Genomic DNA, 56934 nt, shown 5'->3' with positions numbered 1-56934 from the left:
GTCGCCGGGCTCGGCACGACCGGCACGCTCATGGGCGTCGGCCGCTACCTGCGCGAGCAGGTGCCCGACGTGAAGATCGTCGCCGCCGAGCCGCGGTACGGCGAGCTGGTCTACGGCCTGCGCAACGTGGACGAGGGGTTCGTGCCCGAGCTGTACGACGCGTCCGTGCTGACCACCCGTTACTCGGTGACCTCGGCCGACGCGCTGCGCCGGACCCGTGAGCTGCTGGCCGCCGAGGGCATCTTCGCGGGCATCTCGACGGGCTGCGCCCTGCACGCCGCCCTGGGCATGGCCCGCAAGGCCGTCCAGGCCGGCGAGCGGGCCGACATCGTGTTCATCGTGGCCGACGGCGGGTGGAAGTATCTGTCGACCGGCGCCTACGAGGGGACCCTCGACGAGGCGGAGGACCGTCTCGAAGGCCAGCTCTGGGCCTGACTCCGGTCCCGGCTGTCACGACCGACCGGCTCACCCCGCCCGCTCCGGCGAGGGTGGGCCGGAGTTCCGTTTCGGGCGGGATGAGCCGGAGCATGAGGGCCGGCCGCAGGGGTCAGTTCAAGACGACCCTGAGCGTGAAGGCCGAGCCGTCCTCGCCCTGGGTGCCGCTCAGGCCGATCGCCCGCAGCTTTTCGACGTCCGCGCGCGCCTGGCCCGGCACGCTGTCCAGGTAGAGCTTCTCCAGCCGGTCGAGGTCGGCGTACACGGCGTAGGTCGCCTTGCCGGCGTCTGGGACCGCCAGGCGGAAGGTCTCGCTCTCGCCGAGCGCGCCGGCCGCGCCCAGGGCCGCGGCGTACTCCTGGGTGCTCGCGATCACGAACCGTCCCTCGCCCTCGGCGGTGGCGATGTCGGCGGATCTCTCCATGCCGTTCAGATGGGTCTTCACCCGGTTCACCAGGTCCTGCGCCTTGGCGGTGTCGGTCATCAGCACGGCGCCCACGCGGGGCAGCGCGCCGTCCAGGTCCTGCTCGTCGAGGGCGAGCGTGAAGGTGCGGCCCAGCAGCGTCACGAGGTCGTCCGGCAGGGACAGGCCGTACTGCGCCCGCGCCCCGTCGAGGGTCTGCCTGAGCATCTCGCCGCCCTGGCCGCCCGCCGCCTGCTCGATCGACGGCCACTGCTCGCGCAGCATCTCGCCCAGGCCGGAGAACGAGGCCGCCGCGACCGTGGAGGCGGGCAGCTCGCCGATCTTCGCCGGCTCGGGCCGGACCTTCGTGGGCGTCCCGCCGCGGGTGATCCCGGCCAGCTCGGCGTAGTCGCCGGAGAACCGGAGGGCGCCGGCGAAGCGCATCCCCTTGAGCTGCGGCAGCGCGAGCGTGGCGGAGGCGTCGGCCCAGCCGGCCTCGGCGACCTTCTCCACGTCCATCCAGAACGACAGCACGCCCTGCTCGCCCAGCGCCTTGAGGTCGTCGGCGAAGCGCGGGTCGCCGGACAGCGGCGCGGCCTTGACGTACTCGTCGGCCAGCTGCTGGCTCATGGCGATGACGGCGTACCCGTCGCGGAACGCCAGGCCGCCCTTCCCGTCGCCGAGGCCCAGCTTGCCGATGCCGGTCCGGGCCGCCGCCTCGTCCTTCACCTGTACGGCGAGCGCTCCGACGGGGTCGCCGCCGCCGGCCGCCGGAAGCACGGCGAGGCCGACGCGGTCGCCGAGCCAGGGTTCGACGTCCCTGGCGTAGTCGACCTTGAGGCCGGGGTCGTCCTTCTGCAGCGCGGTGACGAGGGCCTTGCGCGGGTCGTCGCCGCCGAAGGAGTCGCGGGTGGCCGAAAATTTCCGGGCGATGCCGAACAGGGCGAGCTTCTGCCCGGCCGCAGGGTCGAGGTCGAGCCGGACGTAGGCCAGCGCGTTCGCCGGCAGCACGTCCTGCGGCTGCGTGCCGCCGCCGCTGAGCTTCGAGGCGGCCCACACCCCGCCGCCGCCGACCAGGCCGACGAAGACGGCGGCCACCAGCGCGAGGATCCAGCCACGCCCCCGCCTGGCCCGGCCCGGGGGAGACGGCGGGGCGGCCAGGGTGACGGAGCCGATCTCCTCGGGCTCGGTCCAGGACGGCATCCGCACGGTGTGCGCCTCGCCCACGGCCGGCGGGCGGGGAACGCGATAGGCGACGGTGCGGTCGAGGTCGGGCTCGTCACGCGGCTGCCAGGGGCTCGGGTTCTGCGGGGAGGTGTCGGGGGACATGGGGCTCACTCACATGCGTCGTCGTCGGGTACGCCGCGAAGCTAGGCCCGGCCGGTAGCGGCGCGCTTGCAGGCCGCTTGACCGCTTGACCCGCGAGCCGCCGGGCGGTCCGCCGGAATGCCACGCTAAAGTAATCACCAGAACAAAATTCGGTAGAGCGGCGAGGGGCGCATGACCAAGTTCGACGAGGCGACGCAGGCCATCCGGGTCGACGACACCACCTACGACGTGTGTCTCGACGACGGATACTCCATCGGAGGGCCGCTGAACGGCGGCTACCTCATGGCCACGATGCTGCGTGCCGTGGTGGACGCCTCTCCGCACGCGCACCCGGTCTCCACCGGCGCCCAGTTCCTCCGGGTGGCCCGGCCCGGCCCCGCCCGGGTGCTCCTCGAGCCGCTCAAGGCCGGCCGTACTGCGGCGATGACCCGGGCGAGGCTCGTGCAGGACGGCGAGTCGTTCATCGAGATGCTCGTCACGACCGCGACGCTGGACGAGGCGGCGGCGCCGGACTGGGCGGACGGCCCGTCGGCCGCGATGCCGGACCTGGCGGACTGCGTGCGCCTGCCCGATCCCAAGCCCGAGTCCAACATGAACTTCAACGCCCAGATCGAGATGGCGTTCGACCCGCCCACGATCGGCTGGCTCGCGGGCGAGCCGACCGGCCGGCCCGAGTCACGGGCGTACTTCCGCCTCGCCGAGCCGCAGGACCCCGACCCGTACGTGCTGGCGCTGGCGGTGGACGCGCTGCCGCCGGTCGTGTTCTCCGCGGGGGCGCGGGGGTGGGCTCCGACGGTGGAGCTGACCTGGCATCTGCGCGCCCTGCCCGCGCCGGGGTGGCTGACCCTGCTCGGTGGCGGGCGGCTGATCAGCGACGGCTGGTTCGACGAGGAGGTCGAGGTGTGGGACTCGGCGGGACGGCTGGTCGCCCAGTCCCGCCAGCTCGCCCGCCTCGGCCGGGGCTGAGCCGCGTTCGATCGCCCGAAGGTCGGCGAGCGCGTTGTGAGCATTCTTACCCCGAGCGGCGGGGGCCGTTCCCCTAACCTTGGGAAGCGTGCCGGACAACACCAGGGCGATCGGGATCTTTGACAGCGGGGTGGGCGGCCTGACCGTCGCCCGGGCGATCATCGACCAGCTGCCCCACGAATCGATCTTCTACGTGGCCGACACGGCCCACCAGCCGTACGGGCCCAAGAGCATCGCCGAGCTCCGCGCGTACGCGCTGGAGGTCATGGACCACCTGGTCGAGCACGACGTGAAGATGCTGGTCATCGCGTGCAACAGCGCGAGCTCGGCGGTGCTCAGGGACGCCAGGGAGCGCTACGACGTCCCGGTCGTCGAGGTGATCCAGCCCGCCGTCCGGCGGGCCGTGCGGGCCACGAGGAACGGCAGGGTCGGCGTGATCGCCACGCGGGCCACCATCGAGTCGATGGCCTACCACGACGCCTTCGCCGCCGCCCCCGACGTCGAGCTGGTCGCGGTGGCCGCTCCCCTGCTCGTGGAGTTCGTCGAGCGGGGCGAGACGATGAGTGAGGACCTCATCGAAGTGGTGAGGGGCTACCTCAAACCGATCCAGGACGCCGGCTGCGACACGCTCATCCTCGGCTGCACGCACTATCCGCTGCTCACCGGCGCCCTCTCGTACGTCGCGGGCGACGGGGTGACGCTGGTGTCCAGCGCCGAGGAGACGGCCAAGGACGTCTACCGCATCCTGCACGACCGCGGGCTGTCCAACGGCGCGGGCGAGCCGGGGCACCGCTTCCGGGCGACCGGCGACACCGAGCTGTTCGCGCGGCTCGGGCAGCGCTTCCTCGGTCCCGAGCTCCAGTCGGTGGAGCGGACCGCCCCGGGCATCGGCGACGTCACCGGCGTAGGGAGTTCGCGATGAAGTTGACGATCATCGGATGCTCGGGCAGCTTCCCCGGCCCCGACAGCCCGTCCTCCTGCTACCTGCTGGAGGCCGAGGGCTTCCGGCTGCTGCTCGACTTCGGCAACGGCTCGCTGGGCGCGCTCCAGCGGCACGCCGGGCTCTACGAGGTCGACGCCATCCTCCTGTCCCACCTGCACGCCGACCACTGCCTCGACCTGTGCGCCTACCACGTCGTGCGCACCTACACCCCGGACGGCCCGCTGCCGAAGGTGCCCGTCCACGCCCCCGCCGGCGCCTCGAAGCGGCTCAACGCGGCGTACGCGATGCCGGACGAGCCGGTGCTCGAGAACTCCTTCGACTTCGTACGGCTGTCGCCCGGCACCCGGCACGTCGGCCCGTTCGAGGTGACGGCCGCCACGATGAACCACCCCGTGGAGACCTACGGCTTCCGCGTCACCCACCAGGGCAGGTCCGTCGCATACTCGGCGGACACCGGCGAGTCGGCCGAACTGGTCAAGCTCGCCCACGAGGCCGACGTGCTCCTGTGCGAGGCGTCCTTCCTCGACGAGCCGGACCTGACCCCCGGCCTGCACCTGAGCGGCAGGCAGGCGGCCGAGCACGCCGCCCGGGCCGACGCCGCCGCGCTCGTCCTCACCCATCTCGTCCCCTGGTATGACAAGTCCCGAATCCTGGAGGACGCCTCACGCGGCGGCTTCGGCGGCCCGATGGAGTTGGCACGGAGCGGGGCCGTGTATGACCTAGGGTGACCCGTATGGCTCGTTCACACGGTCGTCGTCCCGACCAGCTTCGCCCCGTGACCATCACCCGGAACTGGCTCGCCCACGCGGAGGGTTCCGTACTGGTGGAGTTCGGAGGCACCAGGGTGCTGTGCGCCGCGACGGTGGAAAGCGGCGTGCCCCGCTGGCGCAAGGGCAGCGGCCTCGGCTGGGTGACGGCCGAGTACGCCATGCTGCCCCGGTCGACCAACACCCGCAACGACCGCGAGTCGGTCCGCGGCAAGATCGGCGGGCGCACCCACGAGATCTCCCGGCTGATCGGCAGGTCCCTGCGGGCCTGCGTCGACTACAAGGCCCTGGGGGAGAACTCCGTCGTGCTCGACTGCGACGTGCTGCAGGCCGACGGCGGCACCCGCACCGCCGCCATCACCGGCGCGTACGTCGCCCTCGCCGACGCCATCGCCTGGATGCGGCAGCGCCGGATGTGCCCGGGCGACCCCCTGGTGAACTCGGTCGCCGCCGTCTCGGTAGGCGTCGTCGGCACCGAGCCGATGCTCGACCTCGACTACAGCGAGGACGTCAAGGCCGAGACCGACATGAACGTGGTGATGACCGGCAGGGGCGACTACGTCGAGGTGCAGGGCACCGCCGAGGGCACGCCGTTCGACCGGACGGCGCTCAACGGCCTGCTCGACCTGGCCGCCGCCGGATGCGCCGAGCTCACCCGCATCCAGACGGAAGCCCTCTCCTGAACATCGAGGACGACAGCATGAACAAGGTGGTCCTGGCCACCCGCAACGCCGGGAAGATCGTCGAACTGCGCCGGATCCTCGCCGACGCCGGTGTGCCGGTCGAACTCGTCGGCCTGGAGGCGTTCCCGCAGATCGGCGACGTGGCCGAGACGGGTCTCACGTTCGCGGAGAACGCGCTGCTCAAGGCGCACGCGGTCGCCTCGGCCAGCGGCCTGCCCGCCGTCGCGGACGACTCCGGCCTGTGCGTGGAGGCGCTGAACGGCATGCCGGGCATCTTCTCCGCCCGCTGGTCCGGCCGCCACGGCGACGACGACGCCAACCTCGACCTGCTGCTCGCGCAGGTCGCCGACGTGCCGGACGGCCGCCGGCAGGCCCACTTCGCGTGTACGGCCGCGCTCGCGCTGCCGACCGGAGAGGAGCACGTGGTGGAGGGCGCCGTACACGGCTTCCTCATCCGCGAACGGCGCGGCACGGGCGGCTTCGGCTACGACCCGATCTTCGTGCCGGACGGCGAGACCCGCACGACCGCCGAGATGACGGCCGAGGAGAAGGACGCGATCAGCCACCGAGGTAAGGCGTTCCGCGCGCTCGCCCCGGTGATCGCCGAGGTCGTCTCGTAATCCCGCCGTAAGACCCCCGGCGGGCGCACGGGCGTAGCGTTCGTAACGTGAACGCAGCAGGCACCCGCATGCCCGCCTGGGCGGCCGCGCTGACCGGCCTCGTCGCCGGCGCGGTGGCGCTCGGGGCGGCCCAGATCGTCGCCGGTCTGATCGACCCCGGTGCGGCGCCGGTCGTCGCCGTGGGCGGCGCGGTGGTCGACGCCACGCCCGCCGGCCTCAAGGAATGGGCGATCCGCACCTTCGGCTCCTACGACAAGCCGGTCCTGCTCGGCGGCATCGTCGTCGTGCTCGCGCTCGTCGCCGCCGGTCTCGGCCTGCTCGCCCGCCGCGGGGCGGCGTACGGCACGCTGGGCCTGGCCGTGTTCGGCCTCGTCGGCGCCGCCGCGGCGCTGTCCCGGCCGGACGCGGGGGTGGCGCACGTCCTGCCCTCGCTCGCGGGTGCCGCGGCCGGCGCCTGGACCCTGTCCCGATTGGCACGGCGCGCCATGGACAGCGGCGAGGAGGACTACGTCGCCGCCAGCCGGGCCGCCGACAGGGAGAGGGCGCCGGCCACGCGGCCGGTCCCCGGCCCGGCGGGCGCCGCGACGGCGGAGGAGGAGAGCCGCTCGACGGCGCCCGGCCCCGCCGTGCCGGCCGTCATGCGGGCGGGCGCGCCGGCGAGCACCGCCCCGTACGCCACGCCGTACGCCTTCGACCGGCGCAGGCTCCTGACGGGGGCGGCGACCGGGGTCGTCGTCGCGGGCGCGGCCGGTCTCGGCGGCTGGCTGCTGTCGGGCACCAAGGACGGCGAGATCGCCCGCAGGAGCGTGGCGAGGATGCTGCCGCGCGCGGCGCGCCCGGCCGCGCCCCTCCCGTCCGGGGCGGACCTGCGGGTTCCCGGCCTGGCGCCCTTCGTCACGCCCAACGCCGACTTCTACCGGGTGGACACCGCCCTCGTCGTGCCGTCGGTGGACCCGGCCCGATGGACGCTGAAGATCCACGGGCTGGTGGACAGGCCGGTCGAGCTGACCTTCGCCGACCTGCTCAAGCGCCCCCTCATGGAGGCGGACGTCACGCTGACCTGCGTGTCCAACGAGGTCGGCGGGCCGTACATCGGCAACGCCCGCTGGCTCGGCGCCCGGCTCGCCGACGTGCTGCGCGAGGCCGGGATCCGCAGTGAGGCCGACATGCTGCTCAGCGTCTCCGAGGACGGCTGGACCTGCGGCACACCGGTCGACGTGGTGATGGACGGCCGCGACGCGATGCTCGCCGTCGCCATGAACGGCGAGGTGCTCCCGGAGGCCCACGGCTTTCCGGTCCGCCAGGTCGTGCCCGGCCTGTATGGGTATGTGTCGGCGACGAAGTGGGTCACCGAGATCAGGGTCACCCGGTTCGACCGGGACGAGGCCTACTGGACGCCGCGCGGCTGGGCGCCGCGCGGCCCGATCAAAACCCAGTCCAGGATCGACCTGCCCCGTGACGGGGACGAGGCCACGGCGGGCCGTACGACAGTGGCGGGCGTCGCGTGGGCGCAGCATCGCGGTGTCGACGCGGTCGAGGTGCGGGTGGACGGCGGCGCGTGGCGGCAGGCGAGGCTCGCGGACACCCCCGGCCCGGACACCTGGCGGCAGTGGTCGCTCGACCTCGACCTGACGCCCGGCCGGCACACGATCTCGGTGCGGGCCACCGACGCGACCGGCTACACCCAGACCGAGGACGAGGCCCCGCCCGCCCCCGACGGCGCCACAGGCCTCCACACCGTCACCGTCACCGCCCGCTGATCGGCCCCCAAGAGAAGCCGGGTCAGAGAAGCCGGGTCTGGAGTTGGGAAAACCCGCCGTGCCCCGGACGGCCCGCCTCTACCATCGGCACGCTGATGTGCGCGAGGAGGGGGGCCAAGCGCGTGAACCAGGAGAGGGCGCGCCGGCACGCGAGGTGGCGGTTGCCGTCCGGTGTGTACAACCCGGTCGTGTCGGCCGACGGCCGGCGATGGCGGGATTACGAGCAGGCGGCCGACGCGCCTGCTCCATCGCTCGAGGACCGCCGCCTGGACGTGCGGATCGCGGCGCTGCCGCTGGGCATCGACACGATGACCGACACCATGACCGACACAATCACCATGCCGGTGGTGCCGGCGGCGAGGAACGGCGAGATCGGGGGACGGGGAGGCCACGGCCCGGGGACGCCGACAGGGCGCCGCGGCGGGCCGCCTGACCTCCGGGGAGCCGTCCCCGTCACGACGCCCGCCGACGCCGGGCCCGATGACGACGAGGATGTCCGGGGCCCGGAGGACGCCGAGGACCGTGCGGACGTGGTGGTGCCCGAGGACGACCGGGACGCTCGGGATGGTCAGGACGCCCGCGATGCCGTCGGCGAGCAGGAACCGGAGAGCGGCGGCGACGTCGAGCGCGCCCTCGACGACGACGAGGCGGCGGGAGAGCCGGCGACGGAGACGGCCGCCGGGGGGCCCGTCGACGACTTGGCGGCGACATCGGGAATATCCGGCCCCGGGGATGCCGAGCCTGATCCGGGGAAGACCGGTGCCCGCGACGAGTCAGGGCCGCAAGCCCGCGCGCCGGAGGACTCGGGCTCGCGGGAGCCGGGCCTGGGAGAGTCCGGCCTGGGGGAGTCCGGCCCGGGGGAGCCCGGTCTGCGAGAGTCCGGCCTGGGGGAGTACGGCCTGGGGGAGTCCGGCCCGGGGGAGCCCGGTCTGCGAGAGTCCGGCCTGGGGGCGTCGGGCGACCTCGCGCACGCGGAGGAACGCCCGGCCACCGGACTCGAGGCGGATCACGCGGGGGCCGACGCCGCCGGCCACGATGACGCCGCCGCGGACGCCGTTGAAGGCACCGCCGAGGAGGCCGCCGAGGACACCACCGAGGACACCACCGAGGCCGCGCCCGCGCCGCGGATCCCCGCTGCGCAGACCGGCGACGAGACGACGCCGGAGGCAGGCCGGAGCGAGTGGTGCGAGGAGGCGTCCGGCGGCGGCGTGGACGACGGCCCGGAGACGGGCGAGCTCCCGGACGCCGACGACTTCTGGGCGGCCGTGCTGCGCGACGACACCGAGTGTGACTGGCTGGACGGCCCGGGCCGCCCGCGACGGCTGGAGGAGACCCGCCCGTACGGCAGGCCCGGCGGGCTGGCCGAGGCGGATCCGGGCGGCCAGGTGAGCCTCGCGCAGGCGGTGAGCGGGCGCTTCCCGGACCCGCGCGGCACCTGGATCCGGCTGATCAACGCCGAAGGGCCGACGGAGGACGCGTTCAGGTCCAACAACGCCGTCGACTGCGCGCTGTCGGTCCTGTCCACCTGGCACGGCGAGCCCGTGGTGGCGGCACGCAGACAGCCCGAGTACGACGGGTCGGGCCGCCCGCTGCTGACCGGGGAGACCGGAGGCGTCGGCCGCGCCGAGGAGTGGCTCGGGCACCGGTTCGAATACGTGGGCCACGGCCGCCGGGCGTACGTGGCCATCGCCCAGCGGCTGATCTTCGGCGGGCACGGCGCCGCCGCCGTCCTCATCACCCGCTGGGCCGGGGGCGGCAGCCACGCGTGGAACGCGGTCAACTGCCGGGGCGAGGTCCTGTGGATCGACGCCCAGCGGGGTCACATGGCCGTGGAACCGCCGTACGAGGACGTCACGGGAGTCTTCGCGGTCGTGATCGACCGCCAGGGCCGCCGCCTGTGACGGCCCGCGCCCGGGTCGCCCGCACGCGCGGGCGACCCGGGCGACCGACGCCCCGGCCCGTACGGAATCCGGGGGAGCGGCGGTCAGGAAGCGGCCAGCGCTCCGACGACCGACGCCCGGGCGGCCCGGCGGGCGGGCAGCACCGCGGCGAGCACACCGGCCAGGCCCGAGGCGGCGATGAAGATCAGAATCTGCACGGCCGGAAGCTGGAAGGAGACGTTCTGCGTGAGCGTCGTCGTCGCCGCCCAGCCGTACACGATGCCGAGCACGACGCCGACGATCGCGCCCACCAGGCCGAGGACCAGCGCCTCGACCGAGAGCATGCCCCGCAGCTGCGGCCGGGTCAGGCCGAGGGCACGCAGCAGCGCGGACTCGCGGGTCCGTTCGTGGACCGACAGCGACAGCGTGTTCGCGATGCCGAGCAGCGAGATCACGATGGCGAGGGCCAGCAGCCCGGTGACGACCATGAGCACCGAGTCGATCGCCTCGTCGAACTGGCCCCGGATCTCGGTCGTGCTGCCGACCTTGACCGCCGGATAGGCCGCCGTGGCGTCGTCCACCACCTTGCGCGCCCGCTCCGGGGCCACGCCGTCGGCGGCGTCCACCAGGATCTGCGCGTCGCCCACCGCGCCGAAGTGCCGCTCGAACGCCTGCTCGGCCATCGTGAACGGCGGCAGCAGGGACACGTCGGCCTTCAGCACCGCCGCCACCTCGAGCGAGGTGCTCTTCCCTCCCGACGCGACGGTCACGGTGTCGCCCACGGCGACGCCGAGGTCCTGGGCCACGTAGTCGGCGATCGCGACGTCACCCGCGCCGAAGCCGTCCAGCGTGCCGGACGACGCCTCCGGCTTGATCGCGGTGCCGATGGCCGACCGGGTGACCGTGCCCACCTCGTAGTCGTGGCCGTTCACCTTGGCCTTCTTGCCGCGGAATTCGGTCACCGCGGCGAGGTCGCGGCTCCCGCGCAGCGCGTCGGCGACCGAGCGGGGGATCGTGCCCGTCTGCGCCGACAGGATGTAGTCGGCGGGGAACTGCTTGTCGAGCTCGCCGCCGACCGTGGTCCGCACCGTGGCGGTCAGGACCGACATGAATGTCATCAGCGTCACGCCGACGGTCAGGGCCACCGTCGTGGTGGCCGCCCGCTTGGGGTTGCGCCGCGAGTTGTCCACAGCCAGGCGCCCCGGCACGCCGAACAGCCGCGCCGGCAGCCAGCCGGCCAGCCCGCTCAGCGGCCGTACGATCACCGGGCCGAGCACCAGCACCGCGAAGAACACGAGCACGCCGCCCGCCATGACCGTGAGCAGCGCCGCCTGGCCCGGCTTCTGCAGGACCCCCGCCGCGGTGAGGCCGGCCCCCGCCAGCACGAGCAGGACCGAGACGACCACCCGGACGACCCCGGTGCGGAAGGTGTGCTCCTCGACCTGCGCGCGCAGCGCCGCGACGGGCGGCACACGGGTGGACTGGCGCGCCGGGAGCAGGGCCGCGGCCATCGTCACGACGACGCCGGTGCACAGGCCGACGGCGATCGTCTGCGGGGACAGGGTCACCGTGCCCGTGGGGATGTCGGTTCCGACGGCCCTCAGCACGGCGACCGCCGCGGCTCCGAGGCCGAGGCCCGTCAGCAGGCCCAGCACCGACGACAGCAGGCCGACCACGGCGGACTCCAGCACGATCGAGCCGAAGACCTGCCGCTTGGTGGCGCCGATGCAGCGCAGCAGCGCCATCTCGCGCATCCGCTGCGCGACCAGGATGTTGAAGGTGTTGTAGATGACGAGCGCGGCGACGAGCAGCGCGACCGCGCCGAACAGCAGCAGGCCCAGCCGGATGTAGGACGTGTCCACGTGGTTGCGCCTGGCCACCTCGTCGGCGCGTTCCCGCCCGGTCATCACCGTCGCGTCGCCCCCCACGGCCGCCGCGACGGCCGTACGCAGGCTCTCCGGCGAGGGTCCCGACGAAACGACGTCGATCTCGGTGAAGCCCTTGGCGCCGGTGACGCGCCGCGCCGTGTCGGGGGTGAAGGCGACCGCGCCCCGGTAGGCGAGGTTCTGGTCGACGCCCACGTCGAAGATCCCGACGAGGCGGAACTCCTGCCGTCCGCCGGCCCGGTCGAGCACCGCGACCGTCGCCCCGGGTGCCAGGTGCTGGGTCTTGGCGGTGTTCTTGTCGAGCACGGCCTCGCCCGCGGCGGAGGGCGCCCGCCCCGACGTTATCTTGATGCGGCTCGCCGGGATGGACACCCCGGCGGTGGGGGAGTCCCCGACGACCTTGCCGTCCCTGCCGATCAGCGGCGCGTCCCCGGACACCACGGGCTGGGCGTCCCGCACGCCCCGCACCGCCCTGATCGCCGCGAGCGCGCTCTGCGGCAGGCTCCCGTCGCCTTCGGCGTCGTCCTTGGGCGTCACCACCACGTCCACCTTGTCGGCGTCCGCGGCGAACGACTGGGTGAAACCGGCGTCGATGGTGTCGGTGAGCACGAACGTGCCCGCGATGAACCCGACACCGAGCACGATCGCCAGGGAGGTGAGCAGCAGGCGCAGGCGGTGCGCCAGCAGCCCGGTGAGAGTGGTCCTGAACACGGCTCAGGCCTCCAGCGCCATCAGCGTGTCGAGCACGGCCTGCGGCGTCGGCCGATCGATCTCGCTCACCAGCAGGCCGTCACGCAGGAACACCACCCGGTCGGCGTACGACGCCGCCACCGGATCGTGGGTCACCATCACGATCGTCTGCCCGAGCTCCCGCACCGACCTGCGCAGGAACGCCAGCACCTCGGCGCCGCTGCGCGAGTCGAGGTTGCCCGTCGGCTCGTCGGCGAAGATCACCTGGGGCTTGCTGATGAGCGCCCGGGCCACCGCGACACGCTGCTGCTGGCCGCCCGACAGCTCGCTCGGCTTGTGCCTGAGCCGGTCCCGCAGGCCGACCGTCTCGATCACACGGTCGAACAGCGCCTGGTCGGCCTGACGGCCCGCGATCTCCAGTGGAAGCCGGATGTTCTGCTCGGCCGTCAGTGTCGGTAGCAGGTTGAACGCCTGGAAGATGAAACCGACGCGCTCGCGACGCAGGAGCGTGAGCTGCTTGTCGTTCAAACCGGTGATCTCGACGTCGCCGATGCTCACCCGTCCGTCCGTCACGGTGTCCAAACCGGCCAGGCAGTGCATCAGGGTGGACTTACCGGAGCCGGACGGCCCCATGATCGCGGTGAACGCCTCCGCGGCGAAACCGATGTCGACGCCGCGCAGCGCGTGCACCGCCGCGTCGCCCTCGCCGTACACCTTCGTCAGTCCCCGCGCGACGACCGCGGTGCGAACCTGGGTTGTTGTGGTCATGACGCCACGCTATGGCCGTGATCAGGGCGTTTCCTCGGCCTCGCGGACGTTCTCGGCGTGCGGCCACAGGACGGGCCCCGCGGGACGTGTGCGACTTGCGGGGTAGTCCGGACTCAGCCCCGCGGATGATCGGGGGAGACCACACCGGTCTCGTACGCGTAGACCACCACCTGGGCGCGGTCGCGCAGCCCCAGCTTGGCCAGGATGCGGCCCAGGTGGGTCTTCACGGTCGCCTCCGCGAGGTGCAGGCGCGCCGCGATCTCGGCGTTCGACAGGCCGCGGGCCACGTGGACCATCACCTCCCGCTCCCGCACCGTCAGCACGCCGGTGTCCTGCCGCCGCTGGTCCCCCTCGGGCAGGAGCACGGCGAAACGGTCGAGCAGGCGGCGGGTCGTGCTCGGCGCGACCACCGCGTCACCCGTGTGGACCGACCGGATCGCGCTGATCAGCTCGGCCGGTGGCACGTCCTTCAGCAGGAATCCCGCCGCGCCCGCCTTGATCGCGGCGAACGCGTACTCGTCGAGATCGAACGTCGTCAGGATCAGCACCTTGGGACCGTCCGGCGCCGCGCAGATGACGCGGGCCGCCTCCACGCCGTCCATCCGCGGCATGCGGACGTCCATGAGGACCACGTCCGCCTCGACCGTGCGCAGCGCCTCGACGGCCGCAAGCCCGTCCGCCGCCTCGCCCACGACGTCGATGTCCGGCTGCGCCCCGAGGACCATCCGGAACCCGGTCCGCACCAGCTCCTGGTCGTCGACCAGCATGACGCGTATCACTGCCGCTCCGCTCCGCTCGTCATCGCCGCGATCCCCGCAACCGTACGCGGCCGGGGGACCGCCCCGTCATTCGGTCGGGGACGCCGGTCACCCGGTCGGGGGACGACCCGGTCACGCGGCCATCCCGATGGGGATCCTGGCGACCACCCGGAACCCGCCGCCGGTCCGCGGGGCCGCCTCGACGCTCCCGCCGTACATCGCCGCCCGCTCCCGCATGCCGATCAGGCCGTGCCCGCCGACCAGGCGCGGCGCGGCGGCGCCCCTGCCGTCGTCGCTGATCCTCAGCTCGAGCTCGCCCCTGCCGTACGTCATCTCCACCCAGGCCCGCGTGCCGGGGCCGCCGTGCTTGAGCGCGTTCGTCAGCGCCTCCTGCACGATCCGGTAGACGGCGAGCTGCTCGCCCTCGGGCAGCGTCCGCGCGGTGCCGGTCACGGTGAACTCGGTCGGCAGCCCAGAATCCCTGACCTGCCTGATCAGGTCGCCCAACTGGGCCACGCCGGGCTGCGGAGCGTACTCCTCCGCGGGGCTGCCGGCGTCCTGCCGCAGGACGCCCACCAGCCTACGCATCTCGGCCAGCGCCTGCCGACCGGTCGCGGAGATCGCCTGCATGGCACGCCGCGCCTGCTCCGGATCGCCGTCGAGAGCGTACCCCGCGCCGTCGGCCTGGACGACCATGACGCTGACGTTGTGCGCCACCACGTCGTGCAGTTCACGGGCGATGCGGGCGCGCTCGGCGGCGGCCGCGATACGCGCCTGCTGGTCGCGCTCCCGCTCGGCCCGCTCGGCGCGTTCGACGAGGCTCTCCACGTAGCGGCGGCGCGTGTTGGCGTAGATCCCGGCGATCCAGACGGCGACGATGAAGGCCGACGACGACGGCCACGCCTGCCCGGCGTCGTTGGACCAGCGCAGCATCGCCAGCAGCAGCCCGAACTCCGCGACAGCCCCGGCGGCCAGCGCCCACCGCAGCGTGCAGCGCGAGGCCACGCCGTACACCGCGACGAGCACCGCGATGTTGGCGGGCAGGACGATGACGTCGAGCAGCCACTGGACGAAGCTGACGGCGGCGACCACGGCGAACACCTCGCGGGGGTGCTCGCGGCGCCAGGTCAGCGGAACGATGAGGGCGGCCGACAGCAGCAGCAGTCCGGGCACGCCCACATCCCGTGCCCCTACCGAGCCCGACCGGGTGAATGTCTCGACGGTGGCCAGGCTCAACAGCGCCAGCGGGGAGACCGTGAGCGCGTCCACGAGCTTGCTGTGGCGCCGGGTCCAGGCGCGTAGTCTGCCGAACACGTACCCAACCATATGTATCGGCTGCTCAGGAAGGTCTCACCCTTGCGGCGGATACGGTGGTACGACTCAGGTCGCAGGCGCCCGTCGGGTTTACGCCGTTCTTACGGATCACGCCGCATCCTTGTTCCCGGGAACGCTTCTCTGAAGCGGGTAAGGGAGATCTGAATGGCGGATCAGGACGCGGGGTCGCGCGGCACCGGGGACGAGCCGCGCGGCCCGCGCCCGGAGCCGGAAACCGGGCCGACCGGGTTGAGCGAGCCGACCGCGACCAGCGGGGCCGGTCAGCCCGCCGGCCCGGCGGCACCGGCCGAGCCGGCTGGGACCGCGCCGGTCGCCCCGGCAACGCCGACCGGGTCAAGTGCGCCGGCCGTGACCAGCGGGGCCGCTGAGCCCGCGGGCCCGGGGGCACCGAGCCTGCCGAGTCTGCCGATCGGCTCGACCCCGCCGAATGCGCCAACCGGGCCGACCGCGCCACCGCCACCGCCACCGAATCCCACGGCACTGTGGACCAGCCCGGCGACCACGCCCAGGGCGGCCGGGCCGGGTTCACCCTGGGCCCGCCCGACCAGCGCGCCCGGCCCGAACAACGCGCCCGGTCCGATGAACACGCCCGGGGCGGCCGCGTCCGGGGCGCCGGGGCCGTACGCGCCGTGGACAGGCTCCGCCGGCCCGGGCCGGTCGGGGCCGGGACCCGCGAGTGCGCTCCCGAGCGGCAGCGGGTACGCCTTCGGGCCCGGCGGCGCGGGATGGAACGCCCCCGGCTGGCAGAATGAGCGTCCGCCGTTCGCGTCGGCACCGCAGCCCGGCCTCCCCGCGCGCCTGTCGGCTCGGCTCCCGCGCGGGCACACGGGCCGGCTGGTGGCCGTCGGCATCGCGTCCGCGCTCGTCGGAGCGCTCCTCGGCGGTGGCATCGTGGCCGTCACCGCGATGGTCTGGGGCCGGGCGGACGCGGGGACGAGCTGGGACACCGGCGGTGACCGGCAGCGCTTCTTCCCCCGAGGCTACGGCCAGAACGCCCCGCAGTCGCAGGACGACCTCCTGCCCCCGTGGTGCAGGAGCACCGAGGCCGGAGTGCGCTGCCAGGCGCCCGGCTGACCTTCGCTCCCCGGAAGGGCGCGCGCCGGCGGAGGGGCCGGCGCGCGCCCACGGGTCTCTCCGGTGGGTCGCCGCGGCTGTCGGCTCCTCCCGGTCACGGGCATCGAAACGTCCCGGGTGGGCCCGGCCGGTCGTCACCGGAGCGCGCCGGTCGGCGCGCGGGCGCCGCGAGAGCCGTACAATGGCGAACCCTCGTCGGCCTCTGCTCGCCGTACGGCCGGACGAGAACGGGACGTCGTTGTCCTTCTGATCCGCCCCGGATATGCGGAAGCTCTCCATCGCAATCATTCCCGCTCACTCTGAGCGCGGAGCAGAGCGATGGCAGTGCGGATGGCGGAGGACCGAGACGGAGCTCCTTCCGCCGCCATGAAGCGTTCGAGGAAGGCGAGGTCTTCCGCTGAGACCATCACGGCCATCTTCGCGGGCGGCGCCTTCTTCTCACCGGCAGAATCCGCCTCAACCGCGGAATCCATTGCGCCGTTGTTTCCATTTGAGTCTTGGTGGGGTCGGCGGGATTCGAACCCGCACTGTACGGCACCTAAAGCCGCGGTCTCCTGCCGTTGGACTACGACCCCTTCGCGTTTTCCCTTGCCCGCGAAATTCTCGGTCTGAGAATGGCAGTTCGGGCAGAGAAATCGCAGATTCTCTCTTCTGTTGTCCAGCCAGTCGCCGTTGACGTGGTCGATGTGCAATGTCAGTGACCGGCCTTGCCAAGTGCCGCCTATCTTACAGTCTGCGCAGCGGTAGGGGACTCCCACTTCACGCAGCGCCCGCCGGAGCTTGCCCGGCTTCTCGCGAGCGGCGCCGACGGGATTCAGGACCAGCACGTCCGCCGGTAGACGCCGTCGCGGCGACGGCTGGCCTCGCCTATGAGCCTGGCCAAGGAAGTGGGTTGTGTCGATACCGAAGTGCTTGAGACGGCGGCTGATGTGGGCGTGGGCACCGCCCGACCACGGGATGCCGAGATGACGCAGCACATCGGCGATGCTGCTCGCGGCCGCCGCCGCGTCGGCGAGCAACTCTGGGGTGTACTTGTACTTCGCCATGTCCCGGAATTTATCGGCGGGCGCCGACAATTCCGGGAGCACGTCGAAAGGGATATGTCAGGAAATACCCAGCTCTTTTGTGAGGCGGGCGACGTGACCGGTGGCCTTCACGTTGTAGAGAGCCTTCTCGATCTTCCCGTCGGGGTCGATCACGAACGTGGACCGGATGACGCCCATCACGGTCTTTCCGTAGTTCGTCTTCTCGCCGTACGCGCCGTACGCCTTGTGCACGTCCAGACCGGTGTCGGACAGCAGCGGGAACGTGAGCGCGTCGCGCTCGCGGAACTGCCGCAGCTTGGCGGGCTTGTCCTTGGACACGCCCAGCACCACGAAGCCCTGCTCGGTCAGCGCGCCGAGGTTGTCGCGGAAGTCGCAGGCCTGCTTGGTGCATCCGGGGGTCATCGCCGCAGGGTAGAAGTACAGGATGACCCGCTTGCCGCGGAACGTCTCCAGCGAGACCTCGTTGTCGTCGGCGTCGGTCAGGGTGAAGTCCGGCGCGGCGTCGCCGGGCTGGAGCTTGCTCATCACGTCCTCCGGAAAAGGTGACCCGCGGCGATCGGCGGGCAAGCGTCAACCAAACTACCGGCTCAGCCGCTGTGCGGGGCGACCGGCGGACCTGGCAGACTGATCACACACCAATACCACAGAAGGGGGATCGCATGGCGGACACCGATCCCGATGCGCTGGAGCTGAAGATCGAGCGCACGCGGGCGGAGCTCGCTCGCACGGTCGACGCCATCGCGGACCGGGTGAGCCCGAAGCGGGTCGCGGAGCGCGGCGTCGCGAAGGCGAAGGCCAACGCGCGCGACTTCGTCACGTCGATGGAGGACATGGTCCTGGGGCCGCGCACGTACGCCCCGGCCGACGGCGAAGGGGAGCAGCCCGCGGAGTACCCGGCGCCCAACATGGCTCCGGTGCTGATCGGAATCGGCGTGGTCGTCGTCGTGGGCGCGGCCATCGTGCTCCTGCGCCGCCGCTCCCGCTGACCCGCCGGAAACGCGCCGCTCCCGCTGACCCGCCCAGGGACGACGCCGCCGTGACGCGTTTCGCGGCGGCGTCCGCGTTTGCCGAGGAAAGGCGGCCGCCAGGCCGGCGCGGTCAGAGGAAGGTCTTGCCCTCGCCGCGGTAGGTCGGGACCTCCTCGGTGACCCGGTCCCCCTCGATGAGGTGCAGCGAGGCGAAGCGCTCGCACAGCTCGCCGGCCTTCGCGTGCCGGAACCAGACGCGGTCGCCGAGGCGGAGATCGGCCGCGGCCTCGCCGAGCAGGGGCGTCTGCACCTCGCCCGCGCCCTCGTCCGGGTGGTATCGGAGCCCGGCGGGCAGGTACGGCTGGGGCAGCCGGGTGGGTCCCGGGGCGCCGGAGGCCGGATAGCCTCCTCCGAGCACGGTCACGATGTCCGGTGCCGGCTTGCGCACGACCGGCAGGGCGAACAGCGCCGCCGGCCGGCCGGTGAAGCCTCGGTAGAAGTCGAACAGCCGGGGATGGAAGAACCCGGAGCCCGCGGCTACCTCGGTGACCGCCCGCTCGGCGACGGTCTTCTCGATGCTTCCGGTGCCTCCGCCGTTGACGAACTCCAGGTCGGCCACCTGACGCACGGCCTGCACGATGCGTCCGCGCCGGACGACCAGCTCGCGGCGCGACCGCTCCTGCATCAGGCGCACCGCCCGCCCGTACGGCCCGGGCACGTCGTCGCCCACCCCGGCGATCTGGGCCTCGTACGCCATGAGCCCGGCCAGCCGCAGCCCCGGGCGCTTGGCGATGTGGGCGGCGATCTCGGCGGCCTGTTCGGGCTCGCGGATCGGCGACCGCAGCGCGCCCGCGCGGAACCTGCCGCCGAGAGCCACGAACCCCGCGTCGAGGTCCAGGCACACCCGGACGCGGTGGGAAAGCCGGAGGCTCTCGATCAGGTCGAGGTGCTCGGGCGAGTCCACCATGACGGTGATCTCCCGTGCGGCGACCTCGTCCGATCCCAGGGTGCGCAGCGCGGTCCTGTCCGCGGTCGGGTAGGCCACGAGCACGTCCCGCAGGCCGGTGGAGACCAGCCACAGCGCCTCGGGCAGAGTGAAGGCCATGACGCCTGAGACGCCGTCCATGGCCAGGACCCGCTCGAGCACGGGCCGGCACCGGATCGACTTGCTGGCGACCCGGATCGGCTTGCCCCGGGCCCGGCGCACCATGGCGGCCGCGTTCGACCGGAGCGCGTCCATGTCGAGGACGGCGAAGGGCGGCTCCAGGTGGGCCGTGGCCTGGTCGAGGCGCTGTCGGTCGTCCATGTGCGCAGCCTAGTACGGCGCCGGCCGAAATACATGAGCTGAATTCATGTTAGCCGCGCCTGGGTAAATCCTCCGGCGCGGAGCCACCAAGATCGCGCAAGGCGGCGGGTGACCCGCCCCTCCCGCCGCCGCGCCGTGTACCCATGGTGACGTGACTACCGAGCGGACCCGGCGCGGTGAGCGGAAAGGGTGAACGGCTGATGAGCGTCGTGCAGGGATTCCTGGCGGGTTCGTCGGCAAGGAGTGCCCAGGGCGCCGGAGGAGCGGGGAGCTTCCAAGGCGCTGAAAGCGGCACGGGTGCCAGAAGCGGCACGGGCGCTGAAAACGGCATGGGCGTCGCCGCGGACCGCGTGGCCGGTCGCCGGGCCGCCATGCGTGCTCTGCGGCCGGGCCGCACTCCGGCCGCCGTCGCGGTCGCCTCCGTCCTCGCCCTGCTCGGCTGGGTGCTCACCGCGGCGGTCGTCGCCGTCATGATCGGCGGGTCCCTGCCCTGGCGGCTGCCGCCCCGGCTGCTGAACGTCACGCCGGCCGACCCCGTCGTTCCCGTCGCCGCGGTCGGCATGATCGTCTGCGGGGTGGGGCTGGTGGCCCTCGCGCTCGTCCCCGGCCGTCCCCGGCTCGTGCCCCTGGAATGCCGGGACCCGCTTCTCGCCATGGGCCTGACCCGCGCCGGTCTGCGCCGGACGCTCGCCGCCTCGGCCCGCGAGGTCGAGCACGTCCGCCGCGCCGACGTCCACATCCTCCGCAGGCGGATCGAGGTCGCCGTGGTGGCCGACGCGGACACGACCGGCGCCCTGCTGCGGGAGGTCGGCGCGGCCGTGGGAGACCGGCTGTCGGGTCTCGGCGTCCGGTCCCGCCAGGAGGTCGTCGTACGGCTGCGCAGGAGAGGGGGCTGAGGTGCGCCGGCGACTGGGGAACCGGGTCGGGCTCTGCCTCGTGGGCCTCGCGCTGGTCGCGGGTGGCGCCGGCCTGCTGGCCGCCGCGCGGCGGCGGCCCGGTGCGGCCCTGGCCGACGCGAGCGTGACCGACGGGCGGCCGTGGGCGCTGCCCCTGCTGGCCGGGGTGGCCATGCTGCTCGCCCTGGTCGCGACCCGCTGGCTCGTCATGGCGCTCGGCTGGGGCCGGGTCGGCAGCCGCACCGGTTCCGGCATCGCCATGCTCGGCGTGGCGCTGAAGGGGATCGACGGGATCGGCCGCATCTCCGTCAGGCTCGTGCGTGACGGCAGGCTGCGGGTGTCGGTGTCGCTCCAGCGGTCCGCCGACCTGCGGCAGGTGATCAGGCGGCTGGACGAGTCGGCGATCTCACGCGTTCGCCGCGCGGTCGGTCGAGACGACGCGCTTGCGGTCGTCCGCCTGCACGTCCGCCGCCGCTGACCGTCCTCGGGCACGCCTCTGCGAGCGCTCCTTCGGCCGCCCCTCTGATCGCCCCTCTGATCGCCACGGCGCGCGGGTCGCGCCGGAGCCGAGGGCGAGGCCGGCGGCCAGGCAGGCGAGCGGCACCACGGGCACCACGTAGCGGTGGTCGAAGGCGGCGATCAGGGGCGGCAGCAGGAGCAGGACCGCCGCCGCGGCCCAGGGCAGCAGCGCCGTCCACCGCCGCGCCACCAGCCCGGCGAGGCCGGCCAGCAGGATCGCCGCCAGCAGCGGCCCGCGCAGGAAGCCCTGTTCCTGGTAGGCGCGCAGCCACCCCGCGAACGGCTCGACCACGTCGGTGTCCCCGGAGCCGCCCTGGTAGGCGGTGGTCAGCTCGGGGGCCGTACGGCCCGAGGAGGCCACCTTGGCGGTGAACGGCTTCACCGAGGCGGGGAACACGTACGCGCTCTGCGTGCCCGGTGCGGGGTAGACCTTCCGGTCCCATTCGAACGCCCACATGGCGTCGTGCAGACCGGTCGTCAGGAAGTCGAGGGGCTGGCTGCGGATCGCCAGCGAGGCGAACTCGCCCGCCAGGCGCTCCTTGTCCTTCTTCACCCGCTGGATGGGGGAGTCGGCGTCCCAGATGTAGGCGGGCGCGGCGAGCCGGGGCCCCGACGGGCACAGCACCGCCAGTTCCTCCGGCGGCTTCATGACCGCGCAGTCGGCGAAGGTCATCGTCCGCGACCACAGCCAGGTGCTGCTGCCGCCCATCCCGTACGACCCGTGGGCGTCGTGGAACCAGACGGCGTACCCGCCGAGCACGGCGGACGCGGCGGCGAGCCCGGCGAGCGCGGTCCGCCAGCGCCGGGCCAGCAGCACCGGCAGCAGTGCCAGCGCGATCAGGGGCAGCCCGAGGGTGCGGGTGATCGTCGCCAGCCCGAGCAGCAGCAGCGCGGCGACGACCGACCACGCGCCGGGCCTGGGACGCCACAGCAGGATCGTCACGGCGGCCACGATCAGCGCGGTGAACAGCAGGTCCGCCATGACGAGGTGTTCGAGCTGGATCTGGTGGACGTCGAGCAGCACCGGAGCCGCCGCCAGCGCCGCGCCCCAGCCCGGCAGCCGGGTGCGGCGGCGCAGCAGCGCGTACACGCACACGGCCATGCCGAGGCCGAGCAGGTGCTGGACGACCACGACGGCGGTGATGCTGTGCAGCGGGCTCAGCGCCGCCAGGAACAGCGAGTAGCCGGACGGCCGCGAGGGCAGCGGCCGCAGGTCGAGGGCCGAGCTGAGGTAGGCGAAGGAGTCGGCCCAGAACCACAGCGCGGGCCGGTAGCCGAGCACGGCGAGCGCGCGCAGCGCGACACCCGCCGCCAGCACGACCAGGAACGCCCGATGCGGGCGCAGCGCCTCGCGCCACCTCACGTGACGGCCCTCCTCATCGCCGGGAAGCCACCACGATATTGGTGAGCCGCACGCGCGTCACATCGAGAGACGCCACGGCCCGCGGACGCCGGGTCAGCACTCGATGACGTTGACGGCGAGGCCGCCGCGCGAGGTCTCCTTGTACTTGTCGAGCATGTCCCTGCCGGTGTCGCGCATCGTCTTGATGGCCTTGTCCAGCGACACGAAGTGGCGCCCGTCGCCGCGCAGCGCGATGCGGGCCGCGGCGATCGCCTTGATCGAGGCGACCGCGTTGCGCTCGATGCACGGGATCTGGACGAGCCCGCCGATCGGGTCGCAGGTCAGGCCGAGGTTGTGCTCGATGCCGATCTCGGCGGCGTTCTCGACCTGCTCCGGCGTCCCGCCCAGCGCCTCGGTGAGGCCCGCCGCGGCCATCGAGCAGGCCGATCCGACCTCGCCCTGGCAGCCCACCTCCGCACCGGAGATGGAGGCGTTCTCCTTGAACAGCACGCCGATCGCGCCCGCGGTGAGCAGGAAACGGACGACGCCGTCCTCGTCGGCGCCCGGAAGGAAGCGCATGTAGTAGGACAGGACGGCCGGGACGATGCCCGCGGCGCCGTTGGTCGGCGCGGTGACGATCCGGCCGCCCGCGGCGTTCTCCTCGTTGACGGCCAGCGCGAACAGCGTGACCCAGTCCATCGCCCGCAGCGGGTCGGTCCCGTCGGCCTCGCCCTGCAGCCGCCGGTACAGCTGGTGGGCCCGGCGGCGCACCTTGAGGCCGCCCGGCAGGACGCCCTCGCGGCTGGTGCCGCGTCGTACGCACTCGGCCATGACCGCCCACAGGTGCAGCAGGCGGGCCCGGATCTCCTCCTCCGTACGGCCGAAGGCCTTCTCGTTCTCCATCATGAGGCCGGAGATCGACAGGCCGGTCTCCGCGCAGTGCGCGAGCAGCTCGTGCGCGGTCGTGAAGGCGTACGGCAGCACCGTGTCGTCGGGCTTGATCCGGTCGGCGCCGGTGGCGTTCTCGTCCACCACGAAACCGCCGCCGACCGAGTAGTACACCTTCTCGAGCAGCACCGTGTCGTCGGCGTACGCCGTGAACCGCATTCCGTTCGGGTGGTGGGGGAGCGACAGCTTGCGCTCGAAGACGAGGTGCTCGCCGACCACGAACGGGATCTCGTGCACGCCGTACAACGTGACCGTGCCGCTCGACCGCATCGCCGCGAGCCGTTCGTCGACGGTGTCGACGTCGACCAGCTCGGGCTTGTCGCCGGACAGGCCCAGCAGGACCGCCTTGTCGCTGCCGTGGCCCTTGCCGGTCAGCCCGAGCGAGCCGTACAGGATGGCCTCGACCCGGGTGACCTTCTCCAGCAGCCCGTCCTCGTGCAGTCCGCGGACGAACTTGTGCGCCGCCGCCATCGGGCCGCCCGTGTGCGAGCTGGACGGCCCGATCCCCACCTTGAACAGGTCGAAGACGCTGATCGCCATTGACCGTCGCCTCTCAACCGCCGGTCAGGACTCGCCGGAGGTCAGCGCGGTGTACTCCGCGGCCGACAGCAGGTCATCCGGCTCCTCCTCCACGCGCACGCGGAACAGCCAGCCCTCGCCGTACGGGTCGGAGTTGACGAGCCCGGGGGTGTCCGCGACGGCGGCGTTGATCTCGACGATCTCACCGCTCACCGGCGCGAAGATGTCGCTCACGGACTTGGTGGACTCCACCTCGCCGACCGCGTCGCCGGCCGCGACCGTGGCGCCGACCTCCGGGTGCACCTCCACGTAGACCACGTCGCCGAGCTGCTCGGCCGCGTACGCCGTGATGCCCACCGTCACGGTGAGGCCGTCCTCGATCCCGGCCACCCACTCGTGTTCCTTGGTGTAGCTCAGGTCGTCCGGAATGGTGCTCACTTGCTCCTCCTGTAGAAAGGCAGATCGACGACGTCGACCGGTTCTTGGCTGCCCCGGATGTCCACGGTCAGGCCGCCCTTTTCCAGGGCGTCCTCGTCGACGTACGCCATGGCGATCGGGCGGCCGAGGGACTGCGACGGGGCGCCGCTGGTCACCTCGCCGACGACGGCGCCGTCCCGGGTGACGGGGTAGCCGTGGCGGGGGACGCGGCGGCCGCGCGCCACAAGCCCGACCAGGCGCCGGGTGGTGTCGTTCGCCGCGACCCGCTCGAGGGCGGCCTTGCCCACGAAGTCGCCGGGCTTGTCGAAGCGGACGACCCGGCCGAGGCCCGCCTCGAACGGCGTGATCGCCGCGCTCAGCTCGTTGCCGTACAGCGGCATGCCGGCTTCCAGACGCAGCGTGTCGCGGGCCGACAGGCCGGCGGGGACGAGCCCGGCGTCCCTGCCCGCCTCGGTGAGGGCGTTCCACAGCGGCACGGCGTGCTCGTTCAGCACGAACAGCTCGAAGCCGTCCTCGCCGGTGTAGCCGGTGCGCGCGATCAGGACGGGCGTGCCCGCGACGACGCCGGGGAGGATGGCGTAGTACTTGAGCTCGTCGAGGTCGGCGTCGGTCAGCGGGGCCAGGATCTCGGTGCTGCGCGGCCCCTGCACGGCGACCAGCGCGTACTCGTCCGACCGGTCGGTCACCCGCGCGTCGTATCCCCGGACCCGGTCGGCGAGCTCACGCGCGACGAGGGCGTAGTTGGAGGCGTTGGCGACGACCATGTACTGGTCCTCGTCGAGCCGGTAGACGATGAGGTCGTCGAGGATGCCGCCGGTCTCGTTCACGATCATCGTGTAGCGGGCGCGGCCGGGCGCGAGGACACTGAGGTGCCCCACGAGGGCGTGGTCGAGGGCCTCGCCCGCCTGCGCCCCGACGACGAAGATCTCGCCCATGTGGGACAGGTCGAACAGCCCGGCGGCCGTGCGCACCGCGTTGTGCTCGGCCGACTCGCTGCCGTAGCGCAGGGGCATCTGCCAGCCCGCGAAATCGGTCAGGGTCGCGCCCAGGCTTTCGTGGACCCCGCGGAGCGGGGTGGATCGGGACATGCCCACCTCGGAAAGGACGGATGCAGCGTTGAACTATCGGGCATCCTCCCCCTCTGTCATCGGCGCCTGAGAGCTTCGTCCGATCTTTGCCGGACTTTCACCTTCGGCGAGGCCTACCGGCCTTCTTTCCAGAGGTCACCTGGCCCGTACGGTCCTTTGCCTTGAGAGGTTCGCGGGGAGGGCTTGCTCCTTCAGGGGCCCTGACCGGATGCCAGGACGCTCTCCCGCACGGGATCACTGGTGCGCTGCCCAGCCTAGTGGTTAGCCGCCACCCCCGTAACCTGCCGGACGCCCTGACTTCCCGGTCTGCGCCCGCGGCGCCACCGAGTCGGCGTCATCGAGGTCAGGAAGGCCGGTAGACGTCGTGATAGCCGACGGCGAGCCAGACGAGCACCGGCTCGCCGGACTCCGCCTCCTGAAGAGTGAAGGTGAAGAGCGCCCGCCCGTCCGGGGAGGCGAAACTCCAGGTGAGTGAGTAGACGTCGCCGATCTTATGGACGCGCAGCCGGCGGGGCCAGGGCGCCCGGCCCGTGTGGGCTCCTTGCTCCAGAGCCGGTATGAAGTGATCGAAAACGACTTGCTGGAACAGTTTGCGATGTTCGGCGGGCAGCTTGCGGTAGTCGTTGTCGAATTGGGCGGTGCGGAGGTACCTCACTGCTCCGTCTCCAAGTCGGCGAACATCTCGTCCATCGACTCGAAGCTCTTCACGCGGCCTTCGGCGAGGTCGTCTTGCGCTCTCGCGAGCTTCTCCTGCCACTCAGGCGTGTAGAACCATGCGTCCTCTTCGGGGATGATCCGGGCCAGTCGTCGCCCGTCCCTCGTCAGGATCGTGTGGACGTGACCGTATACCGCCTGGTTGACGAGTTCGGCGAGGTCCTTGCGTGCTTGTGTCGTACTGACTTCCTGCACGCTGTAGGGCGGCGGCGGAAAGTCGGATGCGGGCTCGCTCATGTACCTACTGTACGTCAGGTACGTCTCGCGGTCTGTGTGGCTGCGCGGAGGCATTACCGCGCATCCGGGTCGCCAAGCTCTTGGCGGATGGCTCGAACCTCGGCCGGTTCGTCACTTTCCGTGTTCGGGGTCGCGAGACGGGCGATGCCCCGCACGGACGCGTGCCGGAGTGGAGGAAGGGTCGTCGGTGACGATCCGCTGGTGGAGAGCCTGGGTGTCGGGGGACGGTTCGGTGCCGAGGCGGTCGACCAGGGTCCGGCGCAGCCGCTGGTAGGAGGCCGAGGCGTCGTGGGTGCGGCCCGACCGGTGCAGCGCCAGCATGAGCTGCCGGTGCGGCCGTTCACGCAACGGGTGCCGCCTCGCCCACTGGGTCAGGCCGCCGACGATCTCACGGTGGTCCCCGAGCGCCAGCCGTACGTCGAAGAGGTCCTCGGTCGCCGCGCGCCGGTCCTCGTCGAGGCGCTCCGCCCACGCGGCGAGCTCGTCCACGTGCCTCATGCCGGCCAGGGCGTCGCCCCGCCACAGGCTCAGCGCGTTCTCGAGCATCCGCGCGGCATTGTGGTAATCGCCATTGTCGCGAGCGATTCTGCCCTGCGCGGTGAAATCGTTGAATACTGCAGCATCCACGGATCCCGGCGGTACGGAAAGAAGGTACCCGCCCTCCACGCTGTGGAGCGGAGAAAGGCCGGGGTCCCGCGGAGAGAGCCGCCGCCGCATCTGCGCGATGTAGGTGGTAAGATTCCGGCGCGCAGATTTAGTGGGACAGCCATTCCAGAGCAGATCGATCAGCCTGTCCCGATCAACCGTGACATTGGCATTCAGCAGGAACAGCGCCAGGAGCTGCCGGTGCCTGGGGGCGAGCCCGGCGATGACGTCCCCCGAGGGCTTCATGGCCAGGAACGGTCCGAGCACGGCGTATAACACGGTTCCCCTCGCACGCGAAAGCAGCCTGAACGCGCCGGCGATGCGGCATTGACAGGAATTTGACGATATCCCTCTACGCCTGCATTCGTCAAAATTGCGTTTTTCGCGGCGCCTGTCCGGGTGTGTAGTTCCGTCGATGACATTGCGTTCCGTATAACGATGAATGCCGAGCGAACATGCACGTGCATCAAATGAAATCGGTTACATAATGCGGGGAACGCGCCTCCGCGTGTTTCCGGCGGGCCCGCCCGTCACGGTGCGCGAAGACGAAAGCCGTGTTCACCGGGGCGCCGCCGGGCGATCACGCAGGGTTCGGCCGCCGTGCCGGTGCGTCTGTCACGGGATGGAAATCAGGCTGGGGCGACGCGCGTCGCCCCGGATTCCTCAACGGCGGGCGGCGGCGACGAGGGCGTGGAAGAGGGGGCCGTCCTCGTCGGCCTCCGGGTGCCACTGCACGGCCAGGGCGAACGCCGCGCCGGTGACCTCGACGGCCTCGATCGTGCCGTCGTCCGACCGGCCGGTCACCTCCAGGCCGTCCGCCAGGCGGTCGATCGCCTGGTGGTGGTAGTGGGCGGGCGTCAGGTCCTCGCCGTGGTAGATCTCGGCCAGCCCGGGCGAGAGCCGTACGGGGACGCGGCCGAACGTGCCGGGGGCGGGGGAGTGGTCCGTGTGGCCGACCACGTCGGGCAGGTGCTGGTGGAGGGTGCCGCCGAGCGCCACGTTGAGGACCTGCAGCCCCCGGCAGATGCCGAGAAACGGGAGGCCGGTCTCCAGCGCCGCCGCCATCAGGCCGAACTCGGCATCATCACGAAATTTCCGGACGTAGCCGGTCTGGGGGGCGGGGGTGGAGCCGTACCGGGCGGGGTCGATGTCGCCCCCGCCCGCGATGATCAGCCCGTCCAGCCGCCCGGCCAGCTCGGCGGGCTCCCCGGCGGGCGGCAGGATGACCGGCTGCCCGCCCGCCCGCTCGACGTGCTCGACGTACATGTACGGCAGCAGCGCCGCCGGCATGTCCCACACGGTGAACTTCGCCGGCTCGACGTAGCACGTCACGCCGATCACGGGACGAGCCATCCCCGCCCCCTACAGCGGAGTGACGTACGCGCCGGAGATGCCGCCGTCGACCAGGAACTCCGAGGCGGTGATGAACGACGCGTCGTCGGAGGCGAGGAACGCGACCGCCGCGGCGATCTCCTCGGCCCGCGCGAACCGGCCGATCGGCACGTGGACGAGACGGCGCTGGGCGCGCTCGGGGTCCTTGGCGAACAGTTCCCGCAGCAGCGGGGTGTCCACCGGGCCGGGGCACAGCGCGTTGACCCGGATGCCCTCGCGGGCGAACTGGACGCCAAGCTCGCGGCTCATCGCGAGCACGCCGCCCTTGGAGGCGGTGTAGGAGATCTGCGAGGTCGCCGAGCCCATGACCGCGACGAACGACGCGGTGTTGATGATCGAGCCCTTGCCCTGCCGTCGCATGTACGGGATCACGTGCTTGCAGCACAGGTAGACGCTGGTGAGGTTGACCTCCTGCACGCGGCGCCAGGCGTCGATGCCGGTCTCGAGGATCGAGTCGTCGTCCGGCGGGGAGATGCCCGCGTTGTTGAACGCGACGTCGACGCTGCCGAACTCCTCGAACGCGGTCCGGTACATCCGGGCCACGTCGTCCTCGTTCGCCACGTCGGCCTTCACGAACAGGCCGCCGACCTCTCCCGCGGCCTTCGCGCCGGCCTCCTCGTCGAGGTCGGCGACCACGATCTTGGCGCCCTCCTGGGCGAACCGGTGGGCCGTGGCCAGCCCGATGCCGCTGCCGCCGCCGGTGATGACGGCGACGCGGTCCTGCAAACGCTGCATTGATCTACTCCGTGGCGATGAAGACGTTCTTGGTCTCGGTGAAGGCGGACAGGGCGTCCGGGCCGAGCTCGCGGCCGAGGCCCGACTGCTTGAAGCCGCCGAAGGGGGTCCAGTAGCGGACGCTGGAGTGCGAGTTGACCGACAGGTTGCCCGCCTCGACGGCCCGCGCCACGCGCAGCGCCCGGCCCACGTCGCGCGTCCAGATCGACCCCGACAGCCCGTACGCCGTGTGGTTGGCGACGCGCACGGCGTGCTCCTCGTCGTCGAAGGGGACGACGGAGACCACCGGGCCGAAGATCTCCTCGGTGTACGCGCGGTGGAAGGCCCCCGAACCGGGCGCGAGGGGGTCGAAGCCGTCCGGCGCCGCCAGCACGGTGGGCGCGAACCAGTAGCCGGGGCCGCCCGGGCACGACCCGGCCGCGTACACCTCCGCGTCCGTGACGAACGAGGCGACGCGCTCCCGGTGCTCGGCGCTGACCAGCGGGCCCATCTGGCTCGCCGGGTCGTTCGGGTCGCCCACGGTCACCTGCCGCACGGCCTGCGACAGCCGCAGCAGGAAGTCGTCGTAGACGGAACGCTCCACCAGGATGCGCGAGCGCGCGCAGCAGTCCTGGCCGGAGTTGTCGAAGACCGCCATCGGGGCCGATTCCACCGCCCGGTCCAGGTCGGCGTCGGCGAAGACGATGTTGGCGCTCTTGCCGCCCAGCTCCAGCGTCACCCGCTTGACCTGCTCGGCGGCCTTGGCGCCGATCAGTTTCCCGACCTCGGTCGAGCCGGTGAAGACGATCTTCCGTACGTCCGGGTGCTCCACGAGCCGGGCGCCGGCGACCTCGCCCTCGCCCGGGACGACCTGCAGCACGCCCTCGGGCAGCCCGGCCTCCAGGGCGAGCTCGGCCAGCCGCAGCGCGGTCAGCGGGGTCCACTCGGCCGGCTTCACGATCACCGTGTTGCCGGCGGCGAGAGCCGGGGCGACCCCCCAGGTCATGATGACCATCGGGAAGTTCCACGGCACGATGATCCCGACCACGCCCAGGGGCTCGGCGAACGTGACGTCCACCCCGCCCGGAACCGGGATCTGCCTGCCGTGGTCGCGCTCGGGCGCGCCCGCGTAGAAGTTCAGCACGTCGCGGACGTTGCCCGCCTCCCAGCGGGCGTTGCCGATCGTGTGCCCGGCGTTCGCGATCTCCAGCCGGGCCAGCTCCTCGGCGTGGTCCTCCACGATCTGCGCGAAGCGGCGCAGCAGCCGCGCGCGCTCGCCCGGAGCCACCGCGCTCCAGGCCGGGAACGCCCGGCGGGCGCGCTCGACGGCGCGGTCCACCTCGGCGGCGTCCGCCATCTCGACCTCGGCGATCACTTCCTCGGTCGCCGGATTGACTATTTTCACAGCCGTTCGAACCCCCGATAGAGCTCCCAGTCGGTGACCGCCGCGTCGAAGGCGGCCAGCTCGACCCTCGCGTTGTTGGCGTAGTGCTCGACCACGTCCTTGCCGAACGCCTCCTCGGCGATCGGCGAACCCTCCCACAGCGCCAGGGCGTCGCGGAGCGTGGCGGGCACCCGCTCGGCACCGGAGTCGTAGGCGTTCCCGCCGAACGGCTCCTCCAGCTCCAATCCGGCGTCGATGCCGCGCAGCCCCGCCGCGATCATCGCGGCGACCGTGAGGTAGGGGTTGACGTCGCCGCCGGGCACCCGGTTCTCGATTCGCAACGAGGGGCCGTGGCCGACCAGCCGCAGCGAGCAGGTGCGGTTGTCCACGCCCCACTTGACCGCGGTGGGGGCGAAGCTCCCGGGTACGAACCGCTTGTAGGAGTTGATGTTGGGCGCGTAGAGCAGGGTCAGCTCGCGCATCGCCGCGAGCTGACCGGCGATGAACCGCCGCCCGGTCTCCGACAGCCCGTACGGCTCGCCGCCCGCCATCACCGGTGTGCCGTCGGCGTCCCGCAGCGAGATGTGGATGTGGCAGGAGTTGCCCTCGCGCTGGTTCGGCTTGGCCATGAAGGTGATCGACCTGCCCTCCTGGGCGGCGATCTCCTTGGCGCCGTTCTTGTAGAACACGTGGTTGTCGCAGGTCGTGAGCGCGTCGGCGTACCGGAAGGCGATCTCGTGCTGTCCGAGGTTGCACTCGCCCTTGGCCGACTCGACGTACAGCCCGGCGCCTTCCATGCCGAGCCTGATCTTCCGCAGCAGCGGCTCGATGCGGGAGGTGCCGAGCAGCGAGTAGTCGACGTTGTAGAGGTTGGCCGGGGTCAGGTCGCGGTAGCCCCGCTGCCAGGCCTGCTCGTAGCTGTCGTCGTAGACGACGAACTCCAGCTCGGTGCCGACGTACGCGGTCCAGCCGCGTTCGGCGAGCCGGGCGAGCTGGCGGCGCAGGATCTGCCGGGGGGAGGCCACGACGTCCGCGCCGTCCTCCCATACCAGGTCGGCGAGCAGCAGGACGGTCCCCTCGTGCCAGGGCACCCGGCGCAGCGTCGACAGGTCCGGCCGCATCACGAAGTCGCCGTACCCGCGCTCCCAGGACGACATGGTGTAGCCGTCCACGGTGTTCATGTCGACGTCCACGGCGAGGAGGTAGTTGCAGCCCTCGGCGGCGTGGTCCAGCACCTCCTCCAGGAAGTACCGCGCCGACAGCCGCTTGCCCTGCAGCCGCCCCTGCATGTCGGTGACCGCGAGCAGGACCGTGTCCACGCGGCCCGCTTCGACGTCATCGCGGAGTCGCTCCACGCTGAGCACGGTGCCTCCCGTCCAAAAGTCTGGAATCAGACCATTGAGGGCATGCAAGCACCATGTTCCCCTCGTCGTCAACAATGCTCCCGGGGTTTAACCTCGATCGGAGGAATGGGGGGGCCCGCGGCGACGGGGGAGGGACGACGCGCATGGAGATCACCCCGGCGGAGGCGTCCGTCTCCCGCCCGCGCGTACCCGCCGGGACCGTGGGGATCACCGGAGTGGTGTCGCTGCTGCGGCCGGTGCGGGCGGGCAACGCGTTCGAGGAGACCGTCGAACGCCTTCTCCAGGCCATCAAGCTCGGCGTCGTGCCGCACGGCGAGAAGCTGCCGCCGGAACGCGAGCTGGCCACCCGGCTCGGCATCAGCCGGGTCACGCTGCGCGAGGCGATCCGCGCCCTGCAGGAGGCCGGCTACCTCGACGTACGGCGCGGCCGGTACGGCGGGGCCTTCGTCGTCTACCGGCCGCCGAGCCCGCGCAAGGGCGACCTGCGCAGGGCGGTCACCCGCATGGGTGAAGACGACCTCGAGGACGCGCTGACGTTCCGGATGGCCGTCGAGTGCGGGGCGGCCAGGGTCCTCGCGACCACGGAGCTGACCGCGCGGCAGCGGGAGACGCTGGACGCGCGGCTGGCCGGGGTGAACGACGCGGCCCCGGCCGACTACCGCCGGATGGACATCGCGTTCCACCTGGCGATCGCGGAGCTGAGCGGCTCGCCGCTGCTGGCCGCCGCCTGCGCGGACGCCAGGCTCCGGGTGACCGACCTGCTCAACGCGATCCCCGTGCTGCGGCCCAACATCGAGCACGCGGCGGCCCAGCACGCCGCCATCGCGGCCGCGATCCTCGACGGCGACCCCGAGGCGGCCGAGCGGGCGGTGGCCGAGCACCTGGAGGGCACGGCGGCCCTGCTGCGCGGCTTCCTCGCCTGACCACTCTCACGCGCCTGGTGCCCCTCCCGCCGATCTTCGCCCCGTCGCGTGCCCGGAGCGGCACCACCCTGCACACCGCTCCTGAGGGGCGAAGCCCGTCGGTCGCGGCACTAGCATCGGAGGCCGGGGGATCGCTTCATGGCCGACTGGTTTCACGAACGCATCATCGAGGCGCACCGTCTGCCGCTGTTCTGCTTCTTCGTCGCGCTGATCACGGCGTTCGTCTTCACGCGGGTGAACGTACGGCTGATCAGAGCGCGGGTGCGGTGGCTCGGCAACGTCAGCGTGGGCGAGATGCACATCCACCACGTCGTGTTCGGGGTGGTGCTCACACTGCTCGGCGGGGTGGCCGGGCTGGTCCTGTCGGACGTGTCCACGGGGTGGTACTCCTTCTCCTCCGCCGTGTTCGGCGTGGGCGCCGCCCTCGTGCTCGACGAGTTCGCGCTGATCCTGCACCTGCGCGACGTCTACTGGCAGGAGGAGGGCCGCGCCTCCGTGGACGCGGTCTTCGTGGCGATCGCGGCCACCGGCCTGCTGCTGCTCGGGCTGCGCCCGCTCGCCTGGAACGGCGCGGACGGCGCGGACGGCGGAGGGGGCTGGAAGGCCTCGGCGTTCCTCGTCGTCAACCTCGTCTTCGCCGTGGTCACCCTGCTGAAGGGGAAGATCTGGAGCGGCCTGCTGGGACTGTTCGTGCCGCCGCTGCTGTACGTGGGGGCGGTGCGGGTGGCGCGTCCCGGCTCGCCGTGGGCCCGCTGGTGCTACTCCGGGCGGGCGAGACGGCCACGGCCGCGACTGATGGCCAAGGCGGTCCACCGGGAGGAACGCTGGCGCCGCCCGGTCATCAGGGCGAAGATCGCGGTGCAGGAGTTCGTCTCGGGCCGCCACGACCTGCCCGCGCCCGTGCTGCCTCCGCGGCGCCACCGGCGGCGGGTGGTGTCCTCGCGCCCCCGGTCGGGCGCCGACCACACCGTGCGGCACGGGCGGTCGGGCCGCCCCCGGGCCCGCTGAGTCACCCGCCGGAACCCCTGTGACGTGCGCGGATCTCTCCATGAGCATTTCGGCCGGTTCTATGGGTATTTCACCCATGTGTGAGAACTGTTGGGGGGCGGGAGGGGCGGTAATGGAGTCACGCGAGCGGTTGATGTTCCAACGGATGGCGGCCCAGCTCAAGCGGGAGGCGGCGCTGCTCACGGGGGACCGGCTGATGGCCGCCGAGGCGCGCGGCGAGGAGGCCGAGGCCGACCTGTGCCTCACGTGGTACGAGATCATGGACACCATCCGGCAGATCCGCCTGCTCTACGGGGTGCCCGGATGACGCGTCGTCACAGTGGGTGCGGACGCGATACTGAGACGGTGACCGCGTCCCCGGCCTTCTCCGCGCCCCCGTTCCACCTGCGCCTCATCGAGGACGCGCGGCCCGTCCTCGACCGGTACGGCCTGCTGCTCGCCGGCGGCTACGCCCTGCTGGCGCACGGATGCACGTCTCGGCAGGTCGACGACCTCACCTTCGCCACCGGCGGAGAGGCGCCGCTGGCGGACATCGGCGGGGCGCTGGCCGAGGCGTTCCGGAGCACCGGCCTGTCGGCCGAGGTGTGCGAGGCGGGCGCCCGTATCGGCCGCGTCGTCGTCACCGACGAGATCACCGGCCAGTCGTGCGAGGTCGCCCTGCTCCGCGAGCCGCTGCGGGACCGGCCCGCCGACGCCGGGCCCTGCCGGGTGGTGGGCCTGGACGACGCGGTGGGCCTCAAGGTCCGCGCCCTGCAGGACCGCGGCCTGCCGCGCGACTTCGCCGACGTCGCCTCGGTGTCCGGCCTGTACCCCTTCCGCCTGCTCGAACAGCTCGGCGAGCAGTTCGACGACGAGTGGCGGGTCGAGGACCTGGTCGAGCGGCTGGAGACCGTCGACCTGCTCGCCGACGAGGCGTTCGGCGGCCTGGACGAGGAGGGCGTCGCCGCCGTGCGCCGCTTCGCGTACGCCTGGGCGGAGGACATCAAGCTGCGCCGCGTCGACGACGGCGACGCCGAGTTCGACCTCGACGTGCCGGACGTGGACTGATCCGGGACGCCTGAATCCCCGCGCGCACCGGCGTTTCCGGTGAATTAGTGTCTCCGGGAGATCGCACGCCGGGTTCGCGCGAGGGGGCTCCATGGGGACGGACGGCGACGGCCCCGGCGGTGGCCGGCCCGGACCGGGGACGAAGGCGTCCCTGGGGGAGCGCGCCTCTTGGCGGCTGCTGTTCGACCAGGTGCGCCCGCACCGGCGGGTGCTCCTGCTGGGCGGCGTGCTCAGCCTCGTCGGCAGTCTCACCGGGCTCGCCATGCCGGTCATGGCCAAGCAGGTGATCGACACGTTCGGCGAGGGCGGCGCGCTGGCCGGCCCGGTGCTCGGGCTGTCGGTCGCGGTCCTGGCCGGCGCGTTGATCTCGGCGGCCGGGCGGTTCCTGCTGGAGCGGATGGGCGAGACGATCGTGCTCGACTCCCGCCGTGGCCTGGTGGACCGCATCCTGCGGCTCACGGTCTCCGACGTGGACCGGCTCAAGCCCGGCGACCTGCTGTCGCGGGTCGGCTCGGACACCACGCTGCTGCGTGCCGTCTGCACGGACGCGCTGGCCTCGCTGGTCGGCTCGGTCTTCACGTTCCTGGGCGCCGCCGTGATGATGGCGATCATGGACGGCCTGCTGCTGGTCGTCACGCTCGCCGTCGTCGCGCTGGTCGGGCTCCTGGGCGTGGTCATCGCCCCGCGCATCCGCCGCGCCTCCCTGGAGGCGCAGGTGGCGCTCGGCGAGATGGGCTCGGTACTCGACCGCGCCCTCCAGGCGTTCCGTACGGTCAAGGCCGGCGGGGCCGAGGCGCGGGAGACCGCGGCGGTGAGCGCGGCGGCCGTCGAGGCGCGCGACCGGGGTGTGGCCGCCGCCGCGTGGACCTCGCTGGCCGGGATCGGCGCGTGGATGTCGATCCAGCTGGCGTTCCTGGCGGTGCTGGGGATCGGCGGCGCGCGGGTGGCGGCGGGGGAGATGGAGATCTCCGCCCTGATCGCGTTCCTCATGTACCTCTTCTACCTGGTCTCCCCGATCGGCCAGATCGTCCAGAGCCTCACGCAGATCCAGAACGGACTGGCCGCGGTGACCCGCATCCAGGAGATCGCCACGCTGCCCACCGAGCCCGCCGCCGCCCCCGTCACGCGGACGGGAGGCGAGCCCGTCGGGGTGACGTTCTCCGGAGTCGTCTTCCGTTACGGCGAGGACCGCCCGGTGGTCCACCGCGGTGTGACGTTCGAGGCGCCCGCCGGCGGCATGACCGCGCTGGTCGGCCCCTCCGGCGCGGGCAAGTCGACGGTGTTCGGCCTCGTCGAGCGGTTCTACGAGCCGCAGGAGGGATCGATCACCGTCGGCGGGCGGGACATCCGCGACTGGCCGCTCGGCGAGCTGCGGGCCATGCTCGGGTACGTCGAGCAGGACGCGCCGGTGCTGGCCGGCACGCTCCGGGAGAACCTCGTCTTCGGCGCGCCCGGCGCGACCCACGAGGAGATCGCCCACGCGCTCGCCCGTACGCGACTGGACGACCTGGTGGAGCGGCTGCCCGAGGGACTGGAGACGCAGGTCGGCCATCGCGGGGTGCTGCTGTCGGGCGGCGAGCGGCAGCGGGTGGCCATCGCCAGGGCGCTGCTGCGCCGCCCCGGGCTGCTGCTGCTCGACGAGGCGACCTCCCAGCTCGACGCGGTCAACGAGATGCGGCTGCGGGAGGTCGTGGCCGAGGTGGCGCGCGAGACGACCGTCCTGGTGATCGCCCACCGGTTGTCCACCGTGACCGGGGCCGACCGCATCGTGGTGATGGAGGCCGGCCGCGTGCGGGCCTGGGGCACCCACGACGAGCTGGTCGCGGCCGACGAGCTCTACCGCGAGCTGGCCGCCACACAGTTCCTCGTCCCGTCCTGACCGGCGGCCCGCGAACCTCCGCAGACGCACGCCGATGGCGAAGCCGTGAGCAGCCCTTACACCGGGCCACAGCTTCTTTCGACCGGAGACCGGGAAGATCGGTGGTGCGTAACCTCTCCTTCACCACCGCCCGGTTCCCGGAGCCAACGCGCGTGCGGGCGCGTCCGGGCGACACGGGTCGGAGGCGGGGCGTCCCGGCCGGTCCGGCCGGGGCGTCCCGCCGTGCTTTACCTCCCGCGTAATCGATCTTCTGACCTCGCCCGGCCAGACTCCGGTTGTCGATACGAGACAGCGGGAGTGGACATGTTCTTCGAGACCTTCGACGGCACGCGGCTGGCCTACGAGGACTACGGGCAGGGCGAGCCGATCCTTTTCCTGGCGAGCTGGGTGCTGCACAGCGACATGTGGGAGTACCAGCTTCCGTTCTTCGTCGAGCAGGGCTACCGGTGCGTGACGCTGGACCGGCGCGGGCACGGCCGCTCCGACCGCCCCTCCACGGGCTACGACCTGGACAGCCTGGCGGACGACGTGGCCGCCCTGATCGAGCACCTCGGCCTGCGCCGCGTGACGCTGGTGGGGCACTCGGCCGGGGGCGCCGAGATCGCCCGCTACCTCGCCAGGCACGGCGAGGAGCGCGTCGCCCGGGTCGCGTTCGTCTCCGCCGTGCTGCCGTTCCTCAAACGGACCGCGGACAACCCGGAGGGCGCCCCCGAGGAGGCGCTGCGGGCGACGCTCGCCCAGTTCGCGACCGACCGGCCGAAGTGGTTCGCCCGGCAGGCGCAGGCGTGGTTCGCCACGCACCTCGGCAACGACGTGTCGCCGGCGCTCGTCGACTGGACGCTCGCGCAGTGCCTGTCGGCCTCGCCGTGGGCGACGTCGCGGGTGTTCGAGGCGCTCTACCACGCCGACCACCGGGCCGGGCTGCGGGAGATCGGCGTGCCGGCGCTCGTCGTGCACGGCGCCGCCGACATCTCGGCGCGGGTCGAGCTGACCGGCCGCCGTACGGCCGCCCTCGTGCCCGGGGCGGTCTACAAGGAGTACCCCACCGCCGGGCACGGCCTGTTCGTGACGCACAAGGACGCCCTGAACGACGACCTGCTGGCCTTCCTCAAGAACGGTTAGCCGGCGAGGTGGCGCATGGAGAGGACGGGCTGGAGGAGGCCGAACAGCGGCCAGATCGGATTGCGGGCGGTGCTGCGCAGCTCGTAGGCCAGGAACAGGCCGGTGTGCTTCAGCATCGTCGGGCCTTTCGGGGAGTCAGGCCGCGTCGCGCAGCGAGCGGCCGGTCCTGTGCAGGAAGACGTCGTCGAGCGTGGCCCGGTCGAGCGCCACGGACTCCAGGGCCAGGCCCGGCCCGGTGAGCGCGGTCAGCAGGTGCGGCAGTGCCCGCTCGCCGTCGTCCAGGTAGGCGCGCAGCAGGCCGCCGTCGGCCCTGACCTCTCTGGTGTACGGCAGGCCGTCCAGCACCCGCGCCGCCTCGTCGGTGCCGGACACGCGCAGGGACACGACGTCGCCGGCGATCTCGCGCTTGAGCTCGGAGGGCGTCCCGGCCGCGACGACGAGCCCGTGGTCGACGATGACCAGGTGGTCGCACAGCGCGTCGGCCTCGTCCAGGTAGTGGGTGCTGAGCAGGACGCTCGTCCCGCCGTCGCGCAGCGTCCTGATCTGCTCCCAGAGGTTGGCCCGGTTCTGCGGGTCGAGGCCGGTCGTGGGCTCGTCGAGGAACAAACGTCAGCGCGACCTGGAACGGGTCGACGATCGGCATGATCTCCGACCAGCGCTCGCGCAGCCGCCGGTCGAACTCGGCCCTCCCCTCGGGAGTGATCGCGTAGACCGTCCGCCCCCGGCCGGAGGGCCGGTCGTCGCCGACCACTTCGAGCAGGCCCTCCTGGGCCATCTTCCCGAGGGCGTGGTAGATCGAGCCGAAGGCGACGTTGGCCCAGTGCTGCGTGCCCCACAGTTCGAGCGTCTTGCGTACCTCGTAACCGTGCAGCGGCCCGTCGAGCAGCACGCCCAGGATCAGCACCCGCGGCGGGGACGCCGGTGCCGGGGGAGATCGGCGGGACGTTCTAAGGTGAGGTCCATGCGACCCACGGCTTTGATCACCGGCGCCTCGCGGGGCGTGGGGGCGGCGATCGCCCGTGCCCTCGCCCCGACGCACGAACTTCTCCTGGGCGGGCGGGACGGCACCGCGCTCGACGCCATGTGCGCCGAGCTGCCGGCGGCCCGCCCCTGGGCGGTGGAGCTCACCGAGCTCACCCCGGCCGAGGTGGAGGGGATCGACCGGCTCGACCTGCTGGTCCACAGCGCGGGCATCGCCAGGCTCGGCCACCTCGCCGACGTCCCGGCCGAGGTCTGGCGGCGGACGATGGAGGTCAACGTCATCGCGGTCGCCGAGCTGACCCGCCTGCTGCTGCCCGCGCTGCGCGCGGCCCGGGGGCACGTCGTGCTGATCAACTCCGGCGCCGGGCAGCGGGCCAACCCCAACTGGGGGGCCTACGCCGCCAGCAAGTTCGCCCTCCGCGCGTACGCGGACGTGCTGCGCGAGGAGGAGAACGCCCACGGCGTGCGCGTCACCACCGTCTTTCCCGGCCGGGTGGACACGGACATGCAAAGGGACGTGCGTGCCCAGGAGAAGGGGCCGTACGAGCCGGGAAGGTATCTGGAGGCGGAATCGGTGGCGCGGGCCGTGCTGGCCGCGGTGACGGCCACGCCCGACGCCCACGTCACCGAGATCACGGTACGGCCGGCGGCGGGACCGACCCGCTGACAGCCGCGCGAGGCGCGGGGACGCACGTTCGACAGCAGTGGCAGCACGGCCACACCGCCCACCTGGAGGACCGGTGCACGTGACTTACTGGTGCGAGATGGCGTGGCTGTCGCCGGGCGAGATCGTCGAGAGCGTCGTCGTCGGCGTCGAGGGCCGGCGCATCGCGGAGATCAGGCCCGAGGCGCCGCCTCCCCCCGGAGCCGTACGGCTGGCCGGGCTGACCCTCCCCGGCCTGGCCAACTGTCATTCGCACGCCTTCCACCGCGCGCTGCGCGGCCACACCCAGGCAGGTCGCGGCAGCTTCTGGACCTGGCGGGAGCGGATGTACGCGGCCGCCGAGGCGCTCGACCCGGACCGCTACCTCGCCCTGGCCACCGCGACGTACGCCGAGATGGCGCTCGCCGGGATCACCACGGTGGCCGAGTTCCACTACCTCCACCACGGCCCCGGGGGCAGGCCGTACGCGGACCCGAACGCGATGGGCCACGCGCTGGTCGAGGCGGCCAGGCGAGCCGGGCTGCGCGTCACCCTGCTCGACACCTGTTATCTGACCGGGGGCATCGGCGAGGCGCTCACCGGCACCCAGCTGCGCTTCGGCGACGGGGACGCGGAACGCTGGGCGGCCAGGGCCGACGAGCTCGCCCGGGCCTACGAGGGCGAGGAGGACGTCGAGATCGGCGCGGCCATCCACTCCGTGCGGGCGGTGCCGCCCGAGCAGATGCACGTCGTCGTCGACTTCGCCCACCGGCACACCGGGCCGCTGCACGCACATGTGTCGGAGCAGCGGGCCGAGAACGAGGCGTGCGTAGAGATCTACTCGGCCACGCCCGTCCAGGTGCTGCACGACCACGGCGTGCTGGGGCCGCGCTCGACCGCGGTGCACGCCACCCATCTGTCCGACGTGGACGTGGCGCTGCTCGGCGGCTCCACCACCCACGTGTGCATGTGCCCCACCACCGAACGCGACCTCGCCGACGGCGTCGGCCCCGCTCGCCGGCTGCTGGACGCCGGGTCGCCGGTCACGCTCGGCACCGACAGCCAGGCGGTCATCGACCTGTTCGAGGAGGCGCGGGCGGTGGAGCTGGACGAGCGGCTGGTCACGGGCGAGCGCGGGCACTGGCCCGCCGCGCAGCTCCTGCACGCCGCGACCGCCGCCGGACAGGCGTCGCTGGGCTTCCCCGACGCGGGGTGCCTGGTGCCCGGCGCCTGGGCCGACCTCGTCTCCGTACGGCTCGACTCGGTCCGTACGGCCGGCGCGACGAAGGCCTCGGCGGTGGAGTCGGTGGTGTTCGCCGCCACCGCCCCCGACGTGCACTCGGTGGTCGCCGGCGGACGGCGGATCGTGGAGGACGGGCGGCACGTGCTCGGCGACGCCGGGGCGCTGCTGCGCGACGCGCTCGCCCCGCTGCAGCGGTGAGGTTTGCGCCGTTCGCGGGGTGGCGAGGATCAGGAGACGTGGGGCCGAGCGGCATGACATCAGTCGTTTTCACGGGCATCGGGCTGCTGTACACGGCAGACCCCGAGCGGGAGGAGATCGAGGACGCCGCGCTGGTCGCGGAGAACGGCGTAGTCCGCTGGATCGGCCGCTCCGCCGACGCCCCGCCCGCCGACGAGCGGGTCGACGTGGAGGGGCGGGCCGTCGTCCCGGGCTTCGTGGACAGCCACGCGCACCTGGTCTTCGCCGGCGACCGCACCGCGGAGTTCGCCGCGCGGATGGCCGGCCGGCCCTACTCGGCGGGTGGCATCCATTCGACCGTCGCCGCGACCAGGGAGGCCACCGTCCCCGAGCTCGTGGAGACGACCGCGCTGCTGGTCGCGGAGATGACCATGCAGGGCACGACGACGTTCGAGATCAAGAGCGGATACGGCCTCACGGTCGAGGACGAGCGCCGCAGCCTGGAGATCGCCCGCCAGTTCACCGAGGAGACGACGTTCCTCGGCGCGCACGTCGTCCCGCCGGGGACGACCGCCGACGACTACGTCCGGCTCGTGACCGGGCCCATGCTGGAGGCGTGCGCGCCGTACGCCAAGTGGGTGGACGTGTTCTGCGAGCGCGGCGCGTTCGGCGAGGAGCACAGCAGGGAGGTGCTCGCGGCGGGACGCAAGGCCGGGCTGCGGATCAGGGTGCACGCCAACCAGCTGGGCGAGGGCCCCGGGGTGCGGCTGGCCTGCGAGATGGGGGCGGCCTCCGCCGACCACTGCACCCATCTCACCGAGGCCGACGTGGACGCGCTCGCCGCCAGCGGGGTGGTCGCCACCCTGCTGCCGGGCGCGGAGTTCTCCACCAGGTCGCCGTACCCGGACGCGCGACGGCTGCTCGACGCGGGCGTCACCGTGGCGCTGGCGACCGACTGCAATCCGGGCTCCTCCTTCACCACCTCGATGCCGTTCTGCATAGCCCTGGCCGTACGCGAGATGGGCATGACGCCGCTGGAGGCCGTGCGGGCGGCGACCCGCGGCGGCGCGCGGGCGCTGCGGCGCACCGACGTGGGCGCCCTGTGCGCAGGCTCCCGCGCGGACCTCGTCATCCTGGAGGCCCCGTCGTACGTCCACCTGGCGTACCGGCCGGGGGTGCCGCTGGCGGCGCAGGTCTGGCGGATGGGACGCCGCCTCGTTTGAGCCCGCCGGACCTGGGTAATCGCCTTTTTTCCCGGTCCCGCATCCTCCTTGGGGAGGAGAACGAAACCATTCCCGGGTCGTATTCGTTTGGGGAATCTTTGCCTTGGACCGGCCGTTTACCGGGGCAGGAGCAGGAAACCGGGGGCCGTGCCGAGCGGGGCGGACACGCCCGGCTCGCCGGCTCACATATTGCATATCGCGGCGGCGGAACGAGGTGCCATCGGATGGCGACGGGGAATCGGACGCAGGAACAGCACGTCTCTGACCGGGATCTGCTGGGGACGTATCTGGCCGAGATCGGCCGCGTTCCATTGCTGACCGCGGAGCAGGAGGTCGAGCTGGCCAAGCGCATCGAGGCGGGGCTGTTCGCCGAGCAGTTGCTCGACAGCGGGCGGCGTGAGCCGAAGATCGCGGATGCGACCGACGAGGAGCTGGAGCGTCTCGCGATCTCGGGGCGGCGGGCGAAGGACGAGTTCATCCAGGCCAACCTGCGTCTGGTGGTGGCGGTCGCGCGGAAGTACTCCGGCAGGGGAATGCCGCTCATCGACCTGGTGCAGGAGGGGAACCTCGGACTGGTCCGCGCGGTGGAGAAGTTCGACTACCGCAGGGGGTACAAGTTCTCGACCTACGCCACCTGGTGGATCCGGCAGTCGGTGGGCCGCTCGATCCACGAGCAGGCGCGGCCGGTGCGCCTGCCCACCCACGCGGGGGAGCAGATGACGCGGCTCATGCGGGTGCGCAGGGACATGCTGGCGGAGTTCGACGCGGAGCCGACCGACGCCGACCTCGCCGAGGTGCTCGACCTGCCGATCGAGCGGGTGCAGGAGCTGCGCCGCTGGGCCTCCGACCCGGTCTCCCTCCAGCTCGGCGTGGGCGACGAGGACGAGACCGAGCTCGGTGACATGATCGCCGACGAGACCTGGGCGGATCCCGAGCAGCAGGCCATGGCCACGCTGGAGAAGGAGCGCCTGGAGCAGTGGCTGACCGGCCTGGAGGGCCAGATGCGCGAGATGCTGCGCTGGCGGTACGGCCTGGTGGACGGCCGGGAGCACACCCTCACCGAGGTGGGGGAGCGCTACGGCATCGGCCGCGACCGCGCCCGGCGCATCGAGCGCGACGCGCTGGTGCGGCTGCGCAAGATGGCCAGCGCCGCGTAATCCGCCGCCCCGGCGGGGGCCGGGGACCCCGGCCGTGACGACGCGCACCCCTTGGGGGTGCGCGTTTTGTCGTTCTGAGCACGTCCGAAACCCGCCCGAAACACCTCGGCGGCGAGTTTCACACATGTGAAACACGCATGGTCGTGGGCTGAAACGGCGGAAGAACACGCTGTCGCCAACGTCAGTGCGCCAGCCGGCCGATGGTGACCCCGCGCGAAGCCCACTGAGGGAGTGATAACCGGCCACACGCCAAATGTAAGGAGGGCCGCGTCGGTGAAGATCGATACCGGCACCACCGCCTGGATGATCACAGCCACCGCACTGGTGCTGCTGATGACCCCCGGGCTCGCGTTCTTCTACGGGGGCATGACCAGGGCGAAGAGCGTCCTGAACATGATGATGATGTCGTTCGTCAGCATCATCGTCGTCACCATGGCCTGGGTGCTGTACGGGCACTCGCTGGCCTTCGACGCCTTCGGCGACGGGGACAACTTCATCAACAAGCTCATCGGCGGCGGGGACGCCCTGGGCCTGCAGAGCCTCATCGACACGACCACCAAGGACGACGGCACCGGTATGCCGAGCCTGGTGTTCTCGGCCTTCCAGCTCACCTTCGCGATCATCACGGTGGCCCTCATCAGCGGCGCCATCGCCGACCGGGCGAAGTTCGGCGCGTGGGTCGTCTTCGGCCTCGCCTGGGCGACGCTCGTCTACTTCCCGGTCGCCCACTGGGTCTGGGGCGGCGGCTGGCTGGCGAACCTCGGCATCGAGGACTTCGCCGGCGGCACGGTCGTCCACGTCAACGCCGGTGCCGCGGGCCTCGCGCTCGCGTTCGTGCTGGGCAAGCGCACCGGGTGGCGCAAGGACCCGATGCGGCCGCACAACCTGACCCTGGTCCTGCTCGGCGTGGGCCTGCTGTGGTTCGGCTGGTTCGGCTTCAACGCCGGCTCCGAGCTCGCCGTCGACGGCACCGCCGGCCTCGCCTTCATGAACACCCAGGTCGCCACGGCCGCCGCGGCCGGCGCCTGGATCCTCGTGGAGAAGCTGCGTGACGGCCACTCCACCACCCTCGGCGTCGCCTCCGGCGCCGTCGCCGGCCTCGTCGCCATCACCCCCGCCTGTGGTTTCGTCGACCCGTGGGCGGCGCTCGTGCTCGGCCTCGTCGCCGGCGCGGTCTGCGCGTACGCGGTGGGCCTGAAGTATCGCCTCGGCTTCGACGACTCGCTCGACGTGGTCGGCGTGCACCTGGTCGGCGGGGCGATCGGCGCGGTCTCGCTCGGCATCATCGCCCGCTACCCCTTCGCGGACGGCCAGAACGAGGGCCTCATCTACGGAGGCCCGATCTCCCAGCTCGGCGTGCAGGCCCTCGGCCCTGTCGCGGTCGGCCTCTACTCCTTCATCATGGCGTACGTGATCGGGAAGATCATCGACAAGACGATGGGCTTCCGGATCGACCAAGAGGACGAGGTCACCGGCATCGACATCACCACCCACGCCGAGACCGGGTACGACCTCGGCACCGTCCACTCCTCGGGAGTGGCCTCCGTCAACGGGCCCGTGCCCGCGTCCGCGAAGAAGGTCGACGCATGAAACTCATCACCGCAGTCATCAAGCCGTTCAAATTGGACGACGTGAAGGCCGCTCTGGAGCAGTTCGGCATCAAGGGCATGACCGTCTCCGAGGCCAGCGGCTACGGCCGTCAGCGCGGCCACACCGAGGTCTACCGCGGCGCCGAGTACCAGGTCGACCTGGTGCCCAAGGTCCGGGTCGAGGTGCTCGCCGAGGAGGACGACGCCGAGGACGTCATCGACGTCATCGTCAAGGCGGCCCAGACCGGCAAGATCGGCGACGGCAAGGTCTGGTCGGTCCCCGTGGACACGGTCGTCCGGGTCCGCACCGGGGAGCGCGGGCCGGAGGCGCTGTAACCGGATGATGAGAGGGGAGGCACGCTCGTTCGCCGCGGTCCGCAAGGACCGGGCCGCGGACATCGACAGATGGCTCACCGATCTGTTCCGGACGGCGGCCATGCGGCCGTACGCGCGGGAGGGGGGATCGGGAGGGAAGGGCGGCCTCCCCGAGGAGCGCGGCCCCGCCGCTCCCCTCGGGGGCGGCCCCGCCGCCGGCGGGCCCAACGGGATCAGCGGGATCGCCCTGGTCGCGGTCGGCAGCCTGGGGCGGGGCGAGCTCGCCCCGGGCAGCGACCTCGACCTGGTCCTGCTCCACGACGGCCGCGACGACGTGGCGAGGATCGCCGACCGCATCTGGTACCCCATCTGGGACTCCGGGATCGGCCTCGACCACTCGGTCCGCACCGTGGACGAGGCGGTGAAGGTCGCCAGGGAGGACCTCAAGGCCGTGCTCGGCCTGATCCAGGCCCGCCACGTGGTGGGGGACCCCGAGCTGACCAGGGCCGCGCGGGAGGCCGTGCTCGCCGAGTGGCGCGCGGACTCCCGGCGCAGGCTGGCCGAGCTGCGCGCCTCGGCCGACAAGCGCGCCGAGTCGGGCGGTGAGCTGGCATTCCTGCTCGAACCCGACCTCAAGGACGCCAGAGGCGGGCTGCGCGACGTACAGGCGATGCAGGCCGTGGCCGCCGCCTGGGTCGCCTCGGCCCCCGGCCCCCGGGTGCGCGAGGCGTACGAACTGCTGCTGGACATCAGGCACGGGCTGCACCTCGTCACCGCGCGCGGCACCGACCGCCTGGTGCTCCAGGAGCAGGACGCGGTCGCCGGCACGCTGGGCCTGCTGGACGCCGAGGCGCTGATGCGCCGTCTGGCCGAGGCGGGCCGGACCGTCTCCCACGCGTTCGACGCCACCTGGCGCACGGTCGACCGGCTGCTCACCGGTCCCGCGCCCCGGGGGCGCAGGCCCCTCGCCGACGGCGTCGTGGAGCACGGCGGCGAGGTCGTGCTGGCCCGCGGCGCCAGCCCGCGCACCGACCCCACGCTGGTTCTCCGCGCGGCCGCGGCCGCCGCGGAGGCCGGGCTGCCGCTCGCGCCCGCGACGGTCTCCACGCTGGCCGCCCAGTCTCCGCCGCTGCCCGTGCCGTGGCCCGCGGAGGCCCGCGGCGCGCTGGTCGCCCTGCTCGGTGCGGGGCGCGCCGCCGTACCGGTCTGGGAGGAGCTCGACCAGGCGGGGGTGCTCGTCAAGCTCATCCCCGACTGGGAGCGCGTGCGTCACCGCCCCCAGCGCAACCCGGTCCACCGCTACACCGTCGACCGGCACCTCATCGAGACCGCCGCCGGCGCGGCCGCCTTCACCCGCGAGGTGTCGCGTCCCGACCTGCTGCTCATTTCGGCGCTCCTGCACGACATCGGCAAGGGCTGGCCGGGCGACCACTCCACCACGGGCGAGATCGTCGCCAGGGACATCGGCACCAGGATGGGCCTGCCCGCGGCGGACGTGGACGTCCTCGCGACCGTGGTGCGGCACCATCTGCTGCTGCCGGAGACCGCCACCCGGCGGGACCTGGACGACCCGGTGACGATCTCCCGGGTCGCGGAGGCCGTCGGGTCGAGGCAGGTGCTCGAACTGCTGTCCGCGCTGGCGGTGGCCGACGGCACCGCCACCGGGCCGGCCGCGTGGAACTCCTGGAAGGCGTCCCTGGTCTCCGACCTGGTCCGGCGGGTGCGGTCGGTGCTGTCCGGCACGCCGCCCGCGCCCGCGCCGGCCCTTTCCCCCGAGCAGGCCGCGCTCGCCCGGCACGGCGGCGGCGCGGTGCGCGTCAACGGGAGCGCGGTCACCGTGGTCGCGCCCGACCGTCCGGGCCTGCTGTGGCGGGCGGCCGGGGTGCTCGCGGCGCACCGTATGGCGGTCCGCTCCGCCTCCGCCGCGTCCGCCGGGTCGACGGCGGTCATCGAGTTCGTCGTGGCGCCCGAATACGGCACGCCGCCGGACCCCGCGACGCTGGAGGCCGACCTGCGCCTCGTCCTGGCCGGACGGCTCGACATCGAGCAGCGCCTGGCCCGGCGGGCGAGGTCGATGCGACCCTCCCGGGTGCCGGTCGCGCCGCCCCGCGTCACCCTCCTCGACGACGCGTCCAACACCGCGAGCGTGGTGGAGGTGCGGGCGCACGACCGGCCCGGCCTGCTGTGGCGGATCGGCCGCGCGTTCGGCGAGTGCGGGCTTGACGTACGCGCGGCGCGTGTGGAGACTCTGGGCGCAGAAGCGGTGGATGTCTTCTATGTGGCGGATCGAACGGGTCGTCCCATCCTCGATGAGCAGCAGCGTATGCAGGTGCGGGAGCACGTGCTTGCCGCCCTCAGGTGAGCCGAGTCACGATCCTCACCTCTTGGTAACAATTGGGGTGCTGCGGTAGGGGTAGGGCCGCTCGCCATCGTGACCTTGTGGTCGAATTGTCCCCGCTTATATAGCTGTGTCACTTCATGCTGTCCAGACGCGTGAAGGCATGCCGAACGATGGCGGGGCCGGTGAGCATGGAGCAGTCGAATACCGATAACCGCAGGCGGCGGAGTCGTATCTCGCCGCGCAACTGGCGAGTGCCCACACGCCTGACCGCGCTGATCGTCGCCCCGACGCTCGTCGCCGTGCTGCTCGCCGGCGTCCGCGTCGTCGGCTCGATCGACAGCCTGACGGCCTACCAGCGGACCAGGTCGGCGGCAGAGTACTCGGTGCACCTGCGGGACCTCGCCGAGCAGCTCGCCCTCGAACGTGACCTGTTCGTCTGGGGTGGCACCAGCAGGCGCAAGTTCAACATCGACGGGGAGACCGAGGTGACCCGCGCCCAGCAGCGCGCGGCGGTCGACCCGCTGATCCAGCAGGTCAGGGCAGACCTCAAGAACCTCAACGCGGACTACGGCACCCGTGCGGTGGAGCAGGCGCAGCAGCTTTCCAGCCGCATCGCGAGCCTCGCGGGGATCCGCGACAACGGCGCGCCCGAGGACTACAGCGCCCTGATCGCCAACATCCTGCGTCTGCAGGACGAGCTGGGCAACAACGACGACAATGCCTCGATCGTCGGCAACATCCGCGCTCTCAACGCTCTCGCCCACGCCAAGGAGGAGGCGGCCCTGCAGCGGGCCATCCTCACGCGTGAGCTGATGGAGCGCAACCAGACCTTCACCACGTTCGAGCTGCAGGACTTCCTGGCCTCGCAGTCACGTCAGCAGAGCTACCTGGCGACGTTCTACACGGAGGCCCCGCCGGCCGAGGCGAGCCGTCTGGTCACCCTCTTCGCCGACCAGAACGTGGTCAACAGCGAGCTGACCAAGTCGTGGGCGCTCACGCTCGGCCTGCAGAACCAGTCCCTCAGCCGTTACCGGGGCAGGGACAGGACGGCCCAGCAGTGGTTCCAGGACAGCACGAAGGCCATCGAGCAGATGGCGGCCGTCGAGGGACGCGTGTCGGGACTGGTGCAGGACCGCGCCCGCGACCTGCAGTCGGCCGAGCAGCGCAACGCCCTCATCGCCGGCGGCCTGATCCTCGCACTGCTCGTGCTCGTGCTCGCCACGACCGTGCTCATCGCGCGGTCGATGGTCTCGCCGCTGCGCCGCCTGCGCGCGGAGGCGCTCGACATCGCCGGGCGGAGACTGCCGGAGATCGTACGGCGGATGCGCGAGTCCGAGGACCCCGGGCGCGAGTCCCATGTGCAGCCGATCGCGGTCGACAGCAGCGACGAGATCGGCGAGGTTGCGCAGGCCTTCGACGAGGTCCACACGCAGGCCGTGCGCCTGGCCGCCGAGGAGTCCCGCCTGCGCGCCAACGTCAACGCGATGTTCGTGAACCTGTCGCGTCGTACGCAGACGCTGGTGGAGCGGCAGATCTCGCTGATCGACGGCCTGGAGCGGGGCGAGGAGGACGGCCGGCGCCTGGCCGACCTGTTCAAGCTGGACCACCTGGCCACCCGCATGCGCCGCAACAGTGAGAACCTCCTGGTCCTCGCCGGTCACGAGCCGCCGCGCAAGCGCAGCCAGCCCGCCCGGCTGGTCGACGTGGTCCGCGCGTCGCTGTCGGAGGTCGAGGACTACGAGCGGGTCGTCGTCCGGATCCCTCGTACGATCGCGATCGCCGGGCACGCCGCCAACGACGTCGTCCACCTGCTGGCCGAGCTGGTGGAGAACGCCATCGCCTTCTCGCCGCGCAACACCAAGGTCGTCGTCTCCAGCAGCCCCGTCGAGGGCGGCGCCGTGATGCTCGGCGTCACCGACGCCGGCATCGGCATGTCGCCGGAGGAGCTCGCGGAGATCAACCGCCGTCTCGCCGAGCCGCCCACGATCGACGTGTCGGTGTCCCGCCGGATGGGCCTGTTCGTGGTCGGCCGCCTCGCGTTGCGCCACGGGATCCGGGTGCAGCTGCGCCGGGGCGAAGGCGCGGGCGTCATCGCCATGGTGCTGTTCCCCACCCAGCTCATCAGCAACGCCGACCAGCCCGTCATGCCGCGTCCCTCCGTTCCGGCCGACCAGCCCGTCATGCCGCGTCCCTCCGTTCCGGCCGGGCAGACGGCGGCCGGGCTGCCGGCCCGGCAGGCGTTCGCCGCCGAGCCGGACCCGCTCGGCTCCGCGCCCGGGGGTGGATCGTTCGAACCCTGGAGCTCAGGCAACGGTGCGGCGGGTGGCGGCGTCGGATCCCGCAGGCCCCCGATGCCCAGCGGAACCGGGCCCGGCGGAACCGGGTTCGGTGAAGACGGGTTCAGCGGTGCCGGGACCGGCGGCAACGGCTCGGGCGGGTTCACCGCGTTCGGCGCGCCGACGGCCGAGGCGCCTGCCGGGCCCGCGGAGAGTGCGTTCGCGGGAGGGACCTTCACCGAGCACTCGGGGCCGCATCCGGCGCCGGGCGCGCCCGGGAGGGCGGCGGACGGCGATCCCCTGAGCCCCGCGTTCGGGGAGCGGTCCGACTCGTCGTGGCCTCCGGTGTCCGCCGGGCCCTCGGCGTCGCCGCTGAGCGGGGCCGCGAGCGGGAGCGGCGAGGACCGCGCGGAGCATTCGTGGCCGTCGCTGCCCACAGGACCGGCCGGCCTCCCGCGGCGGGGCGCGCCCACCGGACCCACGGCGTTCTCCCCGTCCGGCACGGGAGCCACGGCGGAGTCCCCGTCGAGCACGGGACCGACGGCGTTCTCCCCGTCCGGCACGGGAGTCACGGCGGAGTCCCCGTCGAGCACGGGACCGACGGCGTTCTCGCCGTCGAGCACCGGGCCTACGGCGTTCTCGCCGTCGAGTACCGGGCCTACGGCGTTCTCGCCGTCGAGCACCGGGCCCACGGCGTTCTCGCCGTCCGGCACCGGAACGGCCGGGGCGGCGGGCGCGCCGGGATCTCCCGGCGGCCCCGGGGCCTACGCGGCCGGGAACGAGGCGTCGTCGACCGGGCCGCTGCCCTCGGTGGAGGATTCGCCGCTGGAGCGGGGCGACGAGTTCCTGCCGATCTTCGCCTCGGTCGAGTCCGCGTGGTTCCGGCGTCCTTCGGACACCGGCCCGCAGGACGCGCCGGCGGCGCGGTCCGGCACCGAGGAGGACGAGGAGAAGGCCGGGGAGAGCACCGGGGAGATCGCCAGGGTGCCGGGTTCCGCCCCGGCGCCCGGTGCCGCCGACCCGCAGGACGCAAGCCCCGGCGGGTGGCGGTCGCGGGCCGACAGCGGCTTCCAGGCCGCGGCGAGCGCCCGGGATCCCCAGCTGGGCGGCGTGACCGCGGCGGGCTTGCCGAAGCGCACGCCGAAGGCCAATCTGGTGCCCGGTTCGGTGGGCGCGCAGGGCTCTGCCGCCGCCGCCCCGCGTCCCCCGGTCTCGGCCGAGGCGGTGCGCAACCGCCTGTCCAGCTTCCAGCAGGGTGTTAGGCGAGGCCGGGCCCAGGCGGCCGGAGGTTTCGCCGAAGGGTCGGGTAAAGAGGAGGAGGGCTCGTGACTGAGCTGAGCGTGGAAGCACGCAGGTTCGACTGGCTGATCACCGAGTTCGTCGGCACCACGCCCGGCGTGGCGCACGCGGTGGTGGTGTCGTCGGACGGCCTGCGGCTGGCCCAATCGGACGGCTTTCCGCCTGACCGCGCCGACCAGCTCGCGGCGGTCGCCGCCGGCCTGCTCAGCCTCACCGTCGGCGCCTCGCGGGTGTTCGAGGGGGGCTCGGTGACGCAGACCGTCGTCGAGATGCAGCGGGGACTGCTGCTCGTGATGGCGATCAGCGACGGCTCCTGCCTGGCCGTCCTCGCCGCGCCGGACTGCGACATGGGCCTGGTGGCCTACCAGATGACCCTGCTCGTCGAGCGGGCGGGGCAGGTGCTCACTCCGGCGCTGCGCGCCGAGCTGCAGACGTCACGGCGATGATCGTGGGAGCGGGCCATGCGTGATCGTGACGGAACAGAGGACGAGCCTCTGTTCCGTCCGTACGCCGTCACCGGTGGCCGATCCGAGCCGCGTTACCACATGGCGATGGAAACCCTCGTATCATCGGTGACCTTGAAGAGCAATGACTATTCCCTGCTCAGCCCTGAGCAGGAGTCGATCATGATGCTATGTCGTTCCGTACGATCGGTCGCGGAGATCTCGGCGCTGCTCCGGGTCCCGCTCGGCGTGGCACGTGTGCTCATCGCCGACATGGCCGACGAGGGTCTGGTCCGCCTGCACATGCCGCAGCTGAACCAGGGACAGCCAGACCTCAACCTGCTCGAAAGGGTGCTCAGTGGACTACGCAGGCTCTAGCCGTGGTCTTACCTCGACGAAGATCGTCGTGGCGGGTGGGTTCGGCGTCGGGAAGACGACCTTCGTCGGTGCCGTCTCCGAGATCCTGCCGCTGACGACCGAGGCCGTGATGACCGACGCCAGCGCGGGCATCGACGACCTGGGGCTCACGCCGAACAAGACGACCACGACGGTCGCCATGGACTTCGGCCGGCTCTCGCTCGACCAGGACCTCATCCTCTACCTGTTCGGCACGCCGGGTCAGCACCGCTTCTGGTTCATGTGGGACGACCTCGTCCGCGGCGCCATCGGGGCGGTCGTGCTCGTCGACAGCCGCAGGCTCGCCGACTGCTTCCCGGCGATCGATTACTTCGAGGAGGCGCAGCTGCCATTCCTGGTCGCGATGAACGGCTGGGAAGGGCAGTTCCTCCACTCGGAGGAGGAGGTCCGCGAGGCGCTGTCCCTGCCTCCGCACGTCCCGGTCGTCCGTACGGACGCCCGTTCGCGGGATGCCGTCAAATCCACGCTCATCAGCCTGGTCGAGTACGTGCTGACCGTCCGGGCCGCGTACGGCAGGCCCTACTGAGCCGCCCGTACGAATACATGTCCCCGACAGACCTCGCCCCGGAGAGGGGTCCGGCGAGGGCGGCACCCCGGAGGGTGCCGCCCTCGCGGCGTACGGTGCGACCATGCGGCGGGAGCCGCGGGCGGCGTTCGCCAGACACTTCCCTAGCCGGCAGGGCAGAATTCGGTATTGATGCCGACCCGATATTTAACCAAATAACATCATCTCCATGCCTGTCTAGGCTATTTGTGCACGGGTGTTCGGTTGGCCTCCCTGGTGTCGGTGTGCTGCAATTACCCTCGCCTGCAGGACGTCTCGCACGTCACGCCAGCCCCACCCGTGCTGAGACACTCCCCCCTGTGCGCACATACGGCGAGAGGTTGCAAAGCCTGTGACGACACAAGACCCCCGGACCGACGAGAGCCCCGGGACCGGGGTTCCGGCTGAGCAGGAGCCCGACGAGGGAAGCCGTTTCCTGCTGCGCAACTGGCGCGTGCGCTCCAGGCTTGTGGCCCTGATCCTCATTCCCACCCTGGCGGCGCTGCTGCTCGGCGGCCTTCGGGTCATCACCTCGGTGAACACGGCGTCCGAATACCAGCAGACCAGTGACCTGGCGCGGTTGGTGGACAAGGTCGCGGGCCTCACCCACGAACTGCAGTCGGAACGCGACCGGGCCGCCTGGAACGCGACGATCGGCCGCCCGGCGAAGGCGACCGCCGCCGTCAAGGCGCAGATCATCATCACGAACAAGGCGGCCACCGCGGTGCGCGACCTGGCGAACGAGGTCAGGTCGAAGGTGGGCAGCCGCGGCTCCACCGAGATCGAGCACATCCTCGGCAGGCTCGACGGCGTGGAGTCCCTGCGGAGTCAGGCCCTGGAAGGGAACCTGCTCCCCAGAGCGGTCCTGGACCAGTACACGCTCGTCATCGACACCCTGCTGGCTTTGCAGGACGACCTGGCCAAGAGCACGCAGGACGACAGGCTCGCCGCCTCGGCCGGCACGCTGGCCGCGCTCGCCCGCGCGAAGGAGAGCGCCTCCGCGCAGCGCGGCCTGCTGACCACGGTGCTCCCCGTCGACCGCTTCGAGCAGGCCCAGCTGCAGAACTTCCTCGGCGCCGTGTCCGCCCAGGAGAGCGAGCTGCGCGCCTTCCGCAAGAGCGCCACCCCCGAGGAGCGGACCGACTACGACAACACGGTCACCGGCGGCAAGGTCGACCAGGCGGAGTTCATCCGCACGCTGATTCTCGACCGCGCGAACGCGGGCTTCTCGCTCAAGGGCCTCGACCTGTCGGTCCGCGACGACACCCGCCTCTGGTACGACGCGATGTCGCAGCCCATCAACCGGATGCGCACCGTCGAGGCCAAGCTGACCTCCGCGATCGTGGCGCGGAGCCAGTCGCTCAAGGACGACGAGCAGCAGCGCGCCATCATCGTCGCCGTCGCCGTCGCCCTCCTGCTGATCGCCGTGCTGCTCGTCACCACGGGCGTCGCCCGCTCCCTCGTACGCCCGCTGCGGCGGCTGCGCAGCGAGGCGCTGGAGATCGCCGGCAGCCGCCTGCCCGACACGGTCCAGAAACTGCGGGAGGCCGGCGACGCCGCCGAGGTCCCGCCCATCGCCCCGATCCAGGTGGTCGGCCGCGACGAGATCGGCGAAGTCGCGCGGGCCTTCGACGAGGTCCACCGCGAGGCCATCCGGCTGGCGGGCGACGAGGCCCGGCTGCGCAGCAACGTCAACGCGATGTTCGTGAACCTGTCGCGGCGCACACAGACGCTGGTGGAACGCCAGCTGTCCCTGATCGACGGCCTGGAGCAGGGCGAGCAGGACGAGCAGCGGCTCGGGAACCTGTTCAAGCTCGACCACCTGGCGACCCGCATGCGCCGCAACAGTGAGAACCTCCTGGTCCTCGCCGGGCAGGAGGCCGCGCGCCGCTGGGGTCAGCCGGTGCCCATCGTCGACGTCGTGCGCGCCTCGCTGTCGGAGGTCGAGAACTACGAGCGCGTCGACATCCAGGTGCAGTCCGGAGCGTCGGTCGTCGGCCAGTCGGTCAACGACGTCGTCCACCTCGTGGCCGAGCTGGTGGAGAACGCCATCTCCTTCTCGCCGCGCGACACCAAGGTCACGGTGTCGAGCAACCGCATCGACGGCGGCGGCCTGATCATCTCCGTCAGCGACCAGGGCATCGGCATGACCCCCGCGGAACTGGCCCAGACCAACTACCGGCTCGCCAACCCGCCGGTCGTGGACGTGTCGGTGTCCCGCCGCATGGGCCTGTTCGTGGTCGGCCGCCTGGCGCTGCGCCACGGCATCCGGGTGCAGCTGCGCCAGCAGGACACCGGTGGCCTGACGGCCATGGTGCTGTTGCCCGAGGCGCTGCTGGCCCACGCCGGTCCGGCGTTCCCCGGCGTGCCGGGCATGCCGCAGCCCGAGCTGACCAGCCCGATGCCGGCCGTCGGGACCGGGCCGCAGTTCGGCGCCTCCGTGTTCGGCGGCGCGCCGGCCCTCGCCAGCCCGACGCCGTTCGAGAACCCGTCGCGCACTCCCGTGTTCGGCGCGGACGCGCCCGGCGTCGGCACCCCCGGCGCCGACCCCTTCGAGCGCGGACCTTTCGAGTCCTTCCCGCGGGAGACGGTCGGCTTCGATCCCGACCCGTTCGCCCGCAACCCCTTCGAACCGCCGCCGAACCGGAGCGCCGACAGTGACCCGTTCGCGCGCAACCCGTTCGAGGCGGGCGGCTCGGGGCGGCCGGGCGAGACCGATCCGTTCGCCCGCAACCCCTTCGACACCGGCGGCTTCGGTCAGGGCGGGCAGCCCGAGCCGTTCGGCCGCAGCCCCTTCGAGTCCGGACCGTTCGACCGGGCGGCCTTCGACAAGACGCCGTTCGAGAAGACGCCCTCCGAGCGAGACCCGTTCGAGACCACGAACTTCGACTCGGGACCGTTCGACGCCGGCCCCTTCGACACCAACCCCTTCAACCGGGGTCACGTCGGGGAGGCCCCGGTGGACACGCCATGGCCGGGCCATCTGCCCCCGCCGGGGGGCGCCTCCTGGCCTGGCACTCCGCAGGAGACCGGCTCCGACTGGGCCGGGCGGACCGGCCGCGGCGCCTTCGAGGGCGACGACAACACCGGCCCGCTGCCGGTGGTGCGGACTTCGCCGCTGGAGTCGGAGGAGGAGTTCCTCCCGATCTTCGCCGCGGTCGAGTCGGACTGGTTCAAGAAGGCCGACGTCCCGGCGGACAAGAACGACGCCGAGGATGAGCCCGGAACGGATACCAGGGCTTGGTCCTCCCCGGCGGACGCCGGCTGGCAGGCGGCCAAGGCGGCCAGCGAGCCGGCCCTGGGCGGGGTGACCTCGTCGGGCCTGCCCAAGCGGGTGCCCAAGGCGAACCTGGTCCCCGGCTCGGCCACTGCTCCCGCCACCTCCTCCGCGGAGCCCGCCGCGGCGGCGGCGGCCTCCCCGCCGTCGCCCCCGCCCGTGCTCTCGCCCGAGCGGGTGCGCAGCAGGCTCTCCAGCTTCCAGCAGGGCGTACGGCAGGGCCGGGCCGTCGCCCGCGGGGAGGCCGAGGAGAACCAGGGATATCCCGGGGCGGCGGCCCTGGGCACGCCCGATGCCCAGGACACTGAGAAGGAGGACTGATGAGGGAAATGAGCCAGGCCGCACGCGGCATCAACTGGTTGATCACGGACTTCGTGAACAACGTGCCGGGTGTGGCGCACACCGTGGTGGTGTCGGCGGACGGGTTGCCTCTGGCGTTCTCGGACGGGTTTCCGAAGGACCGGGCGGATCAGCTGGCGGCGGTGGCTGCGGGGTTGATCAGTCTGACGCAGGGTGCCTCGCGGGTGTTCGAGGGTGGCCCGGTGACGCAGACGGTGGTGGAGATGCAGCGGGGGTTGTTGCTGATCATGTCGATCAGTGACGGGTCCTGTCTGGCGGTGCTGGCGGCTGCGGATTCGGATCTGGGTCTGGTGGCCTATCAGATGACGTTGCTGGTGGAACGGGCGGGTCAGGTGCTGACTCCCGCGGTCCGCGCCGAACTCCAGGCGTCCCACCCGCGGTGATGCGACTCCGCGAAGTGAGGCACGTGGTGGAGGACAGATCGGGGAAGACGCCCTGAGAGCGGAGCGGCCGGGGCGGCCGCCGGGTTCCGGAGCGAGAGCGAGAAGGTCAGGAGGACGCTGTGGCAGGCGGCGGCTGGAACAACGAGGCCTATCCGCCGGTGGGCGACGCCCACCGGCAGTACGGCGGCACGAACTCCGTCCCGACGCCGGCACCGGCGCCGCCGGAGCAGAGCTCGCTGGTACGGCCGTACGCCGTGACCGGCGGACGTACGGCACCGCGGCTCCAGCTCGCCATGGAGGCACTCGTGTCCTCCGCCACGGTGATGCATCAGGACCTTTCCACGCTCACCCCGGAACGCCAGGCGATCAGCACGTTGTGCCGTCAGGTGCGGTCGGTGGCGGAGGTGTCGGCGTTGCTGCGGATTCCGCTGGGTGTGGTTCGTGTGGTGATCGCGGACATGGCGGCGGAG

General features: G+C 72.3%; 52 protein-coding genes, 1 tRNA gene, 1 pseudogene and 2 riboswitches (1 of these 56 only partly in view). Of the genes and pseudogenes, 32 read left to right on the top strand and 22 right to left on the bottom strand.

The features are described from left to right. A protein-coding gene (locus ACWEQG_RS25275) for a PLP-dependent cysteine synthase family protein (protein WP_346226213.1) crosses the window boundary here: on the top strand, positions 1 to 435 show its end. Its footprint begins 513 nt before the window's first position; 435 of the gene's 948 nt are visible here — the last part of the coding sequence; its start codon lies off the left edge, out of view; its stop codon occupies positions 433 to 435. 112 nt (positions 436 to 547) lie between these two features. Here the strand turns inward: ACWEQG_RS25275 and ACWEQG_RS25270 are convergent, their stop codons facing one another. Beyond that, positions 548 to 2167 carry a DUF3352 domain-containing protein gene (locus tag ACWEQG_RS25270; RefSeq protein WP_452288278.1) on the bottom strand — a complete coding sequence of 540 codons (1620 nt, stop codon included), beginning with the start codon at positions 2165 to 2167 and terminating at the stop codon, positions 548 to 550. Between the two features lie 171 nt (positions 2168 to 2338). On the opposite strand from ACWEQG_RS25270, the gene ACWEQG_RS25265 reads away from it, so the two are divergent. From ACWEQG_RS25265 to ACWEQG_RS25235, 7 genes are all read left to right on the top strand, one after another. Then, positions 2339 to 3133, top strand: a complete 795-nt coding sequence (locus ACWEQG_RS25265) for a thioesterase family protein (protein WP_346226215.1) — start codon at positions 2339 to 2341, stop codon at positions 3131 to 3133. A gap of 88 nt (positions 3134 to 3221) precedes the next feature. After that, positions 3222 to 4055 carry a glutamate racemase gene (gene murI, locus ACWEQG_RS25260; RefSeq protein ID WP_363471696.1) on the top strand — a complete coding sequence of 278 codons (834 nt, stop codon included), beginning with the start codon at positions 3222 to 3224 and terminating at the stop codon, positions 4053 to 4055. Further along, positions 4052 to 4804, top strand: a complete 753-nt coding sequence (locus tag ACWEQG_RS25255) for an MBL fold metallo-hydrolase (RefSeq protein WP_346226217.1) — start codon at positions 4052 to 4054, stop codon at positions 4802 to 4804. Before murI ends, ACWEQG_RS25255 begins: the two co-directional genes overlap by 4 nt. Positions 4805 to 4809: 5 nt before the next feature. Next, positions 4810 to 5526 (top strand): ribonuclease PH, encoded by a 717-nt coding sequence (rph, locus tag ACWEQG_RS25250; protein ID WP_452288276.1) that lies wholly within the window; start codon positions 4810 to 4812, stop codon positions 5524 to 5526. Positions 5527 to 5543: 17 nt separating this feature from the next. Then, complete coding sequence (rdgB, locus tag ACWEQG_RS25245; RefSeq protein ID WP_363471692.1) at positions 5544 to 6146, top strand: RdgB/HAM1 family non-canonical purine NTP pyrophosphatase; 603 nt, start codon at positions 5544 to 5546, stop codon at positions 6144 to 6146. A gap of 47 nt (positions 6147 to 6193) precedes the next feature. After that, on the top strand, positions 6194 to 7906 hold the full coding sequence (locus tag ACWEQG_RS25240) for a molybdopterin-dependent oxidoreductase (protein WP_452288274.1): 1713 nt from the start codon (positions 6194 to 6196) through the stop codon (positions 7904 to 7906). Positions 7907 to 8028: 122 nt separating this feature from the next. Next, entirely contained in the window at positions 8029 to 9807 is a 1779-nt protein-coding gene (locus ACWEQG_RS25235; protein ID WP_452288272.1) for a toxin glutamine deamidase domain-containing protein, read from the top strand. Between the two features lie 83 nt (positions 9808 to 9890). Here ACWEQG_RS25235 and ACWEQG_RS25230 read toward each other — a convergent pair whose 3' ends face one another. The 5 genes from ACWEQG_RS25230 to ACWEQG_RS25210 form a co-directional block, all read right to left on the bottom strand. Then, positions 9891 to 12383 carry an ABC transporter permease gene (locus ACWEQG_RS25230; protein ID WP_452288270.1) on the bottom strand — a complete coding sequence of 831 codons (2493 nt, stop codon included), beginning with the start codon at positions 12381 to 12383 and terminating at the stop codon, positions 9891 to 9893. Positions 12384 to 12386: 3 nt separating this feature from the next. Continuing rightward, complete coding sequence (locus ACWEQG_RS25225) at positions 12387 to 13130, bottom strand: ABC transporter ATP-binding protein (RefSeq protein ID WP_169981977.1); 744 nt, start codon at positions 13128 to 13130, stop codon at positions 12387 to 12389. A gap of 113 nt (positions 13131 to 13243) precedes the next feature. Then, positions 13244 to 13909, bottom strand: coding sequence for a response regulator (locus tag ACWEQG_RS25220; RefSeq protein WP_452288268.1), 666 nt, complete (start codon positions 13907 to 13909; stop codon positions 13244 to 13246). Positions 13910 to 14020: 111 nt separating this feature from the next. Beyond that, complete coding sequence (locus ACWEQG_RS25215) at positions 14021 to 15202, bottom strand: sensor histidine kinase (RefSeq protein WP_452288266.1); 1182 nt, start codon at positions 15200 to 15202, stop codon at positions 14021 to 14023. Positions 15203 to 15483: 281 nt separating this feature from the next. Then, a complete protein-coding gene (locus ACWEQG_RS25210; RefSeq protein ID WP_452288264.1) occupies positions 15484 to 15810 on the bottom strand; it encodes a hypothetical protein in 327 nt (108 codons plus the stop codon). Here ACWEQG_RS25210 and ACWEQG_RS25205 point away from each other — a divergent pair. Further along, positions 15803 to 16297, top strand: a complete 495-nt coding sequence (locus ACWEQG_RS25205; protein WP_452288262.1) for a hypothetical protein — start codon at positions 15803 to 15805, stop codon at positions 16295 to 16297. The two genes, ACWEQG_RS25210 and ACWEQG_RS25205, sit on opposite strands and share 8 nt — an antisense overlap. Before the next feature lie 498 nt (positions 16298 to 16795). On the opposite strand, the gene ACWEQG_RS25200 is transcribed toward ACWEQG_RS25205, so the two are convergent. Both ACWEQG_RS25200 and bcp read right to left on the bottom strand, forming a co-directional pair. Next, positions 16796 to 16872, bottom strand: a tRNA-Leu gene (locus ACWEQG_RS25200). 528 nt (positions 16873 to 17400) lie between these two features. Next, positions 17401 to 17868 carry a thioredoxin-dependent thiol peroxidase gene (gene bcp, locus ACWEQG_RS25195; RefSeq protein WP_452288260.1) on the bottom strand — a complete coding sequence of 156 codons (468 nt, stop codon included), beginning with the start codon at positions 17866 to 17868 and terminating at the stop codon, positions 17401 to 17403. A gap of 134 nt (positions 17869 to 18002) precedes the next feature. Here bcp and ACWEQG_RS25190 point away from each other — a divergent pair, with 134 nt between their 5' ends. Further along, on the top strand, positions 18003 to 18329 hold the full coding sequence (locus ACWEQG_RS25190; RefSeq protein ID WP_169981972.1) for a DUF3618 domain-containing protein: 327 nt from the start codon (positions 18003 to 18005) through the stop codon (positions 18327 to 18329). Between the two features lie 112 nt (positions 18330 to 18441). On the opposite strand, the gene ACWEQG_RS25185 is transcribed toward ACWEQG_RS25190, so the two are convergent. Then, positions 18442 to 19617 (bottom strand): amino acid deaminase/aldolase, encoded by a 1176-nt coding sequence (locus tag ACWEQG_RS25185; RefSeq protein WP_452288258.1) that lies wholly within the window; start codon positions 19615 to 19617, stop codon positions 18442 to 18444. A 329-nt stretch (positions 19618 to 19946) separates the two neighbouring features. On the opposite strand from ACWEQG_RS25185, the gene ACWEQG_RS25180 reads away from it, so the two are divergent. Together ACWEQG_RS25180 and ACWEQG_RS25175 are read left to right on the top strand one after the other, a co-directional pair. Next, a complete protein-coding gene (locus ACWEQG_RS25180; RefSeq protein ID WP_452288257.1) occupies positions 19947 to 20513 on the top strand; it encodes a DUF6286 domain-containing protein in 567 nt (188 codons plus the stop codon). Between the two features lies 1 nt (position 20514). Beyond that, the gene (locus tag ACWEQG_RS25175) at positions 20515 to 20991 is read left to right on the top strand and encodes a hypothetical protein (protein WP_363465752.1); all 477 of its coding nucleotides are present in this window, start codon (positions 20515 to 20517) and stop codon (positions 20989 to 20991) included. On the opposite strand, the gene ACWEQG_RS25170 is transcribed toward ACWEQG_RS25175, so the two are convergent. The 11 genes from ACWEQG_RS25170 to ACWEQG_RS25120 form a co-directional block, all read right to left on the bottom strand. After that, the gene (locus ACWEQG_RS25170; protein ID WP_452288255.1) at positions 20920 to 22395 is read right to left on the bottom strand and encodes a hypothetical protein; all 1476 of its coding nucleotides are present in this window, start codon (positions 22393 to 22395) and stop codon (positions 20920 to 20922) included. The genes ACWEQG_RS25175 and ACWEQG_RS25170 overlap by 72 nt on opposite strands. Positions 22396 to 22488: 93 nt before the next feature. Beyond that, positions 22489 to 23862 carry an L-serine ammonia-lyase gene (locus tag ACWEQG_RS25165; protein ID WP_452288253.1) on the bottom strand — a complete coding sequence of 458 codons (1374 nt, stop codon included), beginning with the start codon at positions 23860 to 23862 and terminating at the stop codon, positions 22489 to 22491. A gap of 24 nt (positions 23863 to 23886) precedes the next feature. Then, a complete protein-coding gene (gcvH, locus tag ACWEQG_RS25160; protein WP_363465746.1) occupies positions 23887 to 24279 on the bottom strand; it encodes a glycine cleavage system protein GcvH in 393 nt (130 codons plus the stop codon). Next, complete coding sequence (gene gcvT, locus ACWEQG_RS25155) at positions 24276 to 25367, bottom strand: glycine cleavage system aminomethyltransferase GcvT (RefSeq protein ID WP_452288251.1); 1092 nt, start codon at positions 25365 to 25367, stop codon at positions 24276 to 24278. Before gcvT ends, gcvH begins: the two co-directional genes overlap by 4 nt. Positions 25368 to 25410: 43 nt before the next feature. Beyond that, positions 25411 to 25506, bottom strand: a riboswitch (glycine riboswitch). Continuing rightward, positions 25507 to 25604, bottom strand: a riboswitch (glycine riboswitch). It abuts the riboswitch before it with no gap. 106 nt (positions 25605 to 25710) lie between these two features. After that, positions 25711 to 26022, bottom strand: a complete 312-nt coding sequence (locus ACWEQG_RS25150; RefSeq protein WP_452288249.1) for a hypothetical protein — start codon at positions 26020 to 26022, stop codon at positions 25711 to 25713. Continuing rightward, complete coding sequence (locus ACWEQG_RS25145; protein ID WP_452288247.1) at positions 26019 to 26318, bottom strand: type II toxin-antitoxin system Phd/YefM family antitoxin; 300 nt, start codon at positions 26316 to 26318, stop codon at positions 26019 to 26021. The genes ACWEQG_RS25150 and ACWEQG_RS25145 overlap by 4 nt, the downstream gene beginning before the upstream one ends. Before the next feature lie 111 nt (positions 26319 to 26429). Next, the gene (locus tag ACWEQG_RS25140; RefSeq protein ID WP_452288633.1) at positions 26430 to 27209 is read right to left on the bottom strand and encodes an AfsR/SARP family transcriptional regulator; all 780 of its coding nucleotides are present in this window, start codon (positions 27207 to 27209) and stop codon (positions 26430 to 26432) included. A 417-nt stretch (positions 27210 to 27626) separates the two neighbouring features. Further along, the gene (locus tag ACWEQG_RS25135; protein WP_452288245.1) at positions 27627 to 28316 is read right to left on the bottom strand and encodes a gamma-glutamyl-gamma-aminobutyrate hydrolase family protein; all 690 of its coding nucleotides are present in this window, start codon (positions 28314 to 28316) and stop codon (positions 27627 to 27629) included. Between the two features lie 9 nt (positions 28317 to 28325). Then, positions 28326 to 29090 (bottom strand): 3-oxoacyl-ACP reductase, encoded by a 765-nt coding sequence (locus tag ACWEQG_RS25130; RefSeq protein ID WP_363465738.1) that lies wholly within the window; start codon positions 29088 to 29090, stop codon positions 28326 to 28328. 4 nt (positions 29091 to 29094) lie between these two features. Then, positions 29095 to 30504: an aldehyde dehydrogenase family protein gene (locus ACWEQG_RS25125; protein ID WP_452288631.1), complete on the bottom strand. Its 1410-nt coding sequence runs from the start codon at positions 30502 to 30504 to the stop codon at positions 29095 to 29097. Next, positions 30471 to 31808 (bottom strand): glutamine synthetase family protein, encoded by a 1338-nt coding sequence (locus tag ACWEQG_RS25120; RefSeq protein WP_452288243.1) that lies wholly within the window; start codon positions 31806 to 31808, stop codon positions 30471 to 30473. The genes ACWEQG_RS25125 and ACWEQG_RS25120 overlap by 34 nt, the downstream gene beginning before the upstream one ends. 152 nt (positions 31809 to 31960) lie before the next feature. Between ACWEQG_RS25120 and ACWEQG_RS25115 the strand changes: the two genes are divergently transcribed. From ACWEQG_RS25115 to ACWEQG_RS25090, 6 genes are all read left to right on the top strand, one after another. Then, on the top strand, positions 31961 to 32740 hold the full coding sequence (locus ACWEQG_RS25115; RefSeq protein ID WP_452288242.1) for a FadR/GntR family transcriptional regulator: 780 nt from the start codon (positions 31961 to 31963) through the stop codon (positions 32738 to 32740). Between the two features lie 138 nt (positions 32741 to 32878). Continuing rightward, a complete protein-coding gene (locus ACWEQG_RS25110) occupies positions 32879 to 33748 on the top strand; it encodes a hypothetical protein (RefSeq protein WP_452288240.1) in 870 nt (289 codons plus the stop codon). 112 nt (positions 33749 to 33860) lie between these two features. Continuing rightward, positions 33861 to 34055, top strand: coding sequence for a hypothetical protein (locus ACWEQG_RS25105; protein WP_363465728.1), 195 nt, complete (start codon positions 33861 to 33863; stop codon positions 34053 to 34055). A 38-nt stretch (positions 34056 to 34093) separates the two neighbouring features. Further along, positions 34094 to 34795, top strand: coding sequence for a nucleotidyl transferase AbiEii/AbiGii toxin family protein (locus tag ACWEQG_RS25100; protein WP_452288238.1), 702 nt, complete (start codon positions 34094 to 34096; stop codon positions 34793 to 34795). Between the two features lie 91 nt (positions 34796 to 34886). After that, positions 34887 to 36674, top strand: coding sequence for an ABC transporter ATP-binding protein (locus ACWEQG_RS25095; RefSeq protein WP_452288236.1), 1788 nt, complete (start codon positions 34887 to 34889; stop codon positions 36672 to 36674). A gap of 303 nt (positions 36675 to 36977) precedes the next feature. Then, complete coding sequence (locus ACWEQG_RS25090; RefSeq protein ID WP_452288234.1) at positions 36978 to 37796, top strand: alpha/beta fold hydrolase; 819 nt, start codon at positions 36978 to 36980, stop codon at positions 37794 to 37796. Positions 37797 to 37931: 135 nt separating this feature from the next. On the opposite strand, the gene ACWEQG_RS25085 is transcribed toward ACWEQG_RS25090, so the two are convergent. Then, positions 37932 to 38402, bottom strand: coding sequence for an ATP-binding protein DrrA1-3 family domain-containing protein (locus tag ACWEQG_RS25085; protein WP_452288232.1), 471 nt, complete (start codon positions 38400 to 38402; stop codon positions 37932 to 37934). 79 nt (positions 38403 to 38481) lie between these two features. Then, positions 38482 to 38685: pseudogene (locus ACWEQG_RS25080) on the bottom strand (PadR family transcriptional regulator); the annotation flags it as partial. 72 nt (positions 38686 to 38757) lie between these two features. On the opposite strand from ACWEQG_RS25080, the gene ACWEQG_RS25075 reads away from it, so the two are divergent. The 14 genes from ACWEQG_RS25075 to ACWEQG_RS25010 all read left to right on the top strand — a co-directional run. Further along, complete coding sequence (locus ACWEQG_RS25075; protein WP_452288230.1) at positions 38758 to 39444, top strand: SDR family oxidoreductase; 687 nt, start codon at positions 38758 to 38760, stop codon at positions 39442 to 39444. A 73-nt stretch (positions 39445 to 39517) separates the two neighbouring features. Next, positions 39518 to 40861, top strand: a complete 1344-nt coding sequence (locus ACWEQG_RS25070; RefSeq protein WP_452288228.1) for a formimidoylglutamate deiminase — start codon at positions 39518 to 39520, stop codon at positions 40859 to 40861. A gap of 53 nt (positions 40862 to 40914) precedes the next feature. Next, on the top strand, positions 40915 to 42063 hold the full coding sequence (gene hutI / locus ACWEQG_RS25065) for an imidazolonepropionase (protein WP_452288226.1): 1149 nt from the start codon (positions 40915 to 40917) through the stop codon (positions 42061 to 42063). 224 nt (positions 42064 to 42287) lie between these two features. Further along, positions 42288 to 43220 (top strand): sigma-70 family RNA polymerase sigma factor, encoded by a 933-nt coding sequence (locus ACWEQG_RS25060; RefSeq protein ID WP_363465711.1) that lies wholly within the window; start codon positions 42288 to 42290, stop codon positions 43218 to 43220. Positions 43221 to 43493: 273 nt separating this feature from the next. Continuing rightward, positions 43494 to 44810 (top strand): ammonium transporter, encoded by a 1317-nt coding sequence (locus tag ACWEQG_RS25055; protein ID WP_363465708.1) that lies wholly within the window; start codon positions 43494 to 43496, stop codon positions 44808 to 44810. Beyond that, positions 44807 to 45145 carry a P-II family nitrogen regulator gene (locus ACWEQG_RS25050; protein WP_030510869.1) on the top strand — a complete coding sequence of 113 codons (339 nt, stop codon included), beginning with the start codon at positions 44807 to 44809 and terminating at the stop codon, positions 45143 to 45145. Before ACWEQG_RS25055 ends, ACWEQG_RS25050 begins: the two co-directional genes overlap by 4 nt. Positions 45146 to 45149: 4 nt before the next feature. After that, positions 45150 to 47486: a [protein-PII] uridylyltransferase gene (locus tag ACWEQG_RS25045; protein ID WP_363465706.1), complete on the top strand. Its 2337-nt coding sequence runs from the start codon at positions 45150 to 45152 to the stop codon at positions 47484 to 47486. 230 nt (positions 47487 to 47716) lie between these two features. After that, on the top strand, positions 47717 to 51070 hold the full coding sequence (locus ACWEQG_RS25040; protein WP_452288224.1) for a nitrate- and nitrite sensing domain-containing protein: 3354 nt from the start codon (positions 47717 to 47719) through the stop codon (positions 51068 to 51070). Further along, the gene (locus ACWEQG_RS25035; protein ID WP_370022518.1) at positions 51067 to 51486 is read left to right on the top strand and encodes a roadblock/LC7 domain-containing protein; all 420 of its coding nucleotides are present in this window, start codon (positions 51067 to 51069) and stop codon (positions 51484 to 51486) included. The genes ACWEQG_RS25040 and ACWEQG_RS25035 overlap by 4 nt, the downstream gene beginning before the upstream one ends. Before the next feature lie 15 nt (positions 51487 to 51501). Next, positions 51502 to 51861: a DUF742 domain-containing protein gene (locus ACWEQG_RS25030; RefSeq protein WP_030510865.1), complete on the top strand. Its 360-nt coding sequence runs from the start codon at positions 51502 to 51504 to the stop codon at positions 51859 to 51861. Between the two features lie 28 nt (positions 51862 to 51889). After that, complete coding sequence (locus ACWEQG_RS25025) at positions 51890 to 52426, top strand: GTP-binding protein (RefSeq protein ID WP_310742229.1); 537 nt, start codon at positions 51890 to 51892, stop codon at positions 52424 to 52426. A gap of 370 nt (positions 52427 to 52796) precedes the next feature. Further along, positions 52797 to 56042 carry a nitrate- and nitrite sensing domain-containing protein gene (locus ACWEQG_RS25020; protein ID WP_452288222.1) on the top strand — a complete coding sequence of 1082 codons (3246 nt, stop codon included), beginning with the start codon at positions 52797 to 52799 and terminating at the stop codon, positions 56040 to 56042. Further along, positions 56042 to 56464 carry a roadblock/LC7 domain-containing protein gene (locus tag ACWEQG_RS25015; RefSeq protein WP_076434898.1) on the top strand — a complete coding sequence of 141 codons (423 nt, stop codon included), beginning with the start codon at positions 56042 to 56044 and terminating at the stop codon, positions 56462 to 56464. The genes ACWEQG_RS25020 and ACWEQG_RS25015 overlap by 1 nt, the downstream gene beginning before the upstream one ends. A 119-nt stretch (positions 56465 to 56583) precedes the next feature. Beyond that, positions 56584 to 56934: DUF742 domain-containing protein (locus ACWEQG_RS25010; protein ID WP_452288220.1), on the top strand; the 351-nt coding region annotated here is incomplete at its 3' end.

This window comes from Microbispora sp. NPDC004025 (assembly GCF_053604425.1).
Note: the sequence above shows the minus strand (reverse complement) of the source record. Positions and strands in the feature narration are given on the sequence as shown.

What these genes read in the sequence shown, in the direction of transcription:
- ACWEQG_RS25270 (WP_452288278.1), bottom strand. Translation starts at nt 2,167, where the DNA reads ATGTCCCCCGACACCTCCCCGCAGAACCCGAGCCCCTGGCAGCCGCGT.
- ACWEQG_RS25265 (WP_346226215.1), top strand. Translation starts at nt 2,339, where the DNA reads ATGACCAAGTTCGACGAGGCGACGCAGGCCATCCGGGTCGACGACACC.
- ACWEQG_RS25255 (WP_346226217.1), top strand. Translation starts at nt 4,052, where the DNA reads ATGAAGTTGACGATCATCGGATGCTCGGGCAGCTTCCCCGGCCCCGAC.
- rph (WP_452288276.1), top strand. Translation starts at nt 4,810, where the DNA reads ATGGCTCGTTCACACGGTCGTCGTCCCGACCAGCTTCGCCCCGTGACC.
- rdgB (WP_363471692.1), top strand. Translation starts at nt 5,544, where the DNA reads ATGAACAAGGTGGTCCTGGCCACCCGCAACGCCGGGAAGATCGTCGAA.
- ACWEQG_RS25225 (WP_169981977.1), bottom strand. Translation starts at nt 13,130, where the DNA reads ATGACCACAACAACCCAGGTTCGCACCGCGGTCGTCGCGCGGGGACTG.
- ACWEQG_RS25205 (WP_452288262.1), top strand. Translation starts at nt 15,803, where the DNA reads ATGAACACGCCCGGGGCGGCCGCGTCCGGGGCGCCGGGGCCGTACGCG.
- bcp (WP_452288260.1), bottom strand. Translation starts at nt 17,868, where the DNA reads ATGAGCAAGCTCCAGCCCGGCGACGCCGCGCCGGACTTCACCCTGACC.
- ACWEQG_RS25190 (WP_169981972.1), top strand. Translation starts at nt 18,003, where the DNA reads ATGGCGGACACCGATCCCGATGCGCTGGAGCTGAAGATCGAGCGCACG.
- ACWEQG_RS25185 (WP_452288258.1), bottom strand. Translation starts at nt 19,617, where the DNA reads ATGGACGACCGACAGCGCCTCGACCAGGCCACGGCCCACCTGGAGCCG.
- ACWEQG_RS25180 (WP_452288257.1), top strand. Translation starts at nt 19,947, where the DNA reads ATGGGCGTCGCCGCGGACCGCGTGGCCGGTCGCCGGGCCGCCATGCGT.
- ACWEQG_RS25165 (WP_452288253.1), bottom strand. Translation starts at nt 23,862, where the DNA reads ATGGCGATCAGCGTCTTCGACCTGTTCAAGGTGGGGATCGGGCCGTCC.
- gcvT (WP_452288251.1), bottom strand. Translation starts at nt 25,367, where the DNA reads ATGTCCCGATCCACCCCGCTCCGCGGGGTCCACGAAAGCCTGGGCGCG.
- ACWEQG_RS25145 (WP_452288247.1), bottom strand. Translation starts at nt 26,318, where the DNA reads ATGAGCGAGCCCGCATCCGACTTTCCGCCGCCGCCCTACAGCGTGCAG.
- ACWEQG_RS25140 (WP_452288633.1), bottom strand. Translation starts at nt 27,209, where the DNA reads ATGAAGCCCTCGGGGGACGTCATCGCCGGGCTCGCCCCCAGGCACCGG.
- ACWEQG_RS25135 (WP_452288245.1), bottom strand. Translation starts at nt 28,316, where the DNA reads ATGGCTCGTCCCGTGATCGGCGTGACGTGCTACGTCGAGCCGGCGAAG.
- ACWEQG_RS25130 (WP_363465738.1), bottom strand. Translation starts at nt 29,090, where the DNA reads ATGCAGCGTTTGCAGGACCGCGTCGCCGTCATCACCGGCGGCGGCAGC.
- ACWEQG_RS25115 (WP_452288242.1), top strand. Translation starts at nt 31,961, where the DNA reads ATGGAGATCACCCCGGCGGAGGCGTCCGTCTCCCGCCCGCGCGTACCC.
- ACWEQG_RS25110 (WP_452288240.1), top strand. Translation starts at nt 32,879, where the DNA reads ATGGCCGACTGGTTTCACGAACGCATCATCGAGGCGCACCGTCTGCCG.
- ACWEQG_RS25105 (WP_363465728.1), top strand. Translation starts at nt 33,861, where the DNA reads ATGGAGTCACGCGAGCGGTTGATGTTCCAACGGATGGCGGCCCAGCTC.
- ACWEQG_RS25095 (WP_452288236.1), top strand. Translation starts at nt 34,887, where the DNA reads ATGGGGACGGACGGCGACGGCCCCGGCGGTGGCCGGCCCGGACCGGGG.
- ACWEQG_RS25090 (WP_452288234.1), top strand. Translation starts at nt 36,978, where the DNA reads ATGTTCTTCGAGACCTTCGACGGCACGCGGCTGGCCTACGAGGACTAC.
- ACWEQG_RS25075 (WP_452288230.1), top strand. Translation starts at nt 38,758, where the DNA reads ATGCGACCCACGGCTTTGATCACCGGCGCCTCGCGGGGCGTGGGGGCG.
- hutI (WP_452288226.1), top strand. Translation starts at nt 40,915, where the DNA reads ATGACATCAGTCGTTTTCACGGGCATCGGGCTGCTGTACACGGCAGAC.
- ACWEQG_RS25060 (WP_363465711.1), top strand. Translation starts at nt 42,288, where the DNA reads ATGGCGACGGGGAATCGGACGCAGGAACAGCACGTCTCTGACCGGGAT.
- ACWEQG_RS25050 (WP_030510869.1), top strand. Translation starts at nt 44,807, where the DNA reads ATGAAACTCATCACCGCAGTCATCAAGCCGTTCAAATTGGACGACGTG.
- ACWEQG_RS25045 (WP_363465706.1), top strand. Translation starts at nt 45,150, where the DNA reads ATGATGAGAGGGGAGGCACGCTCGTTCGCCGCGGTCCGCAAGGACCGG.
- ACWEQG_RS25030 (WP_030510865.1), top strand. Translation starts at nt 51,502, where the DNA reads ATGCGTGATCGTGACGGAACAGAGGACGAGCCTCTGTTCCGTCCGTAC.
- ACWEQG_RS25015 (WP_076434898.1), top strand. Translation starts at nt 56,042, where the DNA reads ATGAGGGAAATGAGCCAGGCCGCACGCGGCATCAACTGGTTGATCACG.